The organism is Paenimyroides baculatum (genome assembly GCF_008629655.1).
Classification (GTDB): Bacteria; Bacteroidota; Bacteroidia; order Flavobacteriales; family Flavobacteriaceae; genus Flavobacterium; species Flavobacterium baculatum.
In genome coordinates, this window is the sequence record NZ_VWSG01000006.1 from 1 (window position 1) to 56,393 (window position 56,393).

Genomic DNA, 56,393 nt, shown 5'->3' on the forward strand with positions numbered 1-56,393 from the left:
CTTCCCATTCCGAACAGAGAAGTTAAGCCCGATTGCGCAGATGGTACTGCATCTTAATGTGGGAGAGTATGTCGCCGCCTTTTTTTATAAACCCCGATCTGAAAAGATCGGGGTTTCTTGTTTAAAAGTCCTTTACAGACACGAGCGCAGCGAACTGACGAAATAAATGTAAGGGACTTTTTTGTTTTAAAGTGTTTTGTTTTATCACAGATTGTAGGGATTTAAACTAATTTAATTGACACTCAACACTCAAACATCCAGCATCGAGCACCAAATATCCAGCACCCAACACCCCGCAATAGGGATAGAGCGATTGTTGGAGCTCTTTGTTTTGAAAAAACAAAAGCGACTCGCGAAAGCCCGAACTGTAGCAACAGCGGAAGGGATTGCCCAAATTATGAATAAAAAAACTCCTACAAATGCAGGAGTTTAATGTTTTATACCAATTCTTCAACAAAGTCAAATCTAACTAATCCGTCTTCATCAATTTTTGTTAAGGTAATATCGTGAAGGGTGTTTACCAATTCAGGGTTCCAAGGAGTTTTTACTTTTACGTAATTTTCGGTAAATCCGTGAATGTATCCTTCTTTATTTTCGCTTTCAAACAAAACCGTATGGTTAGTGTTTAACTCTTTCTCATAAAATGCTCGACGTTTTTTTACCGACAATCCGCGTAACATTTTACTTCGTTTTGATCGAACATTTGCCGAAACAACTCCATCAAAATCTATAGCTTCGGTATTATCACGTTCAGAATAGGTGAAAACGTGTAAGTACGAAATATCTAAATCGCTTAAGAAGTTATAAGTTTCTAAAAACAATTCATCAGTTTCACCTGGAAAACCAACAATAACATCTACACCAATGCAGGCATTTGGCATTACTTCTCGAATTTTAGCAACGCGTTCTGCATACAATTCGCGCAAATAACGGCGTTTCATTTTCTTTAAAATAGTGTTCGATCCAGATTGTAAAGGAATGTGAAAATGCGGCACAAAGGTTTTACTTTTCGATACAAATTCAATGGTTTCATTCTTTAAAAGATTAGGTTCAATAGACGAAATTCGTAAACGCTCAATTCCTTCAACCGTATCTAAAGCCTGAACCAATTCAAAGAAGGTATGCTCGTGCTTTTTGTTTCCAAACTCGCCTTTACCATAATCGCCAACATTTACACCGGTAAGTACGATTTCTTTAATGCCTTTTAGAGAAATTTCCTGTGCATTTTTCATCACGTTTTCCATGGTATCAGAACGAGAAATTCCGCGAGCCAATGGAATGGTGCAATACGTACATTTGTAATCGCAACCGTCTTGAACCTTTAAAAACGCTCGAGTTCTGTCGCCAATAGAATAACTTCCTACATAAAAATCGGCTTCTTCAATCTCGCAAGAGTGAATTTCGCCCATATCGTTTTTAGAAAGATCGTTTATATAATCGGTAATTTTAAACTTTTCGGTAGCACCTAAAACCAAATCAACGCCATCAACAGCAGCCAATTCTTCGGGTTTTAACTGCGCATAACAACCCACGGCAGCAACAAAAGCCTTATCGTTATTCTTTAATGCCTTTTTTACAATCTGTTTAAACTGCTTATCGGCATTTTCGGTAACCGAACAAGTATTAATCACATAAATATCTGCAGTTTCCTCAAAATCAACACGATCAAATCCTTCATCGTTAAAACTGCGGGCAATAGTAGATGTTTCTGAAAAATTCAGTTTGCATCCCAAGGTATAAAACGCTACTTTTTTTCTGTTTTCCATGATCATAACTACAAGTAGTGTAAAAATTCATTTATCTTTACTAACTGCATAACTGCGGTTGGCAATTGGCAAATTTACGAACAAATTTTGGTTTGATGAAATATCAGCTTGGTTACCTACTTTTATTTACAAGTGTTTTATTTTTAGTTAGTTGTGGTAAAAAAGAGAGCATTTTTACTGATAACGACGTGTTTAGATATAATGAAAGTGCAAACATTCAAACATTAGATCCTGCTTTTGCACGAAACATGGCAATTATCTGGCCTTGTACGCAGTTGTTTAACGGTTTGGTTCAGTTAGATGATTCACTTCACGTTGCACCCGATATTGCAAAAAGTTGGAACATTTCTGCCGATGGATTGCAGTATGAATTTACACTTCGTAATGATGTTTATTTTCACAAGCATAAAAATTTTGGTAAAGACAGCACGCGATTGGTTACGGCGTACGATTTTGAATACAGCTTTAACCGAGTTTTGAGCGAAGAATTGGCATCGCCAGGAACGTGGGTTTTTCAGCATGTGAACAATTATAAAGCCGTGAACGATTCAGTTTTTAAGATTGATCTAAAAAATCCGTTTCCTGCTTTTTTAAGTCTGCTTTCAATGAAATATGCGTCGGTTGTTCCAAAGGAAATTACCGAAGATAAATCGATCGATTTTAGATCGAATCCTATAGGAACCGGGCCTTTTCAGTTTAAAATTTGGGAAGAAAATGTAAAATTGGTTTTAAGAAAAAATCCTAATTATCACGAGAAAGATTCATCGGGAAAAAGATTACCTTATTTAGAAAGCATCGCCATTACTTTTCTGCCCGATAAACAAAGTGGTTTTATGCAGTTTATTCAAGGGAAAATTGATATGATTTCTGGGTTGGATCCATCATATAAAGACGAATTGCTGCAGCCTAACGGAAAGCTTCAAGAGAAATATCAAGACAAAATAAAAATGCTTACCGGACCGTATTTGAATACCGAATATTTGGGTTTTAATATGAACGATCCTTTAATGGGTGATATTCGAATTCGTCAGGCTTTGAATCATGGTTTCGATCGAACAAAATTGGTTGCTTATCTGCGAAACGGAATGGGCGATGGAAAAGTAAACGGAATGATTCCTAACGGCTTGGCTGGATTTCAACCGGCGAAAGATCCTTTGTATAATCCAACCAAAGCGAAGGAACTGATTAATCAGGTCAAGAAAAACAGAAAATTGCCTATTGAAATTACTTTGAGTACCAACAATACGTATTTGGATATTGCCGAATATTTACATCGCGAGTGGGAAAGACTGGGAATTAAAGTCAAGATTGATGTAATGCCGCCAAGTACATTGCGCCAGGCAATTGCAACTAATAAATTGTCCTTTTTTCGAGGAAGTTGGATTGCCGATTATCCCGATGCAGAAAATTATCTGTCGCTATTTTACAGCAATAACTTTACGCCAAACGGACCAAATTATACGCATTTTAAAAACACTACCTACGATAATTTGTATCAACAGGCATTGAATACGGTTGATGATGAAAAACGTACCGAATTATACCAACAAATGGATGCCATAACGGCTCAGCAAGTACCCGTAATTATTCTATTTTACGATAAAGTGGCGAGATTTACGCAGAAAAATGTACACAATTTGCAGCCAAATGCCATGAACGGCTTGAATTTAAAGTATGTTCAAAAGCACTAATTAGATATTGGATATTAACTGAATGTGGGTTACGCCAAAAAAACGTACTTTTGTGCTTCAAGAAATCAATCATGAACTATCTTTCAGTAGAAAATATATCAAAATCTTTCGGGGCGCGTACGCTGTTTGAAGGCGTATCGTTCGGTATCAACAAAGACCAAAAAATTGCATTTGTAGCTAAAAACGGAACCGGTAAATCTACCATATTAAGTATTATTAATGGATTGGATTTTCCAGATACCGGTCAGGTGGTTATCCGTAAAGGAATCCGTATGGAATTTTTATCTCAAGAACCTCATTTGCAAGATGAATTAACGGTTGAAGAAAGCATTTTTGCATCAGATAACGAAATTCTTAAGGTTATTGAACGATACGAAAAAGCATTGGAGAACATGGACGATCAAGAAGCATATCAGCTTGCGTTCGATCAAATGGATCAATACAATGCTTGGGATTTTGAAACGCAGTACAAGCAGATTCTCTTCAAATTAAAGCTCGAAGATTTAAAAGCAAAGGTTAAAAATATGTCGGGTGGTCAGCGCAAACGTCTGGCGTTGGCAATTATCTTGATAAACAAACCTGATTTATTGATTTTAGATGAGCCTACCAACCACTTGGATCTGGAAATGATTGAATGGCTGGAAGATTACTTCGCTAAAGAAAACATAACCTTGTTCATGGTTACACACGACCGTTTTTTTCTGGAACGTGTTTGTAACGAAATTATTGAATTAGACAACGGAAAAATCTATCAATACAAAGGAAATTATTCGTACTATTTGCAAAAGAAAGAAGAACGTATTGCATCTGAAAATGCTTCTATAGATAAAGCAAAAAACCTTTTTGTAAAAGAATTAGACTGGATGCGCCGTCAGCCAAAAGCACGTACCACCAAGTCAAAATCTCGTCAAGACGATTTCTATGTAATTAAAGATAAAGCCAATTCGCGTCGTAAAGAGCATGTTTTAGAGTTGGAAATCAATATGGAACGCATGGGGTCAAAAATCATTGAACTGCACAACGTTTCACTGTCGTTCCCAAACAAAGTAATCATGAAAAACTTCGATTACCTGTTTAATCGTGGCGAACGCATCGGGATTATTGGTAAAAACGGAACAGGAAAATCTACCTTTTTAAATATTTTAACCCAAACGCTTCAGCCCGATTCTGGTAAAGTGGTGATTGGCGATACCATTAAAGTTGGTTACTACACGCAAAGCGGTATCAACCCGAAACCTGAACAAAAAGTTATCGATATTATTAAAGAATACGGCGAATATATTCCGCTTACAAAAGGGAGAACCATTTCGGCAGGTCAATTGTTAGAACGATTTTTGTTCGATCGAAAAAAGCAATACGATTTTGTTGAGAAATTAAGCGGAGGTGAGTTAAAACGACTGTACTTGTGTACGGTTTTAATTCAGAATCCTAATTTTTTGATTTTAGATGAGCCTACGAATGATCTGGATATTGTTACGTTGAACGTACTGGAAAACTTTTTGTTAGATTATCCTGGATGTTTATTGGTAGTTTCGCACGATCGTTATTTTATGGATAAAATTGTAGATCATTTATTTGTGTTTAGGGGCGAAGGAGAGATTGAAGATTTCCCGGGCAATTATTCCGATTTTAGAATTTACGAAGATTCTGCTGAACCTGTAAAAGACGATGCTCCGAAAGAAAAAGTAAATTGGAAAGACAATCAGCCTAAAAAAGGTGGCTTGAATTTCAACGAACAAAAAGAGTTTTCTAAAATTGAACGTGAAATAAAAGATTTGGAATATCAGAAAAAGCAAATCGAAGACGGTTTTTCAAACGGAACTGTTTCTGATGATGAGATGATTTCAAAAGGATTAGAACTACAAAAAATAATCGAAACTTTAGAACAAAAAGAAGAACGCTGGTTTGAACTTTCTTCAAAGTTAGAAGAATAAAAAAAGGAATCTTAAACGATTCCTTTTTCTTTTTCTAAAGCTGTTTTGCAGTAAATACTGTCATTAAACAACAACTTAATATTTTGGTACGAATTTTTAAGCAGTTCCGGAATATCCTTTTTATCAACCCAAACAACTTTTTCTATGCCTTCTTCAATCTGTCCGTGTAAATCGCCGGTGTAATTGGTATTCATTAAAAACCAATACGTGATTTTTAAACGGTATTCGCCGTTTCGCTTAAAAATATGAAAGGTTTTTTCCAGTCGTTTGTTAATTTTTAAATCTCTGCAGCCGGTTTCTTCTTCAACCTCACGGATAGATGTTTCTTCAATGGTTTCATTTTTTTCAATGCCGCCTTTTGGCAAATCCCATTTTCCGTTTCGGTAAATAAACAAAACCTGTCCTTTATCGTTTTCAACCAAACCGCCGCCGGCTTTATTTATGGTAATTTTCTCCTTAAATAATTTAAGCAGTAGCTCTTCATCGGGGTGATATAAATACGCATTTGTAAGCTGATCTGCGAAATATTGTGCAATTAGTTTCTGCATATCAACCGTATCCAACAAAAAATATTTAAAATCGCGTTCTTTTTCTAACGTACTTGTTAAAAAAAGTGGCTTATCATTAATAAAAACTTTATACATTTGTAGTATGATTTTTAACGACAATACAGCACAGAAAACGGCCGAATTGCTTTTACAAATAAACGCAATTAAATTAAATCCTAAAAATCCTTTTACATGGGCTTCAGGATGGAAATCGCCAATTTATTGCGACAATCGCATAACTCTTTCATTTCCAGAAATTAGAAGATTTTTAAAGAACGAATTTGCTGCAAACATTGTAGAGAAATTTGGCAAGCCAGATTATATTGCAGGCGTTGCAACAGGTGCCATTGGTATTGGTTTGTTAGTTGCCGAAGCGTTAGAACTGCCTTTTATTTACGTTCGCCCGGAAGCTAAAAAGCACGGTCGTCAAAACCAGATCGAAGGTCAGTTTGAAGCAGGTAAAAGTGTAGTTGTGGTAGAAGATTTAATCAGCACCGGAAAAAGTAGTTTGCAGGCAGTTGATGCTTTACGTGCTGCCGATGCCAATATTTTAGGAATGGCTGCTATTTTTACATATGGATTTGATGTTGCTGCAGAAAATTTTAAAAATGCAGACATACAATTGGTTACATTAAGTAATTATCCTACGTTGTTAAAAGCGGCGGTAGAAAAAAATTATATCTCGCAAGAAGAAGTTGCTACTTTGAGTGATTGGAGTAAAGATCCTTCTATTTGGGGAGTTTAAAAAGATATAAATTATGAATTTAGAAAGTCCGATAGTAACTGTTCAAAAATCATCAGCGTATTTGTTTGATGCTTTAGGTGATATTAAAAATTTCGAAAAGTTAATGCCCGAAAACATTGCAAAGTTTGAAGTGATCGATGAAAACTGCTTTGAATTTGCTTTAAAGGGAATGCCCGAAATTAAACTGGTTAAAAAAAGTGCTACACCAAATACAGAAGTTGTTTTAGGTGCGGCAAGTAGTAAACTGCCATTTACCTTAATTGCCAAGTTAGACGAAAAAGCTGTAGAGGAAACCAATGTTCAATTGTTTTTTGAAGGAGATTTTAATGCAATGATGGCTATGATGATTAAAGGACCTATTAGTAAGTTCATTGAAACTTTAGCTCAAAATATGGTAAAACTTTAATAAAGCAGTTTTGTTTACAACCTGTTTTTTTAAAACCATTTAAAATAATAAATCGTACTTTTGTACAACTTTAATTTTACACTAAAAAATATAAAATATGAATTCTTTTGACGTAGTTGTAATAGGTTCTGGTCCGGGCGGATATGTTTCGGCAATTCGTTGCGCACAATTGGGAATGAAAACTGCAATCATTGAAAAATACTCAACTTTAGGAGGTACTTGTTTAAATGTAGGATGTATTCCTTCTAAAGCTTTATTAGCATCATCGCACCATGTTGATGAAATTAAACATTTTGCAGATCACGGAATTGAATTACCGGGTGATGTTAAAATCGATCTTGAAAAAATGATTGCCCGCAAACAGGCAATTGTAGATCAAACGAGTGGTGGCGTTAAGTTTTTAATGGATAAAAACAAGATTACTGTTTTTGAAGGTGTCGGATCTTTTGAAAATGCAACTACAATTAATGTTACAAAAAACGATGGTTCTGTAGAGCAGATTTCTGCTAAAAATACTATCATCGCAACAGGATCTAAACCATCTTCTTTACCTTTTATATCTATCGATAAAGAGCGTGTTATTACTTCTACCGAAGCATTAAAGTTAAAAGAAGTTCCTAAACACTTAATCATTATTGGTGGTGGAGTTATCGGGTTAGAATTAGGTCAGGTTTATTTACGTTTAGGTGCACAGGTTTCTGTTGTAGAATACGCAGACCGCGTGTTGCCTACTATGGACGGAGCTGTTTCTAAAGAACTGACTAAAGTGTTGAAGAAAGCAGGAATGAAATTCTACACTTCACATAAAGTTCAAAAAGTAGAAAGAAACGGCGATGCTGTTTTGGTTGAAGCTTTAAACGCTAAAAACGAAGTGATTTCTTTAGACGGAGATTATGCGTTGGTATGTGTTGGTCGTCGTCCGTATACTGATGGATTGAATGCTGATAAAGCAGGAGTTAAAATCACAGATAGAGGCCAGGTTGAAGTAAACAATCATTTACAAACATCAGCTTCAAATATTTATGCAATTGGCGATGTTGTTCGTGGAGCAATGTTGGCACACAAGGCAGAAGAAGAAGGTGTTTTGGTTGCTGAACAATTGGCTGGTCAAAAACCGCATATCGATTATAATTTGATTCCTGGTGTTGTTTACACTTGGCCAGAAGTTGCTGCTGTTGGTAAAACAGAAGAGCAGTTAAAAGCCGAAAATAAAGAATACAAAGTAGGTCAGTTTCCTTTTAAAGCTTTAGGACGTGCACGTGCTTCTTCTGATTTAGATGGATTTGTTAAGATTTTAGCAGATAAAACTACCGACGAAATTTTAGGTTTCCACATTGTTGGTGCCCGTGCTGCAGATTTAATCGCAGAAGCAGTTGTAGCAATGGAATACCGTGCGTCGGCAGAAGATATTTCTCGTATGTCACATGCACACCCAACCTTTGCAGAAGCTATTAAAGAAGCTGCATTGGCTGCTACAGAAAACAGAGCGTTACATGTATAGTTTTATAAAATATCATTATAAAAAAATCGAACATTTATGTTCGATTTTTTTTATACTATAAATTCAGAATTTGATTATTCACTTTAATAAAATACGTTTGCTTGTCAAGCTGAACTTGTTTCAGCTTCTCATTAGTTTAGCACAAGAAAAAAAATTAGAAAGTATAATCTAATATTCAATATTCAGAATCATCTTCATCATTAAAATCCTTCAGAACATTTTTAGGCGAAATGCCGTATTTCAACAAATGATTTGTTTGCGACAAAATGTTTCCTCTACCATCTTTCAACTGATTTTGTGCTTTTAAGTACGAATCTTGTGCTTGTTGGATTTGCTTGCCAACCTGTTCAAAACTTTTGGTGAAAAGAACTGTTTTTTCATAGATTTTTTCAGCTTGTTTTACAATTTTCTGTGCCGATTTATCTTGCTTGTCTTTATTCCATAAATCTGAAATCAACTTTAAACACGCAATTAAATTTGTCGGACTAATTAATAATATTCGCTTTTTGTATGCATCGTTCCACAAATTAGTATCGCTTTGCAACGCTAATAAATAAGCAGGTTCAATAGGAATGAATAACATAGTAAAATCCAATCCGTCAATTAAATCGTTATAATTTTTCGCACTTAATTCATCAATATGTAAGCGTAAAGACTTTAAATGACTGTTAAGATAAATAGTTTGCTCTTCAGTGCTTTCGGTATTACAGTAAGCATCATAGGAATTCAGCGAAACCTTTGAATCTACAATGATAGAGCGGTTATTTGGTAAATCAATAATAATATCCGGACGTACATTTTTACCTTCGTTTGTAACCAAATTAGTCTGTGTACGGTATTCTCGATTCTTAACCAAGCCCGATTTTTGCAGTATATTTTCTAAAATCATTTCGCCCCAATCGCCTTGTTTTTTATGATTTGTTTTTAGTGCATTTGCCAAATTATTAGCTTCGGTACTAATTTTATTGGTTTGCAGCATCAATTCTTTAATGCGTTCGTCTAAAGAAAATCTAATTTTCGATTCTTTGTCATACGTTTCTTCAACCTGTTTTTTAAAACGCTCGATATTTTCACTCAACGGTTGTAAAATAGCATCAATATTCTGTTTGTTGGCTGCGGTAAATCGTTCCGATTTTTCTTCCAATAATCTTTGGGCGATATTTTCAAACTGTAAAGTTGTCTGCTTGTGCAAATGTTCGATCTCTGTTTTCTGAAACAATAACTTTTCTTTTAAAACACTGTTTTCTGCTACAATATTTTGCTTTTCAGCTGTCAGTACTTTTAAATCATTAGTTAACGTAAGTTGATCTTGTTTGAAATGACCGATTTCATTAGATAAAATTTCGTTCCGAATTTTTAAATCTTGATTTAGGCTTTTTTGATGGAGTAACTGATCATTTGTCTGATTTATAATGTTTTCAGAAGAAGTTAACGATCTTTTTAAATTAGCAGTTTTATAAAAAAAGTAGAAAGAAACTACACATAAAAAGACGATTGTGGATATTAAAAAGCCGGTCATATTATATTTTATTACAAAAATAAGTCTGAAAGGCGACATACTATGACGAATTTTTATTAATTTTAAAATATAAATTGCACGTTTGCCAATATGCTAGTTGGTTTAAACATTTAAAAAGAAATATTATGAGAAAGATTTTATTAATGGCATCTTTAATGATTGCCGGTGGTGCTTTTGCACAAGACTACAAAAATTCAATTGGTATTCGTTTAGGTTCGGGGTATTACGACGCTGTTGGAGCTTCATTTAAAACGTTTATTACACAGCCTGGAGCTTTAGAGTTTAATTTAGGTATCAGACCTTATTCGGATTCTTATTGGAATGGGAAACATAAATGGACAAATGTTTCACTTTCTGGTGCGTATCAGCATCATTTTCCTATCGGAGATATCGATGGATTTAAATGGTACGTTGGTGGTGGTTTGGTATTTGCCAACTCTTTTTCTGATCATAATGATTATTCAGGATTAAGTGTAGGGATTTTCCCAACGGGTGGTGTAGATTATAAATTAAAAAGTGCACCATTTGCATTTTCTGTAGATTTACGTCCAACTGCTCATATTACAGAAGGAATAAATCATCATCACGGTTTTTTCTTTAATGGTGGAGTAACAGCTCGTTACACATTTTAATTTTAGATCGAAATACAAAAGAACAAGCGTAATTATTTAAAATTACGCTTGTTTTATTTAAGCTGATTTATTTTTAACAAAAACATTTGGTAATAGCTTTATTTTTTATATATTTCGAAAAAATAAGCTATGAAAACAAAATTTGATATAGAGTATCCTATAACCGCATCGCCGCAGTTATTGTATCAGTATATTTCAACGCCTTCTGGACTTTCAGAATGGTTTGCAGACAACGTAAATTCGCGTGGAGAATTTTTTACTTTTATTTGGGGTGACAGCGAAGAAAAAGCAAAACTAGTTACCAAAAAAACCGATGAAAAAGTGAAATTTCGCTGGTTGGAAGAAGACGAAGCAGAAACAGACTACTTTTTTGAGTTACGAATTGTTTTAGACGAACTTACAAAAGACGTGACCTTAATGGTAACCGATTTTGCCGAAGACAACGAGATAAAAGATCAAACGCAATTGTGGGATAACCAAATTGCCGATTTGAAAAAAGTGTTAGGGTCTGCATAATTAAAGCCTTATATTTGCTCTGAAAATTTCAGAGCTTTTTTTTATGATTAATTTTAACGGGAATTTAGTAGCACAATCAAACGAAAATATTGAACAAAACAGAGGTTTTTTATATGCCGATGCCGTTTTTGAAACACTAAAGGTTTTAGACGGAAAAGTACTTTTTTTAGAAGATCATTATTTTAGACTAATGGCATCTATGCGTATTTTGCGTATGGAAATTCCGCTTGAATTTACGTTAGAATATCTTGAAAGCGAGATTTTAAAAACCATAAACGCATTAAACTTAAACAATGCACGCGTTCGATTGACTGTTTTTAGAAACGGAGAGGGCAGATACCAGCCCGAACAAAGAACCGTAAGTTTTGTAATTGTTGCAGAAAGTACGGGAGCTGTGTATATAAATACTGTAGGTAAATATGAAGTAGAACTTTTTAAAGATTTTCACGTATCAAAACATTTGTTAAGTACTTTAAAAACCACCAGTTGTTTAATTAATATTACTGCCAGCATTTTTGCACAGGAAAATGATTACGAAAACTGCTTGCTGATCAACGATGAAAAAAATGTAATAGAAGCCATTAACGGAAACATCTTTGTAATAAAAGACAATGTTATAAGTACACCACCAATCGCTGATGGATGTAAAAATGGAATTATCAGAAAGAAATTAATTGAAATTATAAATAAAACGGAAAATTTAACATTTGAAGAACGTTCAATTTCACCTTTTGAATTACAGAAAGCAGATGAAATTTTTATAACCAATATTGCTGTAGGAATTCAATCGGTTACGCAATATCGCAAGAAAATGTTTGCAAATACAATTGCAAATAGTTTACTGATGAAACTGAACGCTCAAATAAAATTTAATTCATAACGGGATCTTCAGGGGCATTCGCCCAAATAATAAACTCATCCCCAAGATCAATCATCAACTCTTTCCATAATTTGGAAGGAGTTTTTTCTAACAAATGATCAGTAAACTGGTTTTCAATACAAGTCCAGGCTTTTTCGCTGATTTCTTCTAGCAGCTGATTTTCTTCCCAACCGCTGTATCCCAAGAAAAAACGAATGTCTGTCTGTGCCACCTTATTGCTTTTTAAAAGATCGAATAAAGCTTCGTAATCGCCACCCCAGAAGATACCGTCTTTAATTTCGATACTGTTCGGGATAAGCGAAGGAATGGTGTGCAGAAAATACAGATTGTCTTGTTCCACGGGACCTCCGTTGAAAATTCTGAAATTGGTATGCGCTTCGGGAATAATGTCTTGTAACGACAAATTTAAAGGCTTGTTTAAAATAAAACCTACGCTTCCTTTCGCGTTGTGTTCAGCTAATAGTAAAACCGTTCTACTAAAAACTGCGTCTAATAAAATCGAAGAATCAGATATTAATAGCTTTCCTTTAGTGGGTGTTAGCTGTTTCATAAAAATTTTTATTTAAAAATAAATAAAAAAATAAAAAAAACCACGCTTTGCAGGTGGTTTTTCATTATTTGTAAAAGAAAATTATTTTTTCTTTTTAGCTGCAGCTTTAACTGGTGTATTAACAGCACCATCTAAATCAGCACCCGCTTTAAATTTAACTACTTTTTTAGCAGCAATTTTAATAGATTTTCCAGTTTGTGGATTTCTTCCTTCTCTTTCAGCTCTTTCAGAAACTGACCATGAACCAAAACCTACTAAAGAGATTTTTTCACCGTTAGTTAATGTTTGACCTACATTCTTTAAAAATGATTCTAATGCTGATTTAGCAGCAGCTTTAGTGATTCCTGCATCTTCCGCAATTGCGTCGATTAATTGTGTTTTGTTCATAATAATTTTTTTATTTGAGTTAATCTTAACATATACAAATTTAAAAGTTAAATTGATTTACACAACTTTTTTTTATAAAAAAGTGCGAAAAATAACAAAAAAACGCTACTAAAATGGTTAATTACAGCTTGCATTGTCAGAAAATTGCATTCCGTTAAGCAATTCTGCGGTCTTCATTTTCTTTTTTCCGGGGAACTGTAACGACAAAATTTCGATAAAACCATCGTTCGTTGCAATGCGAATGGTCTTTTTTGCAGCGATAAATTTGCCTGGTTTAAAATTGTGTTTTTCTATAGTATAAGTAACATCGTGAATTTTAATATTGTATTCGTTACCATTATCGGTTAAAATAGTGTAAGCCGACGGATACGGATTTAACCCACGAATTAAATTGTACACTTCTTTGCTTGATTTGTTGAAATCGATTTTACAGTTTTCGCGGTTTAATTTATAAGCCGTTTTTGTTTCTTCGGCAGGTTGAATGGTGGTTTTAACCTGATTACTTTCAATTAACTTTAATGTTTCAACAACCGTTTCGGCTCCTAAAAGCATCAGTCTATCATGTAATTCGCCTGCAGTTTCTTCTACCGATATATTGGTTTCACTCTTTAAAATAACAGCACCGGTATCAATTTTTTCATCAATAAAAAAGGTAGATACGCCTGTTTTTTCTTCTCCATTAATAATTGCCCAATTTATTGGTGCCGCACCGCGATAATCGGGTAATAAAGACGCATGTAGGTTAAACGTACCTAATTTTGGCATTTGCCATACTGCTTTTGGCAACATTCTAAATGCTACAACAATTTGCAAGTTGGCGTTTAATGCGGCTAATTCTGCCAGAAAATCTTCTGATTTTAAATTGGTCGGCTGTAAAACTTTCAAATTGTTTTCTTCTGCATAAACTTTAACGGCAGACTGGTTTAATTTTTGCCCGCGACCAGCCGGTTTATCCGGAGCTGTTATAACCGCAGCAATTTCATAGTTGTTTTTTAAAATAGTATCTAAAATTCCCACCGCAAAATCGGGTGTTCCCATAAAAACAATTCGTAATTTTTCCATTATAATTTTATGTATGTGGCATTTTTGTAAAGATATTCGCCTTCTTCGGTCAATTCTTTTAATGCTTGTGCTAAATAATTTGATTTGTGGATGAACATCGACTTTAAATCGGTCAATTCAAAAATATGATCTTTTGGATATTTTTTGAGTTCCGTTTTAATTTCGTCGATTAAAATGCTGCTGTTTTTTGATTTTTTATTTTGAATACAAGTAGAGCATTTACCGCAGTCTTCGTTGTAATCTTCGTCGAAATAATTTAAAAGAATTTTATTTTTACAAACGTTTGTATTCGTAACATATTGCAGCATCGCCTTAAATTGCTGATCTTTTATAGCATTAAACTGCGTAAGGTTTTTTGCAACGCGGTTAATGGTAATATCGTCTTCTCGTATTTCGGTTAAAATAACGTTGGTATCGTTTGGAGCCTGTACAAAAGTGCAAAATCCCTTTAAAACCCACGATTCTATGGTTTCGATAATTTTTTGATTGGGCATTTTTGTATGTTTCGATAAAACATCGATATCAATTGCCGTTTCGCCGTCTTGAATGCCGCGGTAATGATGCAAGATGCTTAAAAACAAAATTTCTTCTAACGAATGATTGCTGAAATAGGCAATGGCATCGTTTGAATTTATTAAGAAATGAATGTAGTTTTTGTACTTAAAGGCTTGTTCAAAACTTAAAACCGACTGTCGATCTAAAAATTCAAACGCATGAAAAGTTTTGCTTACCGGTAAATTGTATTTCTGACAAAAATCTTTAAAGTTAAAACGAATAGTTTCGTTAAAACCTTCGCCATAAGCAATTTGAAAATGATTTACGAAACGTTTGTACACCATTTTTACAAAGTCGATTTCCAAATTGTTCAGCTCGTGAAAACCTTTTGCCTGATTGATACTGTTCGAACTCAACAATAAGGTTGCAAACGCCTTTTCGCCATCGCGACCTGCACGACCTGCTTCCTGATAATAACTTTCCAAGTTATCGGGAATGTGTAAATGAATTACATTGCGAACATTTGGTTTGTCAATTCCCATTCCAAAAGCATTGGTGGCTACCATAACCAGAACGGTTTCGTTTAGCCAATCGTTTAGTTTTTGTTTTTTCGATTTAAAATCTAAACCACCGTGAAAAAAATCGGCAGAAATTCCGTACGATTTTAAATTCTGAGCAACTTCAATAGTAGCTTTTCTGCTTTTTACATAGATAATTGCCGGTGAAGGATTTTTTTTAAGGATTTGAAACAACAATTCCTCTGAATTTTCTTGCTGATAAACACCGTAATACAATTCGTTTCTTAAAAAAGTCTTTTTAAAAACTTTTGGATTTTTAAGTTGAAGAATGTTTATGATATCTTCTTGAACACGATTGTTTGCCGATGCTGTAAGTGCGATAAACGGAACGGTTGGAAGCCACTCTTTTAACTTGCCGATTTCTAAATAAGCCGGACGAAAATCATGTCCCCATTGCGATATGCAGTGCGCTTCGTCAATAGCAACTAAATTTATAGGTAACTGAATGATTCTGCTTAAAATCCATTCGTTTTTTAAACGTTCGGGTGCAATGTATAGAAATTTGTAGTTTCCGTATTGCGAATTATCCAACAAATTCGAAATATCTTCTGTTGATAAATTTCCCGATATGGATAAAGCCTTAATGTTTCGACTTTTTAACTGATTGATCTGATCTTCAATTAAAGCAATTAAAGGCGAAATTACCAGACAAATTCCATCGGTCATTAAAGCCGGTATCTGAAAGCAAATACTTTTTCCGCCGCCGGTTGGCAGCAAAGCAAGGGTATCGTTTCCCTGAAAAACCGATTCTATTATTTCTTCCTGCGGAATTCTAAAAGAATCATAACCCCAATGTTTTTTTAAAATATGTACAGCTTCAAACAAAATGCGGTGTTTTTTCTTTAAAAATAAAGAAAAATTATAAATTATTCAATATAAAAGTAATTCTTGTATCCAAATTAGCTTTTGGTACTTCGGTTAGCTGGTAACCGTAGCTTTCGTAAGTTTCTACCAAATGGTTATGGATCAGTTTTGCCTGTTCAAAATTCTCGTATCGTTCGTTATCGCTCACATAAATATCTTCCCAAGGCGGCAATATAAAAATTTTGGTGTAACGGTGGTTTTTGCAGGCGTCATCAAAAAATGCAGGATAGGCGTCGCCAATGTAATGCATGTACGCTAATACATCGGGAATACCACGGTCTATAAAAACACAAGTTGTATCTTCTTTTACTGCGTTGTTAAACTGATCTATACGTCCTTTTAAAAGTAATTCGCTAAACAAAAGCGGTTCTTTTAAAAACAATTGGTCAATGCCTGTTTTTTGGGCTTCTAAAGTAACCTGACGTGAAATTTCGGGATAACAAACGTATCCTTTTTCTGTAAGTGCGTTAATAATTGATGTTTTCCCTGAACCGGGACCGCCAATAAGTAAAATAGTTTTAGTATCCACCTTAAAAAATCAAAGGGCAAATTTACACAGAAAAATTAAATTGTATGTTCAATTAAAACGGATATTAGTATATTTACCTTAATCTAATGTATATTTGTAGATAATTTTATTTTATGGACAAGAAAACCGAAGAATTCTACGTACGCCTTAAAACCGAGTTAGATAATACAACCGAAAAGTGGCCTGCAGAATACCTATATAAATTTATTGTTCCTGCCAGCGAAGAGAAAATTGCTTTGATAGAAAAAGCTTTTAATGATATGGGAGCAGTGATTACAACAAACAAATCTAAAAACGGAAACTACTCAAGTGTGTCAATAAACGTGGTTATGCCAAGTGCCGATGCTATTATTGACAAATACAAAGAAGTTTCAACTATAGAAGGAATTATTTCCTTATAATTTTTTATGAAATTTAAGCCAACCGAAGCAATAAATCATTTAGAATACAATACCGATCGTAAAGATTTGGTATTGCCAGAATATGGTCGTCATTTACAAAAACTGATCGATCAGGTTATTTTAATTGAAGACAGTGTCGAACGCAACAAAGCGGCTCGTGCAGTAATTGATATCATGGGAACTATAAATCCGCATTTGCGCGATGTTTTAGATTTTCAGCATAAACTGTGGGATCAGCTTTTTAAAATGTCTCGTTTTCAGTTAGATGTTGATTCGCCTTACGAAAAACCAAGAGCAACCACCAATTTTAACGAACCAATTTTAATTGAATATCCACGAAACAATCACAGATATCGTTTTTACGGATCTAATATTGTTGATATGATCAACGAAGCAATTAGTTGGGAAGAAGGTGAACGCAAAGAAGCGCTGATCATGGTGATAGCCAACCACATGAAAAAAAGTTATGTGAATTGGAATAATGAATCTATTGACGATGCCGTTATTTTTCAGCATTTAAAAGATTTATCGAATGGAAAGATCGATCTAACAGCAAGTTTGGACGATAACAACAATACGGTTAATTTAATGAAACCGAATGTTCGCAGCAATCAGTTTCAAAATCGAAACGCATCAGCAACGAACACAAATAATAGAAATAATTCGTTTCAAAACCGAAGCAATTCAGGAAATAATAATCCAAATCAGCAGCGAAACAATCCAAACAATAAGCAGGCAAATACGCCGAATGCCAATAACAGGTTTGTAAAAAAAGCGAATCCAAATAATAACAACACCAATAGTAACAATTCATCTAAAAATACAAATAGAAATACAAATTAATGGGAACTTTTAAAATTGAAGGCGGACATACTTTAAACGGTGTTGTACAACCACAAGGAGCTAAAAATGAAGCACTACAGATTTTATGCGCAGTTTTATTAACCGATGAAAAAATTACAATTTCTAATATTCCCGATATTATAGATGTTAACAAACTTATTGTTTTGTTGCAGAATTTAGGGGTTGCTGTTGAAAAATTAAACCGAAATACTTATACTTTTCAGGCAGATAAGGTTGATTTAGGATATTTAGAATCTGATAAATTCCGTGAGGAAGGAAAATCGCTTCGCGGTTCTATTATGATTGTAGGCCCTTTATTAGCACGCTTTGGTAAAGGATTTATTCCAAAACCGGGTGGCGATAAAATTGGTCGTCGCAGATTAGATACCCATTTTGAAGGATTCATAAATTTAGGTGCTAAATTCAGATACAACCGTGAAGAATATTTTTACGGTGTAGAAGCTCCAAATGGTTTAACCGGCGCTTACATGTTGTTAGACGAAGCTTCGGTAACCGGAACAGCAAACATATTAATGGCAGCTGTTTTGGCGAAAGGAACTACCACAATTTACAACGCAGCTTGCGAACCTTACTTACAGCAACTTTGCAGAATGTTAAATTCTATGGGCGCTAAAATTACAGGTGTAGGTTCTAATTTGATTTCTATTGAAGGAGTTGAAAAATTAGGCGGATGTACACACCAGATTTTACCTGATATGATCGAAATTGGATCGTGGATAGGTTTGGCAGCAATGACACGTAGCGAGGTGACTATAAAAAACGTAAGCTGGGAAAATTTAGGTGTAATACCAACCGCTTTCAGAAAATTAGGAATCACTATTGAAAAAGTGAATGAAGACGATATCTTTATTCCTGCACATACCAACGGATACGAAATTAAAGGCGATATAGACGGATCTATTTTAACGATAGCCGATGCGCCTTGGCCAGGTTTAACACCCGATTTGTTGAGTATTTTTCTTGTAGTAGCAACGCAGGCAAGGGGAGAAGTGTTGATACATCAAAAAATGTTCGAATCGCGTTTGTTCTTTGTTGATAAATTAATTGATATGGGCGCAAAAATTATTCTGTGCGATCCGCACCGTGCCGTAATCATTGGTCATGATTTTAAATCGCAGTTAAAGGCAACCAAAATGTCATCGCCAGATATTCGTGCCGGAATTTCATTATTAATTGCCGCATTATCTGCAAAAGGAACAAGTGTTATTCAAAACATAGATCAAATAGATCGCGGTTACGAAAATATCGACGAGCGTTTATTGGCTTTAGGAGCAAAAATTGAACGTTTAGATTAAGATAAAAAGTACACAACATACAAAGAGAATCAGCTACTGATTCTCTTTTTTTTATTTTAATCTATTGATTTTTAATTGTAAAACAAAAAAAGTACATATCAAAGCCTAAAAACGTTTGTGAATTCAAAATTTATGTTGATATTTGCACTCGCTAACAAAAAGCATAATCGTTGATAGAATCAGCTAGAAAAAAGTAACAAAATAATTTGTAGGTTTTAAAAATATTAATACTTTTGCAACCGCAAATACAAAATAATGGCCCGTTCGTCTATCGGTTAGGACGCCAGGTTTTCATCCTGGTAAGGGGGGTTCGATTCCCCCACGGGCTACAAAGGTTATCATCGAACCTAAAAAACGATGGCCCGTTCGTCTATCGGTTAGGACGCCAGGTTTTCATCCTGGTAAGGGGGGTTCGATTCCCCCACGGGCTACAAAGGTTATCATCGAACCTAAAAAAAAGATGGCCCGTTCGTCTATCGGTTAGGACGCCAGGTTTTCATCCTGGTAAGGGGGGTTCGATTCCCCCACGGGCTACAAAGGTTTTCATTAAACCTAAAAAACGATGGCCCGTTCGTCTATCGGTTAGGACGCCAGGTTTTCATCCTGGTAAGGGGGGTTCGATTCCCCCACGGGCTACAGTTAGTTGTAAATAAGTTTTGTAAAATACTAGTCAGTGTCTCGATTATTATTTTATTAGTTAAAACCAAAGTGATTGGTAACAATTGTGGGAGGTTTTTCTTTTTTAACTAAAAGTTTTAAAAATAATTAATTACAATTAAAAAGATTAAAAAATGGCAAATCACAAGTCAGCTTTAAAAAGAATTAGAAGCAACGAAAAAAAGAGAGTATTAAACAAGTATCAGCACAAAACAACTCGTAACGCGATTAAAGCTTTACGTTTAGTTGGAGAGAAAGCAGAAGCTGCTGAAAAATTAGTTGTTGTTACTTCTATGATCGATAAATTAGCTAAAAAGAATATTATTCACGCTAACAAAGCAGCTAACTTAAAATCTAAATTAACAAAACACGTTAACGCACTTTAATTAGTTAATGTTTTTGAGATATATAACACTTAAGCTCTCCTTAACCGAGGGCTTTTTGTTGTTAAATGGCATCTGCAAAATAAGAGAAACTTTAGTTTTATGACCCAAATAAGAAATATCGCAATTATTGCACACGTTGACCACGGTAAAACTACATTGGTTGATAAAATTATGTACCACTGTCAACTTTTTCGTGATAACGAAAATACAGGAGACCTTATCCTTGACAATAACGATTTAGAACGTGAAAGAGGTATTACCATTACTTCTAAAAACGTTTCGGTTCAGTACAAAGGAACAAAAATTAACATTATCGATACTCCTGGTCACGCGGATTTCGGTGGTGAAGTAGAACGCGTATTGAATATGGCCGATGGTGTTTGCCTTTTGGTAGATGCTTTCGAAGGACCAATGCCACAAACTCGTTTCGTTTTGCAAAAAGCGATCGATTTAGGATTGAAGCCTTGCGTTGTAATCAATAAAGTAGATAAAGAAAACTGTACTCCGGAAGAAGTGCACGAAAAAGTTTTCGACTTGATGTTTGAACTTGGAGCAACTGAAGATCAATTAGATTTCCCAGCGGTTTACGGTTCTGCAAAAAACAACTGGATGTCTGACGATTGGAGAAACCAAACTGATAACATCGAGCCATTATTAGACATGGTTATAGAGCATGTACCAGCTCCAAAAGTTTCAGAAGGTAATCCTCAAATGTTGATTACATCTTTAGACTTTTCAGCATTTACAGGTCGTATCGCTATCGGTCGTTTGGAAAGAGGTGTTTTGAGAGAAGGAATGCCAATTTCTTTGGTAAAAAGAGACGGAAGTGTAACAAAATCTAGAATTAAAGAATTACATACTTTTGAAGGTCTTGGACGTAAAAAAGTTACTGAAGTAATTGCTGGAGATATTTGTGCTGTTGTTGGAGTTGAAGGTTTTGAAATTGGAGATACCATTTCAGACCACGAAAACCCAGAAGGTTTAGCGTCTATCGCGATTGATGAACCAACAATGAGTATGTTGTTTACAATTAACGATTCGCCTTTCTTTGGTAAAGAAGGAAAATTCGTAACTTCTCGTCACATTCGTGAGCGTTTAACAAAAGAATTAGAGAAAAACTTGGCTATGAGGTTAGGTGAAACTGATTCTGCTGATAAATTCATGGTTTTTGGTCGTGGAGTATTGCACTTGTCTGTTCTTATTGAAACAATGAGAAGAGAAGGATACGAACTTCAAATTGGTCAACCACAAGTTATCATCAAAGAAATCGACGGTAAAAAATGTGAACCAATCGAGGAATTAACTATTGATTTGCCAGAAAATCTTTCAGGTAGAGCGGTAGAGTTTGTTACCATGCGTAAAGGTGAAATGCTTTCTATGGAAACTAAAGGCGAACGTATGATTATTAAATTCAACATTCCATCACGTGGAATTATCGGATTAAGAAATCAACTTTTAACAGCGACTGCTGGTGAGGCTATTATGGCACACCGTTTTATTGGATATGAGCCTTTCAAAGGTGAAATTGCCGGACGTAACAAAGGTTCGTTAATTTCTATGGAAAAAGGAAAAGCAATTCCTTATTCTCTTGATAAATTACAAGATCGTGGTAAATTCTTCATTGAACCAAACTCTGAAATTTATGAAGGTCAGGTTATTGGAGAAAATTCTCGTGCAGATGATATGTCTGTAAACGTAACGAAAGAGAAAAAACAATCTAACGTTCGTTCTTCTGGAAATGATGAAAAAGCAAGAATCATCCCGCCAATCATTTTCTCACTTGAAGAAGCTTTAGAATATATTCAAAAAGATGAATATGTTGAGGTAACACCAAAATCGATCCGTATTCGTAAAATTCATTTAAGCGAAACGGACAGAAAACGTTATAAAAACGATTAATTATATTTTATTTCATAAAAAAAGGAGCTTTTAAGCTCCTTTTTTGTTATTTAATACTTTCGAAATTTCGTTTTACAAAAGCAGTTAATTCTTCTCCTTTAAGTAAACCTTGTGCCAGTTTTGCCAAATCTAATGCTTGCTTAACCAAATTGTTTTTTGTTTCTTCGTTACTTTCGTTTAAAATTTTCGAAGCAATTTCAGAATTTGTATTTACAATTAAGTTGTACGAATCTGGGAAACTGCCAAACATTGAATTACCGCCCATTGCCTGCATTTCTTTCATACGGCGCATAAATTCTGGTTGCGTAATCATAAAAGGTTCTGCACTGCTGTCTAAAGCTTCGGTTTGAATGTTGTAGCTTTTATTTGCAATAGCAGTTTCAATAAATTCTTTTAATTGGGTTGTTTCGGTTTCGCTTAATTTCGATATAACTTCCTCATCTTTCTTAATTAAATTATCGATAGAATCAGCATCAACTCGAGAAAAAGTAACGTCTTGGTTATCCATTTCCAATTTTTGAATCAAGTGCGAAACAATTGGTGAATCTAATAACAAAACTTCATACCCTTTTGCTTTTGCATTGGCAATGTAGCTGTGTTGCGCATCTTTGTTCGATGCGTATAAAAGAACCGTTTTATCATCTTTATTTGTTTGGTTGATCTTCGCTTTTTCTTTTAACTCTTCCCAAGTATAAAAAGCATTGTCAACAGTTGGGTACAAAACAAAATCTTTCGATTTTTCGTAGAATTTATCTTCACTCAACATACCGTATTCCAAAACAATTTTAATATCGTTCCATTTTTGTTCAAAAGCAGCACGGTCTTCGTTAAATAACGATTTTAGTTTGTCGGCAACTTTTCTAGTAATGTAGTTCGATATTTTTTTAACATTTCCATCTGCCTGTAAATAAGAACGCGACACGTTTAACGGAATATCCGGCGAATCAATAACACCTTTCAACATCGTTAAAAATTCAGGAACGATTCCTTCTACATTATCGGTTACAAAAACCTGATTTTGATATAATTGGATTTTATCTTTTTGAATGCTTAAATCGCCCGATAATTTTGGGAAATAAAGAATTCCGGTTAAATTGAATGGATGATCTACATTTAAATGGATGTGAAACAAAGGATCATCGAACTGCATTGGATACAATTCACGGTAAAAGTTTTTGTAATCTTCGTCTGATAAATCACTTGGTTTCTTTGTCCACGCCGGGTTTGGATTGTTGATGATTGAATCAACAACAACTTCATTTTCGCCTTCTTTTTCAGTTTTAGTTCCGAATTTAATAGGAACAGGCATGAATTTATTGTACTTATTAAGTAATTCCTGAATTTTATGATCTTCTAAAAATTCGGTAGAATCATCGGCGATATGAAGGATGATTTCGGTTCCGCGATCGGTTTTGTTTGATGGTTCTAAAGTAAATTCCGGAGATCCATCACACGTCCAATGCACAGCAGGCTCATCTTTGTAAGATTTTGTAATGATTTCAACCTTACTTGCAACCATGAAAGCAGAGTAAAATCCTAAACCAAAATGACCTATAATTCCTGAATCTTTAGCAGAATCTTTGTACTTGTCTAAAAATTCTTCGGCACCCGAAAAAGCTACTTGGTTAATGTATTTTTCAACCTCTTCACCTGTCATTCCCAATCCTTGATCAATAATATGAAGCGTTTTGTTTTCTTTATCAATCTTCACTTCAATTTTAGGATTGCCGTATTCCACAGCAGCCTCACCAATTGATGTTAAATGTTTCAGCTTTAAAGTAGCATCGGTTGCATTACTTATTAATTCACGTAAAAAGATTTCGTGATCGCTGTATAAAAATTTTTTAATTAACGGAAAAATGTTTTCTACCGTTACGTTTATTTTACCTGAAGTCATATTTTTGTACTTATTTTTTTTAAATTTAATTTGGTTTAAAATAGTCAAAATAGATACCAAACTGATAAATATGACAAAAAGACATAAAAAAAAACAGGCAAAATTAAATTGAGGCACAAATTTTGTTAATTTTGAAATATAAAATATTATAATTATGAAAAAGGTCTTAGCAATAGGAATTTTATCGTTAGCAATGTTTTCATGCAAAACATCTACGAACACTAAAAATGACGTTCCGACTCAAATTAAATTAAAAGGGGAGTGGACATTAACAAATGTAAAATATCCGTCAGGATATAAAGTAACATCTTTCAATGTTGCCGATGCAAAATGTTTTGAAGGAAGCCAATGGAAATTTGTATCGAATAATAACACAGGTACAGTTACTTTAAACAACAATAGTGCTAATTGTCCGCAATATAATTCTAAAATTATATGGAACATTAAGCAAGATACATCTTTCAACTTAAAGTTTATTGGTGATGATAAAGCTAAACACGTAACAACAGGTTACAATTTAACAGCATCTAATATCACAGACAATACTTTTGAATTGATTGATAATTCTACAGAAGCTACTATTGTATATTCATTCGTAAAAAACAACAAATAGAAAATAATTAAGTTATGAAGAAATTAAATGTATATGTATTAAGTACTGCACTTTTAGCAGGCTCTTTTTTAACAAGTTGTAATACGGTTAAAAATGCAAATAATACGCAGAAAGCTGCTGTAGTAGGTGCTACTGCAGGTGCCGTTTTAGGTGGTGTTTTAGGTAACAACGTTGGTAGCAAAAATAATAGTGCTTTAGGTGCTGTTTTAGGTGGAGTTATTGGTGGTACTGCAGGTGCAATCATTGGTAAAAACATGGATAAGCAAGCTCAAGAAATTGAAACCGCTTTACCAGGAGCTCAAGTTGAAAGAGTTGGAGAAGGTATTAAAGTAATATTAAACGAGAATACAGTAAACTTTAACTTTGATTCTGCAGAATTAACTTCAACAGCAACTTCTAATTTAGATAAAATTGTTAAGGTTTTTAAACAAAATCCTAAAACACATATCATGATTTACGGTTATACTGATAGTGTAGGTAAAGATGAATATAATATGAAATTATCTCGTAGCCGCGCGAATGCTGTAAAAGCTTATTTAGGATCTAAAGGAATTGGGGCTAAAAGAATTACATCACAAGGTATGGGTGAAGCAGATCCAATTGCATCTAACGATACAAAAGATGGACAAGCAAAAAACCGTCGTGTTGAATTTGGAATTGTAGCTAATGAAGACATGATTCAAGATGCTCAAAAAGAAGCAGCACGTTATTAATAAAATATAAGTTTTTTATAATTTAAAGCAGAGTTATTCTTGTAACTCTGCTTTTTTTGCTTTAAGTATAAAATAATTCGTAATTTTAGATCCGTTTTAAAACAACATAAAAACCTAACTAATGAATAAAAACTTCTTTCAAGTAAAAAAAATATCTACACGTTTAATTTTAGCGGCTATTTTATTAGCAGGCAGTGGTGTTTCCGCTTCTAATATAATAATCAATAAAAGTTATAAAGTAAATACTGATTTACCAAAACCACAATATCAAAATAGATTGGGAACTTTTATGGTTGATATGTCAGATGTAAACCTTTCTTTGACTGAATTTTCCAAAAGCTTAAATAGTTATTTTGATTTAGATAAATCGCACAGATTTGAATTGGTTAATGAAAAGCACGATTCGCAAACCGGATTTACCAATTACAGCTACCAGCATTTTTATAAAGATGTTAAGATAAACGGAGATATAATTTTTCTACATGTAAAAGAAGGTAAACTGCAATTTGTTAATGGGCAGGTAGTTAATGTAAAGGAATTATCAACTTCCGGTTCAATCAGCGAAGAAAAACTTAAAAGTATTGCTTACGATGATTTTGGGAGAAAAGACGATGTAAAAGTAAGTACAGTTGAAACTTATATATTAAAACATCAAACAGAGAAAAATGTAACTCTTAAGCTGGTAAACAAAATTAATCTTACAAGTTTTAATCCGGCGAAGAGTATTGATTTTGTAATAGACGCGCAAACAGGCGAAATATTATCGCAAATTAATAAAGTTATGCATGCTGATACGCCTAGTTCAAGTGCTACTTACTTTAGAGGAACAAAAAGTATTACTGTAGATTCTTATAATGGTAATTACAGGTTAATGGATAATGCTAGAAAAATTAGAACTTTAAATGGTTCTCAATTAAACGGAAATTTAAATTCTAACGGAACTTTTTCAGGTTTTTCAGAATATACAAATTCATCACCTAATTATACATCAACAAACATTAGACCAGCAGTTGAAGTTCATTGGGGAATGATACAAACCTACGATTACTATAAAAATATACACAACAGAGCAAGTTTTGATGATAATAACCACGATATAAATAATTATTATAATGCAGGTTCTTTTTTAGGAACTCATGATAATGCAGCGGCATTTGATGCTGTGTTTGGAAATGACGTTTATAATGGAATGTTTTACGGCAGAGGTAGTTCCATGATGCATCCGGTAGTAGCTCTTGATGTTGCAGGTCACGAATTCACTCACATGGTTGTTAGTAGAAATGGCAATGGCGGTTTAGATTATCAAGGAGAGTCTGGAGCTTTAAATGAATCTTTTGCCGATATTTTTGGAACAGCCATTGAGTTTTATGTAAATGATAACCCAAATTGGACAATTGGAGAAGGTATTTTTAAAAGTAATATCAATTACAATTATTTTAGAAGTATGAGCGATCCTAATACTACACCGGCTTTTTTGGCGCCAAATCAGTCAGATACTTATGAGGGAAACTATTGGGCAAATACTTCTTCTTCTTTTGATAATGGTGGTGTACATATTAACAGTGGTGTTGGTAATCATTGGTTTTATTTGTTAAGCGTGGGTGGAATGGGAATAAATGATTTAAATAACAACTATTATGTTAATCCAATAACCATTCAAAAAGCAGAAAAAATAGCTTATAAAGCCTTAACAACAGGATTAACACCAACTGCTACTTATTTAGATGCTTATAATGCTACTATTGCAGCAGCAATTACTTTATACGGAGCGAATTCTAACGAATGGGAGCAAGTTGTTAATGCTTGGTATGCTGTAGGAATTGGCGATGCACCCGCATCAACTAAAAATTACGAAATGCAGTCTAAATTAAAAGTGTATCCAAATCCAACTACTGGAAATGAAGTTACTATTGAATCTGAATTAGATGCTGCTACAGCTGTTGAAATGTACGATTTAGCTGGTAGAAAAGTTTTAGCTCCTACATTGTTGCAAAACCGAACAACTATAAATGTTGCAGGTTACAAAACAGGAATGTACATTTTAAAATTTAAATCAAATCAAGGAGAATATTCTCATAAATTAATGATTAAGTAAATAAAATTTAATATTTTTAATACAAATAAAGGTTAACGCAATATCGTTAACCTTTTTAATTTTTATACAGATGGATTTTAATATAGCATCAGATCACTGGGAAGCACTTGATTTACTTAAAGCAGTAACATCTCTAATTATTGGTATGATACTAGGTGCCGAACGTGAGCTTAAAGATAAAGCTGCTGGTTTTAGAACCATTACATTAATTTGTTTGGGAAGCACACTTTTTACTCTGCTTTCATACAAATTGGGCATGGGCGAATCTGAAGATGCTACACGTATTGCTTCGTATGTGGTAAGTGGAATTGGTTTTTTGGGTGCGGGAGTCATCTTTAAAGACGGTTTTACAATAAACGGATTAACTACAGCAAGTATTATTTGGATTGCCGCTGCTATTGGAATGAGTATTGGTTTCGGACAATTTTATATTGCTTTTACCTTTTTAGGAGCCAGCTTTGTAATTATTCATTTAGGCGGATACATCAATAAAAAACTACTTACCATGATTTCTTTGAAAAATATTGAATTACAGATTGATAAGAAAGATTATGAAAGCAGAAATGAATTAGAAACAGATATAAATAATTTTTGCAAAAGGATTGAATTACGCCAGATGGAAGAACATAATAACATAATAATTCTTCATTACGAGTGTAAAGTATACACTAAAAAAGTGTTGGATCTTGAAAATTACCTTGTAAACAATAAATACATCAACAGCTTTAAAATATAGTTAGATTGTATTTGTAGGATTAATTTTACCAGAAAGCATCTGTTTTACTGTTTCGTTCCATTCATTGTTTAAAATACTTAAAACCATTGTGTCACGGCGAACACCGGTTTTTGGGCAAATGGCATTACTGCGTAAAACGCCGTCAACGGAACAACCAATACTAAGTAGTGCATTTATACTGCGCAAATTTTCGGTATATGCTCTAAATTCCACGCGAACCATCTGCATTTTTTCAAAAGCAAATTCTAAAAGCAGCCATTTACAGTGCTTGTTCACGCCGGTTCCCTGATGCTCTTTTCCGTACCAAGTGTAACCCATTTGCAGTCTGTTACTGTCCAAAAAAATATCGCAGTAACGTGTAGCTCCCACGAATTTTTGTTTCTTTTTATCAAAAACTGCAAACGTATATTCTTTTTGATCGATTCTTTTCTGAATGGCAATTCCTATGTACTTGTTTAAGTTTTCGGGCGTATCACATTTAACCATAGAATATTCCCATATTTCTGGCTCATTCAGCGTATATTCCAAAAGTTCTTCATAATGCTTTGCCGATAACGGTTCAAGCATTACAAAATCATTTTCCAGAATATAATCTTCGTTAAAATCGAAATTAATCATTAAACAGTACTGTGAATCTTATTGAATTATACTTTTAAAGAAAACCTTACAGTTATTGTCAAAATCGGTATCTTTTAAAAACGCTAACGCCATAGAGCTGATTTTTTCGTAATCATCTTTTTCTAGCTGATCTTTAAAAATATCGTTATAAATGTTACTGATTATACCAAAAACACCTTTTAGTTCTTCGGGTTTTATCTCTTTATTTTTTGCAAATATAATCCTTAAAAAGTTAGCTGCAACATAGGCTGCAATTTCTACCGCAATGTTAACCGAAATTTCACCTTTTAGACTTTTATGGTATAGAAGTGTTTCTAAATCTTTTTGAATTAAATTTTCTATGTTTGATGAATTCATATCTGTTTTAAGATAAAAAAAACCTGCTTTAAACAGGTTTTTAATTTATTAATGACAACTTTTATCGAGATGTTTTTTTACCGAACCACCTTCGCAGGTTGGTATTTTGTCAAAATCATATAGTTTTTTAACTGTTTCTCCATTTTCTGTTGTGGTGTATGTAATTTCTTCGCGGGTTGTATAACCGTCACCATCATCATCTAAATCTATAAAGTTTGGTTTACCGTCGCCGTCTGTATCATCATCCCACAAATCACCGTTTCCGTTTACATCTTCGTATTTATCTAAAATACCATCGTTGTCGTGATCCGCATCTTTTTTGGCGATCAATGTTATATGGAAAATTATTGGGGAATAAGCACTAATAGATCCTGATGGAGAACTGAAATATCCTAATCCCGATGGAATAAATACCAAAACACGACCTGGATTTTCGTAAGTATAAGTACCGTCACCATTATCTGTAATGCTGGTAGCAGTTTTAATTTTTTCAAGAATTTGTCGGTAACCTGCGATCGTTTCTGTGTAGGTTGAGTAAGCTGGATAGGCACTCCAATATCCGAACTGGTATTTATCGAAAACACTTTTATCTAAATTGTAACCTGTGTACGACGTAAAAGCATTATCGTGAATCATTGGTGTTTCGCCACCGCCTTCGTTCAAAATTATATAGTAGATTTTATATTCTACAGGATCATTCTGTTTTTGTAAACCTTGTACCCCAGTAAAATATGGCAGATTTTTTACGGTGATTGACTGTAAAGGATATTCGTTTTGTTTCCAAATAGAATTATCAGCTTCAGACGCAACAGTTTCAAAATTTACACCATCTTCTAAAACCTCAACGCTGTTAGTTTTTAAAAATGTTTCAATTTCCTTAATATTTTCATTAAAAACTTCCTGTTTGTCACGATCAACTATTTCTTTAGCATTATCATCTGGTTTACAGTTCCAAAGTAATAGTGAACCCGTGCAAATTACAGCCGATATAAAAAATCTTTTCATTTAACTTAAATTAATGGTGCAAGATACAATTTTCATTTATTTTTGTTTAAAAATTAACCCAAAATTATAATATAAACATGCGTGTAGATAAATATTTGTGGTGTATCAGAATTTTTAAAACGCGAAGTATTGCAACCGAAGCTGTTAAAAAAGGACATGTTTCTGTGAACAATCAGCAGGCAAAAGCGTCAAGAGATGTGTTTGCGGGTGATAAAATTCAGGTTCGGAAAGATCAAATAAATTATCAGTATTCGGTTTTGGATATTCCGCAGAACAGAGTAGGAGCCAAGTTGGTTGATATGTACCGAAAAGATGATACGCCGGCAGAAGCTTTTGAACATTTGGAACTTTTAAAACTAGCGAAAGAGCATTACAGATTAAAAGGCGATGGAAGACCAACCAAAAAAGACCGAAGAGAGATAGACGGATATTTAGATGATGAAACCTATTTTGAAGAATTAAACAATGAAACTAAATAAAGAATATTGGACAGAGCGTTACAGCCAGAATAACATTCCGTGGGATGCTGGCGTAATCACAACGCCTATTAAAGAATATATTGATCAATTAACTAATAAAGATTTAAAAATTTTAATTCCCGGTGTTGGTAATGGTCACGAGTTAAATTATCTGTACACCAACGGATTTAAAAATGTTTATGGTTTAGATATTTCTGAAGAACCTATTGCAAATTTTAAAAGAAATAATCCCAATTTTCCTGAAGATCAATTAATAGTTGGCGATTTTTTTAAACATGATAATCAATATGATTTAATAATTGAACAAACATTTTTTTGCGCCTTAAATACAGAATTAAGACCTTTGTATGTAGCTAAAATGCACAATTTGTTAAAAGAAAATGGTAAATTGGCGGGTGTTTTATTCTCATTTCCGCTAACAGAACAAGGTCCGCCATTTGGTGGCAGTGTAGATGAATATCAGAAATTATTTTCAGATAGTTTCTTACTTAAAACATTAGAACCCTGTTACAATTCAATAAAACCAAGAGAAAACAACGAACTGTTTATTATATTCCATAAAAAATGACACAAAATATTATACTAACACAGCAACAGATACAGCAAATAACCAAACGTATTGCATACCAGATTTACGAAACTTTTGTAGATGAAACCGAGATTGTAATTGCAGGTATTGCAAACAGTGGTTATACTTTTGCACAGAAAATAAGCGATGAGGTTTCTAAAATTTCAGATATAAAAGTTGTTTTGGGAAAAGTTGAAGTAAACAAACAAAATCCGTTACAGGAAATTAAAACTGATTTATTAAAAGCCGATTATGAAAACAAGGCAATTGTTTTGGTTGATGATGTAATGAATTCTGGTGCTACATTGGTTTATGGCGTTAAATACTTTTTAGAAGTACCATTGAAAAAGTTTAAAACAGCCGTTTTAATTGACAGAAGCCACAAAAAATATCCGGTAAAAGCTGATTTTAAAGGGATTTCTTTATCAACATCGAGTTTAGAACACATTCAGGTTGTTTTTAACGAAAATGAAGAATATGCTTATTTAAGCTAATAAAAAACCTCAAACATTTGTTTGAGGTTTTTGTTATTTATTTTGTTTCATACATTACTTCAACCCAACCGGTTTTAATGCCGTTTAAAGATTCAAAGCTATAAAAGTAAGTTCCTGATGGTAAAACACTACCGTTGGTTGCTTGCCCGTGCCATTGGTTTGTGTAGCCTTCGCCGTAACTGTAAACTAAAGATCCTAGCCTGTTATAAATACTTAGTTTTGAAACTACCTGTGGTGTTAAATCCCATGAGTCGTTTAAGCCGTCTCCGTTTGGTGAAATTCCTCTTGGTACTAAGCAATCATTATTATAAACGGTAAACTGTGTTTCGTAGGTGCATTTATTAAAATCTGGATATTCTTCATCTACAAATAAACTGTTGCCATAAATATAGATGGTTTGTTTGCCGTAAATAATAGCTTCAGAAGCATAGGCGCTTAAACGCTTTCCTTGTCCGTTAGGTTGGGTAAAATAATTATAGCCTAAAGGTAAAGGCGTTAAAATATATGGCTCGCATTCAAAATTATATTTGTCGGTAAAGGTTATTCGTTCTTTAGAATTAAGATGTAATTCTGAAATTATGAAACAATCTCTATCGTCTTCAACTCTAACATGAATAATTTCGTTTGTGCCAAATGGTACACTATAATTTGTTGGTTGTGAAATTATATTTGTTTTATTTATGGCATCGTTTCTTGTAGTATGATAACTAAATTCATAAATAATTTGTGTTTCATAATCAGTAAGATAGCTTTCAGATTTTGTTAAATTGTAAACCAAACTATTAGCTGTTGGAGTAGCGCAAAATTCAGAATATTCTATAATTTTTGGTGGAAAATTTAATAAAACTCTTAATTTTATAGGTACAATAATTGGGCATTTGTCATTAATTGAAATGTGTAAATAAATTGTTTTAGTTGCACTTAGGTAATTTGTAATATTTTTAATGTTTCTATTATTATTTGCTATAGCATCCTCTTCATTTTCATAGAATTTATAATCAATATCAGCAGTATTTAGGTTGTTAATTTGGTCTTCTATATCGGTTAAATCAAAATATTCGTCTTTTGTATAATCAAAATCGCAAATTTCAAGCATTAAATCGTTTTCTGGTAATTTGGCAACTTCGTTGACAATAAAAGTTATTTCAGTAACACGCGCCAATAAACCATTTGCACGTTTAAATCGGGCATATATGGTTTTAGGACTATCGGTTATCGAAACATCAAAAGGAGTTGAAAGTGAGTTTGTAGCAAACAGACTATTAGCATCGGCTTCATATTCAAAAAAATCGATGGTAAATGTTTGATTTATATTGTTAATTTCGTCTCTAATCTGATCTAAATCAAACGATTCTTTACCGTTTTTATCTTCGTCACAAACTTCGTATATTTTCCCAATAACACTACAATTTAAAACTGCATCACCACCAAAAGATAAATCATAACTAACAACAGAACTTTCCCAATGATCTACTGCAATTAAAATTCCGTCACCCGGAACTACATCATACCAACGAACCATACCCGGAACAACTGCTGTAGCTGGTGGCGCTGCACCTGCTGTTTCGCAAAGTTGTGTTGGTTCCAACATTGATAAACCTATATCTGCTGTAGTAATGCCTAAAATGGTGTTTTGTGAACCGCGGTCACTTGGTCCTAAATTGGATAAGTTTGGGTTTAACCACGATGCGAAATCAAAATCTACCATTGTATTTGGGCTTACCTCAAACGTAAAGGTTGATCCAGACTCTATTTCTACATAGTAAAGTGTAATAGCAGTTGATAGTGGTAACGTACTGCATGAAGTATATAAATTATTATAAATATTTGTAGTAGGAGTAGTTCCTTGAACGGTTTGTCCGGAACATAGATTGATTATATGTGAAGGGTTTATATTTTGGCTATAGCTAAAATTGAAACCCAGAAGTAATAAAACAGTAATAATATATTTCATATAATGAATTTTATAACTATAAATATAAACTAAAATAACAATAAATTAATTGTTATTTTGAATTATTGATGAAATTTCTAAGCATATATCATCAACTTCTTTATTGTTTACGTCTATTTTATATTTTGAAAAATTATAAAAATAACTGCGTTCAAGCACATGTTGACCAACAAAAGAATTTAAATCATCAATATTTTCTAGTAAAGGTCTATCAGAATTTTGCTTTAAACGACTGACTAATGTTTCAATACTTGCTTTTAAATAGAACGATATCACATTTTCATCTTGCAAACGCAAATGATTATTAGCATAACATGGCGTACCTCCGCCTAGACTAATTATTAAAGATTTGTTTTCTTTTAATAACTGATTTAACCAAATGTTTTCCTGCTTTCTAAAATAGATTTCTCCCTTTCGCTTAAAAATTTTCGCCATTTTTAAGCCTTCTTTCTGTTCTATAAATTCGTCTAAATCTATAAAATCTATATTTAAATTTTGGTTAAGTTTCTTACCAACGGTTGTTTTGCCGCTTCCCATATATCCAACCAAAATAATTTTTTTCATAGGTAAATTAGTGTTTGTTAGTTGATTAAGCTATTGCTTGTAAAAAACATTAAAATTATATAAAATATATCATTAAAAAATTAAAAAAGTGTGTTATATTTGCACCCGCAATTACGTTAGTAATTAAGACTCGATAGCTCAGTTGGTAGAGCACAACACTTTTAATGTTGGGGTCCTGGGTTCGAGCCCCAGTCGGGTCACATAGTAAGGCTGTGTGGAGGAACTGGTAGACTCGCCATCTTGAGGGGGTGGTGTCATCAAGACGTGTCAGTTCGAATCTGATCACAGTCACTTTTAAAATATTGATATTATTGACTCGATAGCTCAGTTGGTAGAGCACAACACTTTTAATGTTGGGGTCCTGGGTTCGAGCCCCAGTCGGGTCACATTTATATCAATTAAAATTAAATAAGTCATTTGACTCGATAGCTCAGTTGGTAGAGCACAACACTTTTAATGTTGGGGTCCTGGGTTCGAGCCCCAGTCGGGTCACTTTTTTAGGATAAATCTAATTTTAGGTTTATCCTTTTTTATTATATAATTTGTATTTCAGAAACTTCCTGAAAAATTTAAGAAAATATTTTATCTTTAAAATATGAAATCATATTTATATCTTCTTGTTTTGATCTTTGTGTCGATGCAATTTTGTGCACAGTCGAATAAATTACAGTTTAAAACGACACATGGAAGTTTTAAAGTGATACTTTATGATTTTACGCCGAAACACAAAAAGTTGATTTTGGATGCCATTAAAGATGATGTTTATAAAGATGCCTTATTCAATCGAATTATTGAAAATTTTGTAGTTCAAGGCGGTGAGCACGATTATGATATTGCGCAAAGAGAAAAAGATTTACCTACAAATGAACATCACCGATTGGCTGCCGAATTTGATTCAAGAGCTTTTCATAAAATAGGTGCTTTAGGTGCTGGAAGAGATGACAATCCGCAGAAAGCATCTTTTTTAAATCAGATTTATTTTGTGGTAGGTAAAGCTGTTTCTGTAACCGATTTAGATAATATCGAACAGAAAAAAAGCATTAAATTTACCAAAGAACAGCGTGAAACATATTTTTCCAAAGGCGGACTTCCGCGTTTAGATGGAGATTATACTGTTTTTGGTGAGGTTTACGAAGGATTAGATGTTTTACTGAAAATAAGCAAATTAAAAACCAACGAAAAAGATGCGCCTTTACAGCCTGTATTTTTTGAAATTATAGAGATTAAAGAATAAAAAGCAGCTATATAATATCTGATTTTTATTTTAATCGTTCTTTTAAAAGGCACAAAACACCAATTTCACTTTCAGATAAATTTTCATTCTTTTTTAGTAGTTTGTTAACTTCTTTCCGAAAATATTTCAATGTTTTTCCATTAATGTATTTGTCAATTACGCGGGGATCAATATATGAACTTCGGGCTACAGCAGGCGTATTTCCTAATTTTTCGCTTACTTGTATAACTGCATTTCGAATGTTTTTGTCCATTGTTTTCTGATCTTTTTCCTCTTCAACATCTAATTCATCTAAAGCAATGGCAGCAATCATGGTTCCCGACCAGGTTCTAAAATCTTTTGCAGAAAATTCTTCGCCCATAACTTCCCGAATGTATTGATTCAAATGTTCGCTTTTCACGTCTTGAATAATACCGTTTTCATCAATGAATTTAAAAATTTCGTAACCCGGCATTTCATCGATTTCTTTTACAATTTTTGCCAGCTTTGCATCGGTAATATGTTTTTCCTGATCTTTCCCAGACTTTCCTCTGTACGTAAAAATAAGTTCGTCGCCGTTTATTTCTAAATGTTTGCTGCGCATGGTTGTTAAACCGTAACTCTTGTTTTGCTTGGTGTAGAAGTCGCTTCCCGGACGAAAAAAAGCAGATTCCAATAGACGAACCATTGTAGCCAAAACCTTTTCGCGTGTTGGTTTGCGTTTTCGCATGTGCTGACCTGTAACGCGACGCATACGTTCTAATTGTTCGGCAAATTCAATAATTCTATCAAACTTTTTTTGCTCTTGTTTTTGTCTGAATTTTGGATTGTAGATGTATTGTTTTCTACTTTGTTCATCTCTGCCGGTTACCAAAATTTTACTGTTCTTCTTTTCAGAAATTTCCACCTCTTTCCATGCAGGCGGAATTACTAACGATTTTAAATAGGTCTTTACAGCTGTATCTGTAACGGTTTTTCCGTTTTCATCTGTATAACTAAATCCTTTTCCCTTTTTCTTTCGGTAATACATAGCTGTAGAATTTTAATAACAAAATCAGTTCAAATGCTATTAAAGATAATGTTATTTCAAAAACCTTGCAATTAAAATAATTCCAATTAAACCAATTCTTTTGTGAAAACCGATGTTAAATGATTCATATAATCTGTGTAATAATTAGCGATGCGTTCTGGAGTAGCATTTTTTTCCAGATCATGAAAATGAAATCCTTGAATTTTGCTCATACCCGTAAAAGCATTCATTTTGTGAAAGCCAAATAAAACGCCGTCATCAACCGAAGTTTCGTTAAAAAATTCACCAGGCAACGTAAATGCTGTATCTGGCGCATTCCACGTTGTGTTAACCATATAATTTTTTCCGTTCATTAATCCGCCGGTTCCGTAGTTTATCGCCGGATTTTTACTAGAACGACCATCGCTGCTGTAAATTCCGTTTTGATGCCCAGCTGTAAAAACCTCATCAATATATTTCTTCAGTCTGTTTGGAACTTGAAACCACCAAATAGGCGTGTTGTAAATAATCAAATCTGCCCATTTAAAATTTTTAACCTCATCTTCTGCTATAAATTCGTCGTTAATATCGGTAACTCTAACTTCAAAATCGTTCTTACTTAAAAAATCAACTGTCCAATTGGTCAATGTTTTATTGAAAGCCCCGCCAGAATGCGCAAAATGTTGTCCGCCGTTTATTATAAATATATTTTTCATTGTATATCGTTTAATTACAAAGCAAAATTATAACGCTATTTCGTATTATTAAAATAATATAAATTATACATTTGTATCATAATTATAATGATATGATTAATTTAGAATGGTACAGAACGTTTAAGGCGATTTACAAAATGGGTACGCTAACCGGAGCTGCCGAAGCTTTGTATATCTCGCAACCCGGAGTTAGCCTGCATTTAAGTTCGTTGGAAGCTTACGTTGGATATAAATTATTTGATAGAACCAGCAGAAAAATGATTCCTACCGAACGAGCGAAAGTTTTGTTTAATGCGATTAATGAGCCTTTGACAAAGTTGGAAATTGTGGAGAAAACATTTCAGAAATCGACCGAAAAACATGCGCCGACAATTAGCATTGGTATGTGTTTTGAAACTTTTCAGACCACTTTAGAGCCTTTTGTTTCAAGTCTTGATTTTAATTTGATCATCAGTTTTGGAGATTATCCTGAAATGTTAGATCAATTGGAAAAAGGAATTTTAGATTTGATCATTACACCGAAAAAAGGAACTTCGTTATTAATTGATCATGAACCTTTTTCGAGCGAAAAAATCATTTTGGTTGGAGGGAAGGATGTGGAGGTTTCTGAATTTAAAAAGCATCTGAAAGCAAATGATAAAATGGTTTTAGAAACTTGGCTGAAAGATCAAAAATGGTATGGAACAACCGGCGATATGGAACATCTGTTTCAGTTTTGGAGTTTGAATTTTGATAAAAAGCCCGATTTTCGTCCGAATTATATCGTGCCGAACCTGAATTCTATTGTTCGATGTTTGTTTGGAGGTAGCGGATTGGCGGTTATTCCTGATTTGCTTTGCCAGAAAGAAATTGATGAGGGAAAAATTCAGCTGATTTGGGAAGGAGAAAAAGAATTGATCAATACGCTGTATTTCGGAACTCGTAAAAAATCGATCCATCAACAGGAAATTAATCAGATAAAGGAATTATTCAAACAAGTAATGCCTAAATAAAATTGATTCTCAAAATATAAAACAAATACAAAAAAATAAATCAGGTACTTTTTACGGTACCTGAATTTATTTTATTACCTAATAAACGGTAATTCTGTTTTCATAGCGTAAAGGATAAAACAATTTACGTACCAAAATTTAAGATAACTATAACAAACCTTAATAATCGCGCAAAAATTGATTTTAAAATCAAGTTCGATTATAAAATGATGTTTTTTTAAGTGAAAATTATCTCCTAATAGTGGTAAAATTCCACAAAATAATTGTTGAAAATTTTATGATAGAATAGTTAGATATTCAAATCGCCTTCTCTACCAATATCCATTTTACTTCCGGTTACTGCGCTTGCTGCAACTTTAAAGAAAGTAATTAGCTTGTTGGTTTTGTTGTCCCAATAATGTGCTTCGGCTGGAGTAATTTTCAAGATACGAATATTCGGATCTTCCTTACCTTTTTCAAACCAGGCCGCAATCATGTCGTTCCAATATTTATCAATACGAGCAGCATTTTGCGATACTTCGCCTGTTCCGTTTATGCTTAAAAATTCGTACGATTTTACATCGGCAAATGTTAGCGAAACTTCTTTGTTTTGCTGTAAATGTTGGTGCGTATCGCTTTCGGCAGAAAACAAGAACCAAATATTTCCTTGATCGTCTACTTCTTGTCGGCTCATTGGTATGCTGTGCGGATAATTCGTTCCTTTGGTAAATGTTGATAGCATTCCGATATCAATCGAATCTACCATTTTCTTCAATTTTTCAATTGCTTCGGTGTTGTTTAAATTTTCTGTACTCATAGCTTTTAATTTTAATTGTTAAAACGTTAGTAATTAATGTTGTTGTAGCTTAATAAGCAATAATTGTACAAGTTTTTTGTCAGTGTAAACTGCATTCCTGATAAAAAGTGGTTTATAACTGCATTTAATTTTACCATGTGTTATTTATATCCGAAATTTGCAAAAAATTTCTGCTATGGAAATTTTAATGTTATTCGTTTTATTCTGTTAATATGTCGTTAGATAAAGTTTCTAAATTCAGTATTGTTTCTGCATACGCCGTTGTTTATTTTGTATGGGGATCTACCTATTTTTTTATAGAAAAGGCTCTGCATTGGTTTCCGCCGTTTGTATTGGGATCGATCCGTTTTATAATTGCCGGAAGTGTTTTAATGACTTATTGCTATTTAAAAGGATACAAACTTTTTAACAAACGCGATGTTGAAAGAGCCGTGCTTATTGGTTTTCTTTTGCTTTTTGTTGATATGGCTGCCGTAATTTGGGCAGAACAATATATATCGAGTGCCATTGTATCGATACTTGGGGCAGCAGCAGCAATTTGGTTTGTACTTTTGGATAAACCCAAATGGAAAGCAAATTTTGGAAGCATTCCTATTGTTTTAGGTTTGATATTGGGCTTTGCCGGAGTTGTGATGCTTTTTGGAGAACAACTAGTTAATTCAGAAAGTGGATCAGACAGTAATAATGTTATTGCCATGCTTGTAATGATTTTTGGAACAATTGCCTGGACAGTAGGATCACTCTATACAAAATACACACAAGACAAGAAACCATCTACAGAAGATCGAAAAATAAAGCCGTTAAACGTAATGGTTAAAACGGCATGGCAAATGGTAACAGCAGGTGTCGCTTTTACGGTTTCGGCATTAATCACTGGTGAATATTCCACATTTAGTTTTGCCAATGTACCTTTAGAAGGTTGGGGATCTATTACCTATTTAATCACAATGGGATCTATATTGGCATTCAGCTGTTATATTTGGTTGTTACAGGTACGTCCGGCAACCGAAGTAAGTACGTATGCTTATGTAAATCCGGTAGTTGCCTTATTCTTAGCTCACTTTTTTACACAGCATAAAGTTACTGCGTTGCAAATTCTTGGTTTAACGGTTATATTGGTTTCGGTATTGTTAATGAACTGGAATCTTTACAAAGACAACAGAACCTTCCGTGTTATTCGTGCACGCAAAAAACTGAAACGCTTTAAATACATGGCACCAAAAAGTAGTATTCCGCGTATTGTTGAGGTGGCTGATTTTAACGAACGTGAAAAACAAAAGCAAAATAAAAGCTGATATCTATAATTTCATATTCTGATTTCTTACCGTAGACCATTGTTTGAACTTGTTTATATTTGTATAGAAGATTAAATAATATAAATATGAAATTAGGAGCATTTTCAATAAGTCTTGCAGTAAAAGACATTCATAAATCAAAAGATTTTTACGAAAGTTAGGATTTGTTTATAAAGGTGGTAACATAGAGCAGAATTGGATTGTACTTAAAAACGAAAACGCAGTAATTGGACTTTTTCAAGGAATGTTTGAAGGAAATATAATTACTTTTAACCCGGGTTGGGATGGAAATGCTCAGAACGTGGAAGATTTTGATGATGTAAGACACATCCAAAATCATTTGCAAAGTTTAGGAATTCAACTCACAAGAACAGCTGATGAAACTACTTCCGGACCAGAGTATATCACATTAACAGATCCCGATGGAAATAATATTTTAATCGATTAACACAGATAGATTTATGAATATTGAGCAGATTTTTCAAGACAAAAGCATAAAAGCGAAAGAAAAAGTGACAACTATCGGAGATTGGTTATTAAAAAACGAATTACCGTTAGAAGAACTTTTGGTGTTTGCAGATAATCAAAAAGCTTCTGATAAAGCCACTTGTATAGAAGCAGTTGAATACGCGACTAAAAAACAGCCTGCCCTTGCCGATGAAAGTTTACTTGCGTATGTTACAGATTCACTTAAACATGATGAACCAAGAATAAAATGGGAAAGTGCTAAAGTAATTGGTAACATTGCTAAATTATTTCCAGATCAGGTTCAAAAATCTATATTAAATCTTTTGCTGAATGCAGAAAATCAGGGAACTGTAGTTCGTTGGGCAACTGCTTATGCATTGGCAGAAATACTTAAATTAAAAACAACTGCTAACAAAAATTTAATACCAAAAATAGAGATGCTTAGCGAACAGGAAGAAAATAATGGTGTGAAGAAAAAGTATCTGGATGCTTTGAAAAAAGTAAAGAAATAAAAAGATATTTTTTGATGATTTATGAGTATTGAAAAACAGATAAAGACATATATTGATTCTCAGTCAGGATCTAAACGTGCCGATTTACAGTCATTACACATTATGATTTTAGATCTAATGCCGAAAACCCAACTGTGGTTTTTAGATGGAAAAGATGCTACAGGCAAAACCATCGCTAATCCAAACATTGGTTATGGATTGCAAATGATAAATTATGCCGATGGATCTTTCAAAGAATTTTATCAGATTGGAATAAGTGCTAATACAAAAGGAATATCGGTCTATATTATTGGTATTAAGGATAAAGAATATTTAGCAAAGACTTTTTTAGCAATAATTGGCAAGGCAACTATAACGGGCTATTGTATCAAATTCAAAACAATAAAAGATATAAATATCAGTTTGCTAAAATCTGCAATCCAATATGGAATTAATCAAACATCGGTCGATTTAGTATTAAAATGTTTATTATAATTTATCCAAAATTCTTTCTAGTGCCATTCCTCTTGATCCTTTTATTAAAAGTAATTCTTCATTTATTGGAGTTTCTTTCAACTGATTGAAGAAATCTTGAATGTTTTTGGAGTATTGCACCACATTATTTTTTACTTGAACTTTAAAGAAGTGTTCACCAATAAATATTGTTGGAATTTTAGTTTCTATCACCTGATTTATTGTTTGTAAATGTTCTTTATCTGACTCATTTCCTAATTCGAACATATCTCCTAAAATCATTAATTTAGAAGGGTTTGCTAACTGATTGAAATTTTCGATAGCAACCTGCATACTACTTGGGTTAGCATTGTAGGCATCTAATAAAATATTTTTATCATTTATTTTTGTCCATTGCGAACGGTTGTTTTGCGGAGTATAATTTTCTATAGCTTCTTTTATATTTTCCAAAGAGATATTAAAATATTGACCGATTATGACTGCAAATGCGATATTTGGAATGTTGTACAATCCGGTAAGGTTCGATTTTATCTCAATACCATTTAATTCAACCGTTGCCATTGGTTGTGCATTCGCATTTGTAATTTGGATGTTTGCCAACGAATTATTTTCTATTGAAAATCCAAAACGAGTACTTTTTGCAGTTTTATCTGTTTGAATAGCATCATCGAAATTTACAAATATGGTTTTGTTGTTACTTTGCAGGTAATCATACATTTCGCTTTTACCTTTTATAACGCCTTCAATTCCTCCAAAACCTTCTAAATGTGCACGACCAAAATTTGTGATAAAACCAAAATCTGGTTGAGCAATTGAACATAAAAGTTCGATTTCTTTTTGATGATTTGCTCCCATTTCAATAATCGCCAAATCGGTATCTTCTGTCATACGCAACAACGTCAACGGAACACCAATATGATTATTCAAATTTCCGATTGTTGCAATAGTATTGTATTTTGTGTTTAAAACCGCATGCAATAATTCTTTGCTGGTTGTTTTTCCGTTGCTTCCTGTTAAGGCAATAATCGGTAAACCGATATGAAACCTATGAAAAGCAGCTAAATCTTGTAGCGTTTTAAGAACATCATCTACAACAATTAGTTTGTTGTTTTCTAATTTCTTTAAATTTTTATCATCAACCACAGCAAATGCAGCTCCATTTTCTAACGCTTGTAATGCAAAATTGTTTGCATTAAAATTTTCTCCTTTTAATGCGAAGAATAGGCTGTTTTCTGTGATGTTTCGTGTATCGGTACTTACGCCGTTACATTGATTGTATATAGAATAAAGTTCGAATATTTCCATAAAAAATAAAGTCGTTTGTTGACTTTTTACTGATGCTGCAAATTTAAAACTATTTTTTGATACAATTTAAACTATCTTATATGATCCTTTGATCTTAAAAAGAAAACAGTCCTTAAATTGATAATTAAGGACTGTTATTTAATATGTTATGCTAAATTTGAATTACTTCAAACTACCTACCATTTCTTCGGGCTTTACCCATTCGTCAAATTCTTCGGCAGTTACATAGCCCAAAGCAATTGCGGTTTCTTTTAAAGTAGAATTATTTTTATGTGCTGTTTGTGCAATTTCGGCTGCTTTGTAATATCCTATTTTGGTGTTTAAAGCAGTGACAAGCATTAACGAATTATCAACTAATTCTTTTATTCGATCATAATTAGGTTCGATTCCCTGTGCACAATGTTCGTCAAATGATACGCAGGCATCGCCTAATAAACGAGCCGATTGCAAGAAATTTGCCGCCATTAAAGGTTTAAAAACGTTTAATTCGTAATGACCTTGTGTTCCGCCAATTGTAATAGCAACGTCGTTACCCATAACTTGAGCGGCAACCATTGTAAGTGCTTCGCACTGTGTAGGATTTACTTTTCCAGGCATAATTGATGATCCCGGTTCGTTTTCAGGAATTAATATTTCCCCAATTCCTGAACGCGGACCTGATGCCAACATACGGATATCGTTCGAAATCTTATTAAGAGAAACTGCCAACTGTTTTAAAGCACCGTGTGTTTCTACAATGGCATCGTGTGCAGCCAAAGCTTCGAATTTATTTTCGGCAGTTATGAATGGATGCCCTGTAAATTCTGCAATATATTTTGCTACCAAAACATCGTAACCAGCCGGCGTGTTTAAACCTGTTCCAACTGCGGTTCCGCCTAAAGCGATTTCCGATAAATGGCTTAACGTGTTTTTTACCGCTTTTATACCGTAATTCAATTGTGCAACATAGCCTGATAATTCCTGACCCAAAGTTAACGGAGTAGCATCCATTAAGTGCGTTCGACCTATTTTAACGACATTCATAAACTCGGCTGACTTTTTTGCCAATGTATCACGTAATTTTTCAACGCCCGGAATTGTTACTTCAACCACAGCTTTGTAAGCTGCAATGTGCATTCCGGTAGGGTAGGTGTCGTTAGACGATTGCGATTTATTTACATCATCGTTTGCTTTTAAAACTGGTTCACCTTCGCCAATTTTAAATCCTGCTAAAACTTGAGCGCGATTGGCAATTACTTCGTTCAAATTCATGTTAGATTGTGTACCAGAACCTGTTTGCCAGATTACTAAAGGAAACTGATCATTTAATTGGTCGGCTAAAATCTCATCGCAAACGACGGCAATTGCATCTCTTTTTTCAATTGGTAAAACTCCTAAATCATGATTTGCATAAGCTGCAGCCTTTTTTAAATAAGCAAAACCTTTAATAATTTCTAAAGGCATTGAAGCCGCATTACCAATTTTAAAGTTATTACGCGAACGTTCTGTTTGTGCACCCCAATATTTATCGGCAGGTACTTTTACCTCGCCCATAGTATCGGTTTCAATTCTATATTCCATAAATTGTTATTTATAATAAATATAAATAAAGGTAATGAAATTTGTCGGTAAATTGAGTTAAGGTCAGAATTTTTAGAAGAAATTATGATTTTTGTTTGGGTAGTTAAAGTTTCGTTATATCTTTGTAACTGTATACACACAAAATTCCGGAATCATGTTTGAATTTCAACAATTTATAGCTTTTATTATCGGTTTAACCATTATGACCATGGGTTTTTGGTTAATGATTTTCCTTATCAGTTTCGTAATGTACTGGGCAACCGGTGGAGCAATTGATTTAATGAAAGAGAAAAAAGCTAAAAAGAATGCATAATATTTATGTAAAGTAAAAAAAATCCTTTTCAATTGAAAAGGATTTTTTATGCAATAAAAAACGCTTTCGTTGTGAAAGCGTTTTTTGTTTTAGAATAAACTTGTAATAAGATCAATCAAAGTTTGTCCGATTAATAATAATAAGTAAAACATAAGCCTTAAGAATTTTAGTTTATAGTATTGTTTGTGTTCTGTAATGTTCCAGTATTATTGAATTTGTAATAATGTTTACCTTCATCAATCTGCTGATTCCAAAAATAACGATTATCATTTCCATTTATTTTAACAGACTGATTTTCTGTGATATAAACTTTGATTCGTACTTTAGAATCTTCTGTAAAATCGTTCAATGTTGTTAAAACTGAATTTGAAAGCACTAATGTATCACTTTTAATTGAATAATCATAATTTAATGTGTTACTAAATTGCGTTGCTTCGATTTGAATGTTGTATTTGCTTAAAGATTTAAGATTCAGATCTTTATTGTTGAAAACTTTTTCTTCAATTTCCATATATGCTTTGCCTGTGTTCGATTCAAAAACTTCCACATAAATATCGTCAATTTCACTGTATTTATATTTTCCTGAAATAGTATCATTTATCGTAAAAATTCGTTGATCTTTCTGAAAAATAATGTTTAAGGTATCTTTATCGTTCAAATTTAAATCGGTTTTCGACATTTTTGTATCGAAATTTCCTTCGAACAATGACTCTATTTTATCTTTTTGAATATCTAAATTGATCATTACATAACTGAAAATGAAGATAGAAAGCAACCAGAAGAATCCTAAAATACCTGAAACCCAGCCTATATGTTTAACTTTCGAGCTTAAAATTCTAATTCCCAATAAAAGTAAAAGGATAAACGGAATAACGCTCATTACAAACAAACTTAAACTTAAACCCCAAAACGGTATGCCTGTTTGTGCTTCATCGTAATTTACAAATTCGTTAAAAATATGACCTTTATCGGTGTTCATAATTATTGGCGCAAAGAAACTACCAAAAATTCCCATTACACCAAAAACAATTAGTATGATACCAATAATTCTGCGTAAAACTGTGGCCACCGAACTTCCTGCTGTACGAATTTGCTGATACGAATTTGCTGCACCCTCGCGAAACTGTCTTTCTATGTTTGAAATATTAACAGGTTCTCCTTTCATTTCTAAAACATCGGCAACTGTAACCGCTTTTGGGATAATAACCCAAAGGATTAAGTAAATTACAAAGCTTAAACCGTAAGCGAAGAACAGTAAGATAAAAAGTATGCGTACCCAAACCGGATCTATATTAAAATAATGACCTAAACCAGAACATACACCTCCTAGAATTCTTTTTTCGCCATCGCGGTAAATTTTCTTATACGCTTTGTTTGTTGTTGTGAAATGGTTTGGACGTACAGGTTCGTCTTCAATAATATAATCTTCTGGTTTACCCATAATATTTATTATTTCGTCTACATTATTCATACGAATAACACCAGTCTGCGGATCAATTCTTTCGGCAAAAAGCTCTGCAATACGTGATTCAATATCAGCAATAATTTCATCTTCGCTTTCTTGCTGAATAGAATTTCTAACTGCCTGTATGTATGAATCTAACTTGTTGTATGCATCTTCATCGATGTGAAAAACAAGTCCTGCTATATTTATGGTTACGGTTTTATTCATGACTATTCTTATTAGTTATAATGTTAACGGCTTCACTTAATTCTTTCCAGGTTACGGTTAGTTCTTTTAAAAAATCGTTGCCCAGTTCGGTTAATCGGTAGTACTTTCGCGGTGGTCCCGATGTTGATTCTTCCCAACGATAGCTTAACAATTCGTCGTTTTTTAGGCGGGTAAGCAGCGGATAAACGGTGCCTTCTACCACAAGTAACTTTGCTTCCTTCAAGGTGTCTAAAATTTCAGATGTGTAACAGTCTTTATCTTTTAGAACCGATAGAATACAAAATTCCAGAATCCCTTTGCGCATTTGCGCTTTTGTGTTTTCAATATTCATAGAACTTAATATTTTAGGTTAAAAGTAAAGGCAGGTAACGTAAACCTTTTTTTTGTGATTGAGTAAACTATTCAAATTAATAACAGTATGAGAAATGTGTTGTTTTAATTTATCGGCTTACAATCACCTGCATATTTACCTTATTGTTTCATTTTGATATAGCAAAGATATATACAAAAGCATGTACTTTGTATTGCATAGTACTGATAATTAACTTTTTTTTAACAATTGGATTAATTTCAATTGTCATAAAAAAAATCGTAAATTAGCTGTAAACCTTGAATATTATGGATTTTAACGTAAAAAACCTGAATCTTTATCTTCTTAAAAATTTACCATCGGCATACTTGTGTGGTGTTCGCGTTTATTCTATTAGCGATGTTCATTGCATAGTTCGTGCAAAACACAGATGGTTTAATCAAAATCCTTTTAAATCGATGTATTTCGCAGTTCAGAACATGGGAGCCGAGCTTACTACAGGCGTTTTGGTTATGAAAGCTATAAAAGAATCGAACAAAAAAGTATCAATGTTGGTGTTGAATCAAAAATCGCAATTCACCAAAAAAGCAACCGGAGTTATTACGTTTAAATGCGAAGATGGATTGATGATTCGTGAAAAAGTGAACGAAGCATTACTTACAAAGCAAGGAATTTCGTTTTGGGTTCGATCTGAAGGATACGACGAACAAGGAGATAAAGTGGGAACTTATGATTTTGAATGGACATTAAAAGCAAAATAATATGAAAGTTTTAATTACAGGTGCCACGGGATTTATCGGAACTGCGTTGTGTTCGCATCTTTTAAAGAACAATCATTCGGTACATTATTTAGTTACCGATACCACAGATATAAAAGACAAAGATAATTACAAAGGTTTTTTGTGGAATCCCGAAAAAAATGAAATCGATTTAAATTCATTGACTGATGTTGATGCAATTGTAAATTTGGCTGGGCACACGATAAATTGCAACTGGACAGATGAAAATAAAAAGCAGATTCACGACAGCCGAATAAATTGTTCAAACACGCTTTTTAATGCTTTGCAGAATAATGTTCATCAGGTTAAATCTATTGTAAACGCATCGGCAATTGGTATTTATCAATCAAGCGAAACAGCAGTTTATACTGAAAATTCTACGGATTTTGGAAACGATTTTTTAGCAGAAGTTTGTAAAGATTGGGAAGCTGCCAATTTACGTTTTGAAGGTTTAAGAATTAAAACTGCTATTACGCGTTTTGGTTTGATTTTATCTAAAGACAACGGCGTTTTGCATGAATTGGCTAAAGTAGTTTCAAAAGGATTGGGAGCAAATTTAGGCAACGGTAAACAATGGATGAGTTGGATACATTTTAACGATGTTATTGAAATTATTTATCAGTTATTAAAAGATCAACACAGCGGTATTTTTAATGTAGTTGCACCAAATGCGGTAAAACAGAATGAGTTTTTAAAGTTATTAGCAACGCAATTAAACAAGCCTTTGTGGTTGCCAAACATTCCGTCGGTTTTTATAAAAGTTGGATTGGGCGAGCGTTCAGCATTAGTGCTTTCAAGCCAGCATGTACAATCAATTCAATTACCAAAAATAGATTATAAATTTAGGTTTACAGATTTAGCAAGCGCATTTAAAGATCTGTATAAGTAATATCAAAATATGATTATTCAATCTCATAAAATAAACAACATAGAAATTGCCGAAGTAATTTCAGACAAAATTCTTATTCAAAACCCCGATGATGCTTTAGATTTAATAGGAAATCTATATTATCAGGGATTTGATAGAATCATTATTTATGAGAAAAATCTTACTCCAAATTTTTTCGACCTGAAAAATAAACTGGCAGGAGAAATACTACAAAAAGTCTCTAATTACCGAATGAAACTTACCATTATCGGTGATTTTTCAAACCTAAAAAGTAAAAGTTTAAACGATTTTATTTACGAAAGCAACAAAGGTAAACAGGTGAATTTTAAAGAATCGTTGTTAGAGGCATTATAGGTTTAGCTATTTTTAAACTTCAACGGTAAATACACTACTTTTTTAGTTTCGAAAAACTCATCGGCAAAAAAGTCGATTAAATTATATAAGGTTGCTTTTGGGAAATCTTTTAATTCTTCAGATAAATCGCCACCTTTTAAATACAGAATTCCGTTTTCTAAATCGTGAACCGATTGTTTCTTTGTTTTTCCTTTTACCCAAGTAACAAAATCGGGCATATTGGTTACGGCGCGACTTACAATAAAATCGAATTTATTGCTAACTAGTTCGGCTCTTTTTTGTTCGGCTTTTATATTTTTCAATTGTAAGGCAGTTGCAACTTCGTTTACCACTTTTATTTTTTTAGCAATCACATCAATCGCATAAAAATTAGTTTCGGGAAACAAAATAGCCAACGGAATAGCTGGAAAACCACCACCTGTGCCAACATCCATCACATCGGCATTCGGTTTAAATTCCATAATTTTTGCAATTCCCAACGAATGTAAAATGTGTTTGGTGTATAATTCGTCGATGTCTTTTCGCGAAATCACGTTAATTTTAGCATTCCAATCCTGATATAAATCATACAACTGCGTAAACTGATTGATCTGTAACTCGGTTAAATTCGGGAACTGTACTAAAATTTCTTCCATGACTTAATTTTTGCCAAAAATACATCTTTATCAGCATAAAAAGAAGTATATTTAGTTTTAAAGAACTTATTTTCGAAATAACATTTAGGTTACATTAAATTTATTTCTTTGTTTCAAAAATATGTCGATATGAAAAAAATAATTACTGGGCTCTTTTTATGGCTTTCGGTTTGTGCGTATTCGCAAGAAACTTTGAATGCCATGTTTTACAACGTGTTTAAATTTCCTAATTCGCTTCCACAGAATCGACAGTTGATTCTAGGCGATATTTTAGACGATTACAAACCCGATTTGTTTATGATTTGCGAGTTGGCAACAGAAAATGGAGCCAATTTAATTCTAAATACATCGTTGCAAAATCAGGTTGATCCGTACGCGCGTGCTGTTTTCGTAGCCGATCTTACAGACACGGCAGATCCTTTGCAAACAATGGTTTTTTACAACCAACGCAAACTTACTTTAGTCGGTCAGCAGACTTTACCAACGGTTTATCGCGACATCAACCAATATTCTTTTCAGTTGAATGTAAATGCGAACGATCCTATTAATCTGGAAGTTTTTGTGGCGCATTTAAAATCCAGCACCGGACCAGCAAACAGACAGATGCGTTTTGATATGGTTGAAGCAGTTACACAGCAATTACAAAATTTAACGCAACCTAATACCTATGTGCTTTTTGCGGGTGATTTTAATTTTTATAATTCCAATGAAGATGGTTATCAGAAAATATTAGATCCTACAAATGCCATTAAATTGATTGATCCTATAAATGCGCCGGGAAGCTGGCAAGACAATGCATCGTTCAGTTATTTGCATACGCAAAGTACACGTTTGTCAAGCACCGGTTTTGGTGGTGGTGCAAACGCGGGAGCTTCGGGTGGTTTAGATGATCGTTTTGATTTTATTATGATGAGCGAAAATTTCAATACAAGTTCTCGTTTTTCGTATGTGAACGGAAGTTACAGTGCTTATGGAAACAATGCAAACTGCTTGAATAAAAGTGTGAACGATGCAACTTGTACAGGAACTTACTCTTTAACGTTGCGCAATAATCTGTATAATATGAGCGATCATTTGCCGGTTGTGATGCAGTTTCAGATAAATGAACCTTTAGCGACAACATCGTTTACAAAAGAAAAAGCTTTAATGTGGTTTCAATCATCGAATGTAACTGATACCGAAGTTGTTATAGGTATTGATACATCGCGATTTGATGCCCAGAACAACAAGCTTTATATTTACAATACGTTGGGGCAGTTGGTAAAAACGGTTGCTGTAAATAATCAGTCAAGCATTACTGTTTCAATCGAAAATCTATCAGGAGGAATGTATTTTATAAAATCAAACGGAAGTTCTACGGTGTTGAAATTCATCAAAAAATAAAATTTCGCTACAAATAAAAATTATACATTTTCTATGTTAAAAAAGCCCAAAGGTTGTTTTATTTTACGTTGCAATATCGTTACCTTTGGTTGCATAAATTACAAATAAATGAGCGCACAACATTTGTCAGATAGAATTAATAGTTTATCTGTTTCGCAAACCTTGGCAATGGCTGCAAAAGCACGCGAATTAACTGCTTTAGGTAAAGATATTATTAGTTTAAGTTTAGGTGAACCCGATTTTAACACGCCCGATTTTATTAAAGAGGCTGCTAAAACGGCAATCGATGAAAACTGGAGCAATTATCCGCCAGTCGATGGTTATTTGGAACTGAAACAGGCAATTGTAACAAAATTTCAACGCGATAACGGTTTAAATTATCAGCCTGCAAATATTGTGGTTTCTACCGGTGCAAAGCAATCTTTATACAATATTGCACAAGCAATGATTAACGAGGGAGACGAGGTTATTCTTCCGGCGCCTTACTGGGTTAGTTATTACGAAATTATAAAAATGGCTGGCGGAATTCCAGTTGTTGTGCCAACATCAGTAGCGTCTGATTTTAAAATTACACCATACCAACTTCAGCAGGCAATCACACCAAAAACAAAAATGATGTGGTTTAGTTCGCCTTGTAATCCTTCGGGATCGGTTTATAACAGAGAAGAACTAACAGCTTTGGCAGATGTTTTAAAGAATCGTGAAGATATTTATGTGGTTTCTGATGAAATTTATGAACACATTAATTTTTCGGGAAGTTTTTGCAGCATAGGATCAATTCCGGGAATGTTTGAAAGAACAATTACAGTAAACGGCGTTGCGAAAGCTTTTGCTATGACAGGTTGGAGAATTGGATACATTGGTGCTCCCGAATTTATTGCAAAAGCATGTACTAAATTACAAGGTCAGGTTACAAGTGGTGCAAATTCTATCGCGCAACGTGCAACAATTGCAGCTTTAGAGGCAGCTCCTTCAGAAATTGGTTATATGGTTGAAGCATTCCACAAACGCAGAGATTTGGTTTTACATTTAGTGAATGATATTAAAGGTTTAGAAGTAAATGTACCAGAAGGTGCTTTTTATGTTTTTCCTGATGTTTCGTACTATTTTGGTAAAACGTTAAACGGAGTTTTAATCAATAATGCCGATGATTTAGCATTGTATTTGTTAGAATATGCTAACGTTGCAACTGTAACGGGCGATGCTTTTGGTAACCCAAACTGTATCCGTTTATCTTATGCTACCAGCGAAACTATTCTAATTGAAGCATTTAAACGAATTAAAGAAGTTTTAAAAGAACAATAATTCTTTTCGATAAATCATAAAAAAATCCCGAAAGTAACTTTCGGGATTTTATTTAAGCTATTTTGTAATTGATTATTTTGTTGCTTTAACAGAAATTTTCAATTTAATGTTATCGTTAATAACTTTATCACCAGCTAAATCTTTAACAACAGATCCAGAGTTGTAGTTAACAGCCCATTTAGTTCTGTCAATTTCAAATTCGTCAGAAGCTACAGTAACGTCAGCATCAGTAACAGTAACAGTCGCTGGGAATTTAATTCCGTGAGTTGCTTCTTTAATAGTTAAATTACCTTCAACCATTTGTTTCCCGTTTTCTTCAGTAACTTTAGTGATTTCAAAAGAAGCGGTTGGGAATTTAGATACATTAAAGAAATGGTCAGCATTTTCAGCAGTAGCACCTTTTAAATGTCCTTCTAAACCAGTTTTCATTTCAGCATCAGTAATATCGGTAACAACAATAGAATTCATATCAATTGTAAATTTACCACCAGTTACAGCCTTGTTTGTTACAAAAACCTGACCGTCTTTTAAAGCGATCGTTCCAGTATGTTGGTCACCAGAAACTTTACCACCAACCCAGTCAATTTTAGATTCAGCAACATTTGCGTTATATGTTACAGCATCAGCTGTTTGTGTAGTAGTTCCAACTGTATCGGTTTCAGCAGTTGTGTTTTCTTTTTTACATGCAGTTAATGATAAAGCTGCCAAAGCAACTAATGCAAATACATTTTTTTTCATAATTAAAAATAATTTATTTATGCAAATATATTTAAAATCTAATATCAAAAAACGAAAAATGCATAACAGCGAAATTTCTTAATATAGATTAATTCTATCTTATACTGCCAATTTGTCTAAAATATAAGAATGGCTTTACTTTTGTTTAATAGTGATTAGTTAAACATGGATAAAAATGGAAAACGAAGAATTAAAAGATAAAAACATACAGCAAAATGCTGAACACGAAATAGATAATCAAAGTATAGAAACAGCAGATCATTTAACGGAAAAAGAGCAGTTAGAAGAGCAATTGGCGAATGAAAAAGACAAGTTCTTAAGATTGTTTGCTGAGTTTGAAAACTTTAGAAAAAGAACTGCACGCGAGCGTATTGAATTATTTGCTACTGCAAATGAAGATGTTATGAAAAGCGTTTTGCCGGTTTTAGATGATTTTGACAGAGCAATTTCGCAAATGGAAACATTGGGAGAAAGCGAACATCTGACAGGTTTTAATTTAATATCAACTAAATTGCGTGACAATTTGTCGGCAAAAGGTTTAGCTTTGGTAGAAATTAAAAAAGGCGATGTATTTAATGCAGATATTGCCGAAGCTATAACGCAAATTCCAGCTGGCGACGAGTTTAAAGGAAAAGTTTTTGATGTTGTAGAAAATGGATATAAGCTAGGCGACAAAATTATTCGTTTCCCAAAAGTTGTTATCGGTCAATAAGAAACCAAAATGAAGAAAGATTATTACGAAATATTAGGTATAGATAAAAGTGCCGATGCCGGTGCAATTAAGAAAGCATACCGCAAGAAAGCTATTGAGTTTCACCCTGATAAAAATCCGGGGGATAAAGAAGCCGAAGAAAAATTTAAGTTGGCTGCAGAAGCTTACGAAGTTTTAAGCGATGCCGATAAAAAAGCACGTTACGATCAGTACGGTCACGCTGCATTTGAAAGTGGTGGCGGTTTTGGCGGCGGTGGCGGCTTTAACAACATGGAAGATATTTTCAGTCAGTTTGGCGATATCTTCGGTGGTGGTTTTGGTGGCTTCGGCGGTTTTGGTGGCAGTGGCGGTCCACGTCGTGTAAAAGGTTCTAGCCTGCGTATTAAAGTAAAACTTACTTTAGAAGACATTGCTAACGGCGTAGAAAAAAAGGTAAAAGTTAAGCGTAAAATGCAGGCGAGTGGGGTAACTTACAAAACCTGTAATACTTGTAACGGTTCGGGACAGGTAATGCGCGTGCAAAATACCATTTTAGGACGTATGCAAACTTCTTCACCTTGCCCTACCTGTCAGGGTTCAGGGCAAATTTTAGATCACAAACCACAAGGAGCAGATGCAGAAGGAATGATCACTTCAGAAGAAACCGTTTCAATCAAAATTCCGGCAGGAGTTTCAGACGGTATTCAGTTGAAAGTTTCTGGTAAAGGAAACGATGCACCTGGTGCAAACAGTATTCCTGGAGATTTAATTGTGGTGATCGAAGAAATAGAACACGAATTTTTAAAACGCGAAGGCGAAAATATTCATTATGATTTATATTTGAATATTGCCGATGCTGCTTTAGGCGGATCTAAAGAAGTTGATACCGTTAATGGTAAAGTTCGAATTAAAATTGAAGAAGGAATTCAATCCGGAAAAATTTTACGCTTAAAAGGTAAAGGTTTACCAAGTTTAAATGGTTACGGAAATGGCGATTTCCTAATCCATATCAACGTTTGGACGCCTAAAAAATTATCAAAAGAACAAAAAGATTTCTTCGAAAAAATGAAGGAAGACGAGAATTTTATACCACATCCTCAAAAAGGAGATAAAAGTTTTTTTGAAAAAGTAAAAGAAATGTTTTCGTAATACAAAAAAACTTTGTAAGTTTGTATTACACTTATAAAACGGTGGATTTTCTTTTTCATAGCAATTTTTCCCATCCTTGTTTGTAAAAACAAGGATGGGTTTTTTTTAACTACTTTGTATCTTTGTAACTATTTTATTTAGTTTAAAACTATGAAACCAATATTACAGGTAAATAATGTTGTAAAAAAGTATGGCGACAAAACCGCTTTAAACAACATATCTTTAGACATACCGCAGGGCAGTGTTTTTGGTCTTTTAGGACCAAACGGAGCCGGTAAAACTTCATTAATCCGTATTATCAACCAGATTACTTTTCCCGATAGTGGCGAAATTTTGCTCGATGGCGAAAAATTAAGTCCTCATCATGTAAAGCATATCGGCTACATGCCCGAAGAACGCGGTTTGTACAAAAGTATGAAAGTAGGCGAGCAGGCATTGTATCTTGCTCAACTGAAAGGGATTTCTAAAGACGAAGCCAAAAAACAATTGAAATATTGGTTTGATAAATTGGAAATCGGCGATTGGTGGAACAAAAAAATTCAGGAATTATCAAAAGGAATGGCGCAAAAAATTCAGTTTGTGGTAACCGTTCTGCATCAGCCTAAATTATTGATTTTCGATGAGCCTTTTTCAGGTTTCGATCCTGTTAATGCAAACATCATAAAAGACGAAATTTTAGAATTGAAGCAAAAAGGAAGCACCATTATTTTTTCAACACACCGTATGGAAAGCGTTGAAGAAATGTGCGATGAAATTGCTTTAATTCATAAATCTGATAAATTGTTAGACGGATCTTTGGTAGATATTAAAAAACAATTTCGTTCAAATACCTTCGATTTAGGAATAAATGCTTTAAATCCAAATCAATTGAAAGATTTCTTAAAGGCAAAATATCAAATCGAAGATACTTTTTTTAAATCGTTAGATAATGAACTAAAATTGTCTGTGAAATTAAACGACAGATCAGCCAACGAATTGTTGAATGATGTACTTCCGTTTGGGCAAGTAACGCACTTTTCTGAAAAAATCCCGAGCATCAACGACATTTTTATTCAAACTGTAACCAATAACTAATGGGCGTTTTATCTTTAATTATAAAAAGAGAATTTATTTCTAAAGTTCGAAATAAATCATTTATCGTGATGACCTTTGTTAGTCCGATTATTTTTGTGGCAGTTGCGGCGTTGATCGGCTATTTAAGTTCCATGAAAACGGAAGTAAAGCATATTGGTATTCACGACGAAAGCGGAATGTTTGTCAATGAATTTAAAAATTCCGAAAGCTACAAATACCACGATGTTTCTAAAATTGATCCAAAATTATTGAAGGATAGCGTTTCGCAGGCGAATTATGAAGGCGTTCTGTTTATTCCGAAAAAAGATAATTTAAAAGATTATGAAAAAGCGATAGAATATGTGTCAGAAGACAGTCCAAGTTTAGGATTTATTGCTGATACAGAATCAAAGCTTTCAGAAAAATTATTGCGTAAAAACTTAAATAATCAAGGTATTGATACTGTTTTGCTAGATAAATCTCAGATTGATGTTACCATGCATCTTACAAAAGCATCGGGCGAAGAAACAGTTAAAGGTGTTAATGAAATTAAAATAGGGGTGGGTGCTATTTTTGGATATTTAATAATGATGTTCATTATTATT

The 56,393-nt window shown here is 33.6% G+C and carries 59 protein-coding genes, 8 tRNA genes and 1 rRNA gene (1 of these 68 running past the window's edge); 45 read left to right on the forward strand and 23 right to left on the reverse strand.

Features of this window, described 5'->3' with window-relative positions:
• A 5S ribosomal RNA gene (gene rrf / locus F0460_RS08790) occupies positions 1-83 on the forward strand; the annotation flags it as partial.
• 354 nt (positions 84-437) lie between these two features.
• Here rrf and mtaB read toward each other — a convergent pair.
• A complete protein-coding gene (gene mtaB, locus F0460_RS08795; protein ID WP_150012340.1) occupies positions 438-1,766 on the reverse strand; it encodes a tRNA (N(6)-L-threonylcarbamoyladenosine(37)-C(2))-methylthiotransferase MtaB in 1,329 nt (442 codons plus the stop codon).
• 95 nt (positions 1,767-1,861) lie between these two features.
• On the opposite strand from mtaB, the gene F0460_RS08800 reads away from it, so the two are divergent.
• Together F0460_RS08800 and F0460_RS08805 are read left to right on the forward strand one after the other, a co-directional pair.
• Positions 1,862-3,457, forward strand: coding sequence for an ABC transporter substrate-binding protein (locus F0460_RS08800; RefSeq protein ID WP_150012342.1), 1,596 nt, complete (start codon positions 1,862-1,864; stop codon positions 3,455-3,457).
• Positions 3,458-3,528: 71 nt separating this feature from the next.
• Positions 3,529-5,391 carry an ABC-F family ATP-binding cassette domain-containing protein gene (locus F0460_RS08805; RefSeq protein WP_150012344.1) on the forward strand — a complete coding sequence of 621 codons (1,863 nt, stop codon included), beginning with the start codon at positions 3,529-3,531 and terminating at the stop codon, positions 5,389-5,391.
• Positions 5,392-5,402: 11 nt separating this feature from the next.
• On the opposite strand, the gene F0460_RS08810 is transcribed toward F0460_RS08805, so the two are convergent.
• A complete protein-coding gene (locus F0460_RS08810) occupies positions 5,403-6,035 on the reverse strand; it encodes an NUDIX hydrolase (RefSeq protein ID WP_150012346.1) in 633 nt (210 codons plus the stop codon).
• Between the two features lie 7 nt (positions 6,036-6,042).
• On the opposite strand from F0460_RS08810, the gene pyrE reads away from it, so the two are divergent.
• The 3 genes from pyrE (at position 6,043) to lpdA (ending at position 8,591) form a co-directional block, all read left to right on the forward strand.
• On the forward strand, positions 6,043-6,684 hold the full coding sequence (gene pyrE, locus F0460_RS08815) for an orotate phosphoribosyltransferase (RefSeq protein ID WP_150012348.1): 642 nt from the start codon (positions 6,043-6,045) through the stop codon (positions 6,682-6,684).
• A gap of 13 nt (positions 6,685-6,697) precedes the next feature.
• A complete protein-coding gene (locus F0460_RS08820) occupies positions 6,698-7,090 on the forward strand; it encodes an SRPBCC family protein (RefSeq protein ID WP_150012350.1) in 393 nt (130 codons plus the stop codon).
• A 97-nt stretch (positions 7,091-7,187) separates the two neighbouring features.
• Positions 7,188-8,591: a dihydrolipoyl dehydrogenase gene (gene lpdA, locus F0460_RS08825; RefSeq protein ID WP_150012352.1), complete on the forward strand. Its 1,404-nt coding sequence runs from the start codon at positions 7,188-7,190 to the stop codon at positions 8,589-8,591.
• A gap of 175 nt (positions 8,592-8,766) precedes the next feature.
• Here the strand turns inward: lpdA and F0460_RS08830 are convergent, their stop codons facing one another.
• Positions 8,767-10,110, reverse strand: coding sequence for a DNA recombination protein RmuC (locus tag F0460_RS08830; protein WP_190304127.1), 1,344 nt, complete (start codon positions 10,108-10,110; stop codon positions 8,767-8,769).
• A 125-nt stretch (positions 10,111-10,235) separates the two neighbouring features.
• Between F0460_RS08830 and F0460_RS08835 the strand changes: the two genes are divergently transcribed.
• The 3 genes from F0460_RS08835 (at position 10,236) to F0460_RS08845 (ending at position 12,138) form a co-directional block, all read left to right on the forward strand.
• Positions 10,236-10,742 carry a hypothetical protein gene (locus tag F0460_RS08835; protein ID WP_150012356.1) on the forward strand — a complete coding sequence of 169 codons (507 nt, stop codon included), beginning with the start codon at positions 10,236-10,238 and terminating at the stop codon, positions 10,740-10,742.
• Positions 10,743-10,871: 129 nt separating this feature from the next.
• Positions 10,872-11,258 (forward strand): START-like domain-containing protein, encoded by a 387-nt coding sequence (locus F0460_RS08840; RefSeq protein WP_150012358.1) that lies wholly within the window; start codon positions 10,872-10,874, stop codon positions 11,256-11,258.
• 43 nt (positions 11,259-11,301) lie between these two features.
• Positions 11,302-12,138 carry an aminotransferase class IV gene (locus F0460_RS08845; protein WP_150012360.1) on the forward strand — a complete coding sequence of 279 codons (837 nt, stop codon included), beginning with the start codon at positions 11,302-11,304 and terminating at the stop codon, positions 12,136-12,138.
• Here the strand turns inward: F0460_RS08845 and F0460_RS08850 are convergent.
• The 5 genes from F0460_RS08850 to F0460_RS08870 form a co-directional block, all read right to left on the reverse strand.
• The gene (locus F0460_RS08850; RefSeq protein ID WP_150012362.1) at positions 12,128-12,688 is read right to left on the reverse strand and encodes a YqgE/AlgH family protein; all 561 of its coding nucleotides are present in this window, start codon (positions 12,686-12,688) and stop codon (positions 12,128-12,130) included. The genes F0460_RS08845 and F0460_RS08850 overlap by 11 nt on opposite strands.
• An 81-nt stretch (positions 12,689-12,769) precedes the next feature.
• On the reverse strand, positions 12,770-13,099 hold the full coding sequence (locus F0460_RS08855; protein ID WP_262714208.1) for an HU family DNA-binding protein: 330 nt from the start codon (positions 13,097-13,099) through the stop codon (positions 12,770-12,772).
• A gap of 93 nt (positions 13,100-13,192) precedes the next feature.
• The gene (fmt, locus tag F0460_RS08860) at positions 13,193-14,137 is read right to left on the reverse strand and encodes a methionyl-tRNA formyltransferase (RefSeq protein ID WP_150012366.1); all 945 of its coding nucleotides are present in this window, start codon (positions 14,135-14,137) and stop codon (positions 13,193-13,195) included.
• A complete protein-coding gene (locus F0460_RS08865; RefSeq protein WP_150012368.1) occupies positions 14,137-16,035 on the reverse strand; it encodes a RecQ family ATP-dependent DNA helicase in 1,899 nt (632 codons plus the stop codon). The genes fmt and F0460_RS08865 overlap by 1 nt, the downstream gene beginning before the upstream one ends.
• A gap of 34 nt (positions 16,036-16,069) precedes the next feature.
• A complete protein-coding gene (locus F0460_RS08870) occupies positions 16,070-16,603 on the reverse strand; it encodes an AAA family ATPase (protein ID WP_150012370.1) in 534 nt (177 codons plus the stop codon).
• 113 nt (positions 16,604-16,716) lie between these two features.
• Between F0460_RS08870 and F0460_RS08875 the strand changes: the two genes are divergently transcribed.
• From F0460_RS08875 to typA, 9 genes are all read left to right on the forward strand, one after another.
• Positions 16,717-17,004: a DUF493 family protein gene (locus F0460_RS08875; protein ID WP_150012372.1), complete on the forward strand. Its 288-nt coding sequence runs from the start codon at positions 16,717-16,719 to the stop codon at positions 17,002-17,004.
• A 6-nt stretch (positions 17,005-17,010) separates the two neighbouring features.
• Positions 17,011-17,847, forward strand: coding sequence for a DUF4290 domain-containing protein (locus F0460_RS08880; protein WP_150012374.1), 837 nt, complete (start codon positions 17,011-17,013; stop codon positions 17,845-17,847).
• Positions 17,847-19,163 carry a UDP-N-acetylglucosamine 1-carboxyvinyltransferase gene (murA, locus tag F0460_RS08885; RefSeq protein WP_150012376.1) on the forward strand — a complete coding sequence of 439 codons (1,317 nt, stop codon included), beginning with the start codon at positions 17,847-17,849 and terminating at the stop codon, positions 19,161-19,163. Before F0460_RS08880 ends, murA begins: the two co-directional genes overlap by 1 nt.
• Before the next feature lie 257 nt (positions 19,164-19,420).
• Positions 19,421-19,492 (forward strand) — tRNA-Glu (locus F0460_RS08890).
• Positions 19,493-19,522: 30 nt separating this feature from the next.
• Positions 19,523-19,594, forward strand: a tRNA-Glu gene (locus F0460_RS08895).
• A gap of 31 nt (positions 19,595-19,625) precedes the next feature.
• Positions 19,626-19,697 (forward strand) — tRNA-Glu (locus tag F0460_RS08900).
• Positions 19,698-19,727: 30 nt separating this feature from the next.
• Positions 19,728-19,799: transfer RNA gene (locus F0460_RS08905), tRNA-Glu, on the forward strand.
• Between the two features lie 155 nt (positions 19,800-19,954).
• Positions 19,955-20,206 carry a 30S ribosomal protein S20 gene (gene rpsT / locus F0460_RS08910; protein WP_124899859.1) on the forward strand — a complete coding sequence of 84 codons (252 nt, stop codon included), beginning with the start codon at positions 19,955-19,957 and terminating at the stop codon, positions 20,204-20,206.
• Between the two features lie 99 nt (positions 20,207-20,305).
• Positions 20,306-22,105: a translational GTPase TypA gene (gene typA / locus F0460_RS08915; protein WP_150012378.1), complete on the forward strand. Its 1,800-nt coding sequence runs from the start codon at positions 20,306-20,308 to the stop codon at positions 22,103-22,105.
• 46 nt (positions 22,106-22,151) lie between these two features.
• Here the strand turns inward: typA and htpG are convergent, their stop codons facing one another.
• Positions 22,152-24,002, reverse strand: coding sequence for a molecular chaperone HtpG (htpG, locus tag F0460_RS08920; RefSeq protein WP_150012380.1), 1,851 nt, complete (start codon positions 24,000-24,002; stop codon positions 22,152-22,154).
• 154 nt (positions 24,003-24,156) lie between these two features.
• On the opposite strand from htpG, the gene F0460_RS08925 reads away from it, so the two are divergent.
• The 4 genes from F0460_RS08925 (at position 24,157) to F0460_RS08940 (ending at position 28,159) form a co-directional block, all read left to right on the forward strand.
• Entirely contained in the window at positions 24,157-24,615 is a 459-nt protein-coding gene (locus F0460_RS08925) for a lipocalin family protein (RefSeq protein WP_150012382.1), read from the forward strand.
• A gap of 14 nt (positions 24,616-24,629) precedes the next feature.
• Entirely contained in the window at positions 24,630-25,328 is a 699-nt protein-coding gene (locus tag F0460_RS08930; protein ID WP_150012384.1) for an OmpA family protein, read from the forward strand.
• A 121-nt stretch (positions 25,329-25,449) separates the two neighbouring features.
• A complete protein-coding gene (locus F0460_RS08935) occupies positions 25,450-27,423 on the forward strand; it encodes a M4 family metallopeptidase (protein WP_150012386.1) in 1,974 nt (657 codons plus the stop codon).
• A 70-nt stretch (positions 27,424-27,493) separates the two neighbouring features.
• On the forward strand, positions 27,494-28,159 hold the full coding sequence (locus tag F0460_RS08940) for an MgtC/SapB family protein (RefSeq protein ID WP_150012388.1): 666 nt from the start codon (positions 27,494-27,496) through the stop codon (positions 28,157-28,159).
• On the opposite strand, the gene F0460_RS08945 is transcribed toward F0460_RS08940, so the two are convergent.
• Genes F0460_RS08945 through F0460_RS08955 form a run of 3 tightly spaced genes read right to left on the reverse strand, consistent with a single transcriptional unit; the run spans position 28,160 to position 30,139 of the window.
• On the reverse strand, positions 28,160-28,777 hold the full coding sequence (locus F0460_RS08945) for a GNAT family N-acetyltransferase (protein ID WP_150012390.1): 618 nt from the start codon (positions 28,775-28,777) through the stop codon (positions 28,160-28,162).
• An 18-nt stretch (positions 28,778-28,795) separates the two neighbouring features.
• Positions 28,796-29,134, reverse strand: coding sequence for a hypothetical protein (locus F0460_RS08950; protein ID WP_150012392.1), 339 nt, complete (start codon positions 29,132-29,134; stop codon positions 28,796-28,798).
• A 48-nt stretch (positions 29,135-29,182) separates the two neighbouring features.
• Entirely contained in the window at positions 29,183-30,139 is a 957-nt protein-coding gene (locus F0460_RS08955; RefSeq protein WP_150012394.1) for an FKBP-type peptidyl-prolyl cis-trans isomerase, read from the reverse strand.
• A gap of 77 nt (positions 30,140-30,216) precedes the next feature.
• Here F0460_RS08955 and F0460_RS08960 point away from each other — a divergent pair, with 77 nt between their 5' ends.
• From F0460_RS08960 to F0460_RS08970, 3 genes are read left to right on the forward strand one after another with little or no spacing between them, the layout of a single operon-like run.
• The gene (locus tag F0460_RS08960; RefSeq protein ID WP_150012396.1) at positions 30,217-30,618 is read left to right on the forward strand and encodes an RNA-binding S4 domain-containing protein; all 402 of its coding nucleotides are present in this window, start codon (positions 30,217-30,219) and stop codon (positions 30,616-30,618) included.
• Positions 30,605-31,186: a methyltransferase domain-containing protein gene (locus F0460_RS08965; protein WP_150012398.1), complete on the forward strand. Its 582-nt coding sequence runs from the start codon at positions 30,605-30,607 to the stop codon at positions 31,184-31,186. Before F0460_RS08960 ends, F0460_RS08965 begins: the two co-directional genes overlap by 14 nt.
• Positions 31,183-31,680, forward strand: coding sequence for a phosphoribosyltransferase family protein (locus tag F0460_RS08970; protein WP_150012400.1), 498 nt, complete (start codon positions 31,183-31,185; stop codon positions 31,678-31,680). The genes F0460_RS08965 and F0460_RS08970 overlap by 4 nt, the downstream gene beginning before the upstream one ends.
• A gap of 37 nt (positions 31,681-31,717) precedes the next feature.
• On the opposite strand, the gene F0460_RS08975 is transcribed toward F0460_RS08970, so the two are convergent.
• Positions 31,718-33,634, reverse strand: coding sequence for a T9SS type B sorting domain-containing protein (locus F0460_RS08975; protein WP_150012402.1), 1,917 nt, complete (start codon positions 33,632-33,634; stop codon positions 31,718-31,720).
• 45 nt (positions 33,635-33,679) lie between these two features.
• Complete coding sequence (locus F0460_RS08980; protein WP_150012404.1) at positions 33,680-34,198, reverse strand: shikimate kinase; 519 nt, start codon at positions 34,196-34,198, stop codon at positions 33,680-33,682.
• Positions 34,199-34,325: 127 nt separating this feature from the next.
• Between F0460_RS08980 and F0460_RS08985 the strand changes: the two genes are divergently transcribed.
• The 5 genes from F0460_RS08985 (at position 34,326) to F0460_RS09005 (ending at position 35,432) form a co-directional block, all read left to right on the forward strand.
• Positions 34,326-34,398 (forward strand) — tRNA-Lys (locus F0460_RS08985).
• A gap of 8 nt (positions 34,399-34,406) precedes the next feature.
• Positions 34,407-34,489: transfer RNA gene (locus tag F0460_RS08990), tRNA-Leu, on the forward strand.
• Positions 34,490-34,511: 22 nt separating this feature from the next.
• Positions 34,512-34,584: transfer RNA gene (locus F0460_RS08995), tRNA-Lys, on the forward strand.
• 33 nt (positions 34,585-34,617) lie between these two features.
• Positions 34,618-34,690 (forward strand) — tRNA-Lys (locus F0460_RS09000).
• A 103-nt stretch (positions 34,691-34,793) separates the two neighbouring features.
• Entirely contained in the window at positions 34,794-35,432 is a 639-nt protein-coding gene (locus tag F0460_RS09005; RefSeq protein ID WP_150012406.1) for a peptidylprolyl isomerase, read from the forward strand.
• Between the two features lie 25 nt (positions 35,433-35,457).
• Here the strand turns inward: F0460_RS09005 and F0460_RS09010 are convergent, their stop codons facing one another.
• A complete protein-coding gene (locus F0460_RS09010; protein WP_150012408.1) occupies positions 35,458-36,441 on the reverse strand; it encodes a DNA topoisomerase IB in 984 nt (327 codons plus the stop codon).
• Positions 36,442-36,527: 86 nt separating this feature from the next.
• Positions 36,528-37,136: an NAD(P)H-dependent oxidoreductase gene (locus F0460_RS09015; protein ID WP_150012410.1), complete on the reverse strand. Its 609-nt coding sequence runs from the start codon at positions 37,134-37,136 to the stop codon at positions 36,528-36,530.
• A 92-nt stretch (positions 37,137-37,228) separates the two neighbouring features.
• Between F0460_RS09015 and F0460_RS09020 the strand changes: the two genes are divergently transcribed.
• Complete coding sequence (locus tag F0460_RS09020; protein ID WP_150012412.1) at positions 37,229-38,128, forward strand: LysR family transcriptional regulator; 900 nt, start codon at positions 37,229-37,231, stop codon at positions 38,126-38,128.
• A 289-nt stretch (positions 38,129-38,417) separates the two neighbouring features.
• Here F0460_RS09020 and F0460_RS09025 read toward each other — a convergent pair whose 3' ends face one another.
• On the reverse strand, positions 38,418-38,924 hold the full coding sequence (locus tag F0460_RS09025) for a pyridoxamine 5'-phosphate oxidase family protein (RefSeq protein ID WP_150012414.1): 507 nt from the start codon (positions 38,922-38,924) through the stop codon (positions 38,418-38,420).
• A gap of 212 nt (positions 38,925-39,136) precedes the next feature.
• On the opposite strand from F0460_RS09025, the gene F0460_RS09030 reads away from it, so the two are divergent.
• From F0460_RS09030 to F0460_RS09045, 4 genes are all read left to right on the forward strand, one after another.
• Positions 39,137-40,219: an EamA family transporter gene (locus F0460_RS09030; RefSeq protein ID WP_150012416.1), complete on the forward strand. Its 1,083-nt coding sequence runs from the start codon at positions 39,137-39,139 to the stop codon at positions 40,217-40,219.
• Positions 40,220-40,463: 244 nt separating this feature from the next.
• Positions 40,464-40,667 (forward strand): VOC family protein, encoded by a 204-nt coding sequence (locus F0460_RS16390; protein ID WP_317132144.1) that lies wholly within the window; start codon positions 40,464-40,466, stop codon positions 40,665-40,667.
• Positions 40,668-40,680: 13 nt separating this feature from the next.
• Entirely contained in the window at positions 40,681-41,199 is a 519-nt protein-coding gene (locus F0460_RS09040; RefSeq protein ID WP_150012418.1) for a hypothetical protein, read from the forward strand.
• A 21-nt stretch (positions 41,200-41,220) separates the two neighbouring features.
• The gene (locus tag F0460_RS09045) at positions 41,221-41,673 is read left to right on the forward strand and encodes a DUF1801 domain-containing protein (RefSeq protein WP_150012420.1); all 453 of its coding nucleotides are present in this window, start codon (positions 41,221-41,223) and stop codon (positions 41,671-41,673) included.
• On the opposite strand, the gene F0460_RS09050 is transcribed toward F0460_RS09045, so the two are convergent.
• A complete protein-coding gene (locus F0460_RS09050) occupies positions 41,668-42,957 on the reverse strand; it encodes a UDP-N-acetylmuramoyl-tripeptide--D-alanyl-D-alanine ligase (RefSeq protein WP_150012422.1) in 1,290 nt (429 codons plus the stop codon). The two genes, F0460_RS09045 and F0460_RS09050, sit on opposite strands and share 6 nt — an antisense overlap.
• A 162-nt stretch (positions 42,958-43,119) precedes the next feature.
• Complete coding sequence (gene fumC, locus F0460_RS09055; protein ID WP_150012424.1) at positions 43,120-44,517, reverse strand: class II fumarate hydratase; 1,398 nt, start codon at positions 44,515-44,517, stop codon at positions 43,120-43,122.
• Between the two features lie 154 nt (positions 44,518-44,671).
• Here fumC and F0460_RS16180 point away from each other — a divergent pair, with 154 nt between their 5' ends.
• A complete protein-coding gene (locus F0460_RS16180; protein ID WP_190304128.1) occupies positions 44,672-44,830 on the forward strand; it encodes a hypothetical protein in 159 nt (52 codons plus the stop codon).
• Positions 44,831-44,996: 166 nt separating this feature from the next.
• Here the strand turns inward: F0460_RS16180 and F0460_RS09060 are convergent, their stop codons facing one another.
• Together F0460_RS09060 and F0460_RS09065 are read right to left on the reverse strand one after the other, a co-directional pair.
• Complete coding sequence (locus F0460_RS09060; RefSeq protein ID WP_150012426.1) at positions 44,997-46,502, reverse strand: PspC domain-containing protein; 1,506 nt, start codon at positions 46,500-46,502, stop codon at positions 44,997-44,999.
• Positions 46,495-46,833: a PadR family transcriptional regulator gene (locus F0460_RS09065; protein WP_124899776.1), complete on the reverse strand. Its 339-nt coding sequence runs from the start codon at positions 46,831-46,833 to the stop codon at positions 46,495-46,497. The genes F0460_RS09060 and F0460_RS09065 overlap by 8 nt, the downstream gene beginning before the upstream one ends.
• 287 nt (positions 46,834-47,120) lie before the next feature.
• On the opposite strand from F0460_RS09065, the gene F0460_RS09070 reads away from it, so the two are divergent.
• From F0460_RS09070 to F0460_RS09080, 3 genes are read left to right on the forward strand one after another with little or no spacing between them, the layout of a single operon-like run.
• Entirely contained in the window at positions 47,121-47,573 is a 453-nt protein-coding gene (locus F0460_RS09070; RefSeq protein ID WP_150012428.1) for a DUF4442 domain-containing protein, read from the forward strand.
• Between the two features lies 1 nt (position 47,574).
• Positions 47,575-48,480, forward strand: coding sequence for a TIGR01777 family oxidoreductase (locus tag F0460_RS09075; RefSeq protein WP_150012430.1), 906 nt, complete (start codon positions 47,575-47,577; stop codon positions 48,478-48,480).
• Positions 48,481-48,489: 9 nt separating this feature from the next.
• Positions 48,490-48,834: a DUF4180 domain-containing protein gene (locus F0460_RS09080; protein ID WP_150012432.1), complete on the forward strand. Its 345-nt coding sequence runs from the start codon at positions 48,490-48,492 to the stop codon at positions 48,832-48,834.
• A 2-nt stretch (positions 48,835-48,836) separates the two neighbouring features.
• Here the strand turns inward: F0460_RS09080 and rsmG are convergent, their stop codons facing one another.
• Positions 48,837-49,469 carry a 16S rRNA (guanine(527)-N(7))-methyltransferase RsmG gene (gene rsmG, locus F0460_RS09085; protein ID WP_150012434.1) on the reverse strand — a complete coding sequence of 211 codons (633 nt, stop codon included), beginning with the start codon at positions 49,467-49,469 and terminating at the stop codon, positions 48,837-48,839.
• A gap of 129 nt (positions 49,470-49,598) precedes the next feature.
• On the opposite strand from rsmG, the gene F0460_RS09090 reads away from it, so the two are divergent.
• Positions 49,599-50,852, forward strand: coding sequence for a T9SS type A sorting domain-containing protein (locus F0460_RS09090; RefSeq protein WP_150012436.1), 1,254 nt, complete (start codon positions 49,599-49,601; stop codon positions 50,850-50,852).
• 108 nt (positions 50,853-50,960) lie between these two features.
• Positions 50,961-52,157, forward strand: coding sequence for a pyridoxal phosphate-dependent aminotransferase (locus F0460_RS09095; RefSeq protein ID WP_150012438.1), 1,197 nt, complete (start codon positions 50,961-50,963; stop codon positions 52,155-52,157).
• Between the two features lie 72 nt (positions 52,158-52,229).
• Here the strand turns inward: F0460_RS09095 and F0460_RS09100 are convergent, their stop codons facing one another.
• Complete coding sequence (locus F0460_RS09100) at positions 52,230-52,895, reverse strand: YceI family protein (RefSeq protein ID WP_150012440.1); 666 nt, start codon at positions 52,893-52,895, stop codon at positions 52,230-52,232.
• Between the two features lie 175 nt (positions 52,896-53,070).
• On the opposite strand from F0460_RS09100, the gene F0460_RS09105 reads away from it, so the two are divergent.
• The 4 genes from F0460_RS09105 to F0460_RS09120 all read left to right on the forward strand — a co-directional run.
• Entirely contained in the window at positions 53,071-53,607 is a 537-nt protein-coding gene (locus tag F0460_RS09105) for a nucleotide exchange factor GrpE (protein ID WP_150012442.1), read from the forward strand.
• Between the two features lie 9 nt (positions 53,608-53,616).
• A complete protein-coding gene (gene dnaJ, locus F0460_RS09110; RefSeq protein WP_150012444.1) occupies positions 53,617-54,735 on the forward strand; it encodes a molecular chaperone DnaJ in 1,119 nt (372 codons plus the stop codon).
• Between the two features lie 150 nt (positions 54,736-54,885).
• A complete protein-coding gene (locus tag F0460_RS09115) occupies positions 54,886-55,809 on the forward strand; it encodes an ABC transporter ATP-binding protein (RefSeq protein WP_150012446.1) in 924 nt (307 codons plus the stop codon).
• On the forward strand, positions 55,809-56,393 hold the 5' portion of the coding sequence (locus F0460_RS09120; RefSeq protein WP_150012448.1) for an ABC transporter permease. It continues 717 nt past the right edge of the window; only the first 585 of its 1,302 coding nucleotides appear in the window; it begins with the start codon at positions 55,809-55,811; the stop codon falls past the right edge of the window. The genes F0460_RS09115 and F0460_RS09120 overlap by 1 nt, the downstream gene beginning before the upstream one ends.

What these genes read in the sequence shown, in the direction of transcription:
- mtaB (WP_150012340.1), bottom strand. Translation starts at nt 1,766, where the DNA reads ATGGAAAACAGAAAAAAAGTAGCGTTTTATACCTTGGGATGCAAACTG.
- F0460_RS08800 (WP_150012342.1), top strand. Translation starts at nt 1,862, where the DNA reads ATGAAATATCAGCTTGGTTACCTACTTTTATTTACAAGTGTTTTATTT.
- F0460_RS08805 (WP_150012344.1), top strand. Translation starts at nt 3,529, where the DNA reads ATGAACTATCTTTCAGTAGAAAATATATCAAAATCTTTCGGGGCGCGT.
- F0460_RS08810 (WP_150012346.1), bottom strand. Translation starts at nt 6,035, where the DNA reads ATGTATAAAGTTTTTATTAATGATAAGCCACTTTTTTTAACAAGTACG.
- pyrE (WP_150012348.1), top strand. Translation starts at nt 6,043, where the DNA reads ATGATTTTTAACGACAATACAGCACAGAAAACGGCCGAATTGCTTTTA.
- F0460_RS08820 (WP_150012350.1), top strand. Translation starts at nt 6,698, where the DNA reads ATGAATTTAGAAAGTCCGATAGTAACTGTTCAAAAATCATCAGCGTAT.
- lpdA (WP_150012352.1), top strand. Translation starts at nt 7,188, where the DNA reads ATGAATTCTTTTGACGTAGTTGTAATAGGTTCTGGTCCGGGCGGATAT.
- F0460_RS08830 (WP_190304127.1), bottom strand. Translation starts at nt 10,110, where the DNA reads ATGACCGGCTTTTTAATATCCACAATCGTCTTTTTATGTGTAGTTTCT.
- F0460_RS08835 (WP_150012356.1), top strand. Translation starts at nt 10,236, where the DNA reads ATGAGAAAGATTTTATTAATGGCATCTTTAATGATTGCCGGTGGTGCT.
- F0460_RS08840 (WP_150012358.1), top strand. Translation starts at nt 10,872, where the DNA reads ATGAAAACAAAATTTGATATAGAGTATCCTATAACCGCATCGCCGCAG.
- F0460_RS08845 (WP_150012360.1), top strand. Translation starts at nt 11,302, where the DNA reads ATGATTAATTTTAACGGGAATTTAGTAGCACAATCAAACGAAAATATT.
- F0460_RS08850 (WP_150012362.1), bottom strand. Translation starts at nt 12,688, where the DNA reads ATGAAACAGCTAACACCCACTAAAGGAAAGCTATTAATATCTGATTCT.
- fmt (WP_150012366.1), bottom strand. Translation starts at nt 14,137, where the DNA reads ATGGAAAAATTACGAATTGTTTTTATGGGAACACCCGATTTTGCGGTG.
- F0460_RS08875 (WP_150012372.1), top strand. Translation starts at nt 16,717, where the DNA reads ATGGACAAGAAAACCGAAGAATTCTACGTACGCCTTAAAACCGAGTTA.
- F0460_RS08880 (WP_150012374.1), top strand. Translation starts at nt 17,011, where the DNA reads ATGAAATTTAAGCCAACCGAAGCAATAAATCATTTAGAATACAATACC.
- murA (WP_150012376.1), top strand. Translation starts at nt 17,847, where the DNA reads ATGGGAACTTTTAAAATTGAAGGCGGACATACTTTAAACGGTGTTGTA.
- rpsT (WP_124899859.1), top strand. Translation starts at nt 19,955, where the DNA reads ATGGCAAATCACAAGTCAGCTTTAAAAAGAATTAGAAGCAACGAAAAA.
- typA (WP_150012378.1), top strand. Translation starts at nt 20,306, where the DNA reads ATGACCCAAATAAGAAATATCGCAATTATTGCACACGTTGACCACGGT.
- htpG (WP_150012380.1), bottom strand. Translation starts at nt 24,002, where the DNA reads ATGACTTCAGGTAAAATAAACGTAACGGTAGAAAACATTTTTCCGTTA.
- F0460_RS08925 (WP_150012382.1), top strand. Translation starts at nt 24,157, where the DNA reads ATGAAAAAGGTCTTAGCAATAGGAATTTTATCGTTAGCAATGTTTTCA.
- F0460_RS08930 (WP_150012384.1), top strand. Translation starts at nt 24,630, where the DNA reads ATGAAGAAATTAAATGTATATGTATTAAGTACTGCACTTTTAGCAGGC.
- F0460_RS08935 (WP_150012386.1), top strand. Translation starts at nt 25,450, where the DNA reads ATGAATAAAAACTTCTTTCAAGTAAAAAAAATATCTACACGTTTAATT.
- F0460_RS08940 (WP_150012388.1), top strand. Translation starts at nt 27,494, where the DNA reads ATGGATTTTAATATAGCATCAGATCACTGGGAAGCACTTGATTTACTT.
- F0460_RS08945 (WP_150012390.1), bottom strand. Translation starts at nt 28,777, where the DNA reads ATGATTAATTTCGATTTTAACGAAGATTATATTCTGGAAAATGATTTT.
- F0460_RS08950 (WP_150012392.1), bottom strand. Translation starts at nt 29,134, where the DNA reads ATGAATTCATCAAACATAGAAAATTTAATTCAAAAAGATTTAGAAACA.
- F0460_RS08955 (WP_150012394.1), bottom strand. Translation starts at nt 30,139, where the DNA reads ATGAAAAGATTTTTTATATCGGCTGTAATTTGCACGGGTTCACTATTA.
- F0460_RS08960 (WP_150012396.1), top strand. Translation starts at nt 30,217, where the DNA reads ATGCGTGTAGATAAATATTTGTGGTGTATCAGAATTTTTAAAACGCGA.
- F0460_RS08965 (WP_150012398.1), top strand. Translation starts at nt 30,605, where the DNA reads ATGAAACTAAATAAAGAATATTGGACAGAGCGTTACAGCCAGAATAAC.
- F0460_RS08970 (WP_150012400.1), top strand. Translation starts at nt 31,183, where the DNA reads ATGACACAAAATATTATACTAACACAGCAACAGATACAGCAAATAACC.
- F0460_RS08975 (WP_150012402.1), bottom strand. Translation starts at nt 33,634, where the DNA reads ATGAAATATATTATTACTGTTTTATTACTTCTGGGTTTCAATTTTAGC.
- F0460_RS08980 (WP_150012404.1), bottom strand. Translation starts at nt 34,198, where the DNA reads ATGAAAAAAATTATTTTGGTTGGATATATGGGAAGCGGCAAAACAACC.
- F0460_RS09005 (WP_150012406.1), top strand. Translation starts at nt 34,794, where the DNA reads ATGAAATCATATTTATATCTTCTTGTTTTGATCTTTGTGTCGATGCAA.
- F0460_RS09010 (WP_150012408.1), bottom strand. Translation starts at nt 36,441, where the DNA reads ATGTATTACCGAAAGAAAAAGGGAAAAGGATTTAGTTATACAGATGAA.
- F0460_RS09015 (WP_150012410.1), bottom strand. Translation starts at nt 37,136, where the DNA reads ATGAAAAATATATTTATAATAAACGGCGGACAACATTTTGCGCATTCT.
- F0460_RS09020 (WP_150012412.1), top strand. Translation starts at nt 37,229, where the DNA reads ATGATTAATTTAGAATGGTACAGAACGTTTAAGGCGATTTACAAAATG.
- F0460_RS09025 (WP_150012414.1), bottom strand. Translation starts at nt 38,924, where the DNA reads ATGAGTACAGAAAATTTAAACAACACCGAAGCAATTGAAAAATTGAAG.
- F0460_RS09030 (WP_150012416.1), top strand. Translation starts at nt 39,137, where the DNA reads ATGTCGTTAGATAAAGTTTCTAAATTCAGTATTGTTTCTGCATACGCC.
- F0460_RS16390 (WP_317132144.1), top strand. Translation starts at nt 40,464, where the DNA reads ATGTTTGAAGGAAATATAATTACTTTTAACCCGGGTTGGGATGGAAAT.
- F0460_RS09040 (WP_150012418.1), top strand. Translation starts at nt 40,681, where the DNA reads ATGAATATTGAGCAGATTTTTCAAGACAAAAGCATAAAAGCGAAAGAA.
- F0460_RS09045 (WP_150012420.1), top strand. Translation starts at nt 41,221, where the DNA reads ATGAGTATTGAAAAACAGATAAAGACATATATTGATTCTCAGTCAGGA.
- F0460_RS09050 (WP_150012422.1), bottom strand. Translation starts at nt 42,957, where the DNA reads ATGGAAATATTCGAACTTTATTCTATATACAATCAATGTAACGGCGTA.
- fumC (WP_150012424.1), bottom strand. Translation starts at nt 44,517, where the DNA reads ATGGAATATAGAATTGAAACCGATACTATGGGCGAGGTAAAAGTACCT.
- F0460_RS16180 (WP_190304128.1), top strand. Translation starts at nt 44,672, where the DNA reads ATGTTTGAATTTCAACAATTTATAGCTTTTATTATCGGTTTAACCATT.
- F0460_RS09060 (WP_150012426.1), bottom strand. Translation starts at nt 46,502, where the DNA reads ATGAATAAAACCGTAACCATAAATATAGCAGGACTTGTTTTTCACATC.
- F0460_RS09065 (WP_124899776.1), bottom strand. Translation starts at nt 46,833, where the DNA reads ATGAATATTGAAAACACAAAAGCGCAAATGCGCAAAGGGATTCTGGAA.
- F0460_RS09070 (WP_150012428.1), top strand. Translation starts at nt 47,121, where the DNA reads ATGGATTTTAACGTAAAAAACCTGAATCTTTATCTTCTTAAAAATTTA.
- F0460_RS09075 (WP_150012430.1), top strand. Translation starts at nt 47,575, where the DNA reads ATGAAAGTTTTAATTACAGGTGCCACGGGATTTATCGGAACTGCGTTG.
- F0460_RS09080 (WP_150012432.1), top strand. Translation starts at nt 48,490, where the DNA reads ATGATTATTCAATCTCATAAAATAAACAACATAGAAATTGCCGAAGTA.
- rsmG (WP_150012434.1), bottom strand. Translation starts at nt 49,469, where the DNA reads ATGGAAGAAATTTTAGTACAGTTCCCGAATTTAACCGAGTTACAGATC.
- F0460_RS09090 (WP_150012436.1), top strand. Translation starts at nt 49,599, where the DNA reads ATGAAAAAAATAATTACTGGGCTCTTTTTATGGCTTTCGGTTTGTGCG.
- F0460_RS09095 (WP_150012438.1), top strand. Translation starts at nt 50,961, where the DNA reads ATGAGCGCACAACATTTGTCAGATAGAATTAATAGTTTATCTGTTTCG.
- F0460_RS09100 (WP_150012440.1), bottom strand. Translation starts at nt 52,895, where the DNA reads ATGAAAAAAAATGTATTTGCATTAGTTGCTTTGGCAGCTTTATCATTA.
- F0460_RS09105 (WP_150012442.1), top strand. Translation starts at nt 53,071, where the DNA reads ATGGAAAACGAAGAATTAAAAGATAAAAACATACAGCAAAATGCTGAA.
- dnaJ (WP_150012444.1), top strand. Translation starts at nt 53,617, where the DNA reads ATGAAGAAAGATTATTACGAAATATTAGGTATAGATAAAAGTGCCGAT.
- F0460_RS09115 (WP_150012446.1), top strand. Translation starts at nt 54,886, where the DNA reads ATGAAACCAATATTACAGGTAAATAATGTTGTAAAAAAGTATGGCGAC.